Annotated in this window: 48 protein-coding genes and 3 pseudogenes (1 of these 51 cut by a window edge); 9 read left to right on the top strand and 42 right to left on the bottom strand. The window is 61.0% G+C overall.

Annotated features, from left to right (window positions below):
- The 4 genes and pseudogenes from tnpC (NKJ46_RS22555) to NKJ46_RS22540 form a co-directional block, all read right to left on the bottom strand.
- Nucleotides 1-1,411 (bottom strand): IS66 family transposase (gene tnpC, locus NKJ46_RS22555; protein WP_352667733.1); only part of this gene is annotated, 1,411 nt, incomplete at its 3' end.
- Nucleotides 1,412-1,480: 69 nt separating this feature from the next.
- Nucleotides 1,481-1,837 (bottom strand): IS66 family insertion sequence element accessory protein TnpB, encoded by a 357-nt coding sequence (gene tnpB / locus NKJ46_RS22550; RefSeq protein ID WP_023709031.1) that lies wholly within the window; start codon nucleotides 1,835-1,837, stop codon nucleotides 1,481-1,483.
- The gene (gene tnpA, locus NKJ46_RS22545; RefSeq protein ID WP_352667730.1) at nucleotides 1,834-2,280 is read right to left on the bottom strand and encodes an IS66-like element accessory protein TnpA; all 447 of its coding nucleotides are present in this window, start codon (nucleotides 2,278-2,280) and stop codon (nucleotides 1,834-1,836) included. Before tnpA (NKJ46_RS22545) ends, tnpB (NKJ46_RS22550) begins: the two co-directional genes overlap by 4 nt.
- A gap of 72 nt (nucleotides 2,281-2,352) precedes the next feature.
- A pseudogene (locus NKJ46_RS22540) lies at nucleotides 2,353-2,553 on the bottom strand (transposase domain-containing protein); the annotation flags it as partial.
- Nucleotides 2,554-2,717: 164 nt separating this feature from the next.
- On the opposite strand from NKJ46_RS22540, the gene NKJ46_RS22535 reads away from it, so the two are divergent.
- From NKJ46_RS22535 to NKJ46_RS34770, 5 genes are read left to right on the top strand one after another with little or no spacing between them, the layout of a single operon-like run.
- Complete coding sequence (locus tag NKJ46_RS22535) at nucleotides 2,718-3,050, top strand: hypothetical protein (RefSeq protein WP_352667745.1); 333 nt, start codon at nucleotides 2,718-2,720, stop codon at nucleotides 3,048-3,050.
- On the top strand, nucleotides 3,037-3,384 hold the full coding sequence (locus NKJ46_RS34785) for a recombinase family protein (protein ID WP_502903438.1): 348 nt from the start codon (nucleotides 3,037-3,039) through the stop codon (nucleotides 3,382-3,384). Before NKJ46_RS22535 ends, NKJ46_RS34785 begins: the two co-directional genes overlap by 14 nt.
- Nucleotides 3,276-4,127 (top strand): recombinase family protein, encoded by an 852-nt coding sequence (locus tag NKJ46_RS34780; RefSeq protein ID WP_502903440.1) that lies wholly within the window; start codon nucleotides 3,276-3,278, stop codon nucleotides 4,125-4,127. The genes NKJ46_RS34785 and NKJ46_RS34780 overlap by 109 nt, the downstream gene beginning before the upstream one ends.
- A complete protein-coding gene (locus NKJ46_RS34775) occupies nucleotides 4,067-4,561 on the top strand; it encodes a hypothetical protein (RefSeq protein ID WP_502903437.1) in 495 nt (164 codons plus the stop codon). The genes NKJ46_RS34780 and NKJ46_RS34775 overlap by 61 nt, the downstream gene beginning before the upstream one ends.
- Entirely contained in the window at nucleotides 4,483-5,055 is a 573-nt protein-coding gene (locus NKJ46_RS34770; protein ID WP_502903439.1) for a helix-turn-helix domain-containing protein, read from the top strand. Before NKJ46_RS34775 ends, NKJ46_RS34770 begins: the two co-directional genes overlap by 79 nt.
- A gap of 27 nt (nucleotides 5,056-5,082) precedes the next feature.
- Here the strand turns inward: NKJ46_RS34770 and tnpC (NKJ46_RS22525) are convergent.
- From tnpC (NKJ46_RS22525) to NKJ46_RS22510, 4 genes and pseudogenes are all read right to left on the bottom strand, one after another.
- Nucleotides 5,083-6,526: pseudogene (tnpC, locus tag NKJ46_RS22525) on the bottom strand (IS66 family transposase); the annotation flags it as partial.
- 67 nt (nucleotides 6,527-6,593) lie between these two features.
- Nucleotides 6,594-6,812: an IS66 family insertion sequence element accessory protein TnpB gene (gene tnpB / locus NKJ46_RS22520; RefSeq protein ID WP_352667728.1), complete on the bottom strand. Its 219-nt coding sequence runs from the start codon at nucleotides 6,810-6,812 to the stop codon at nucleotides 6,594-6,596.
- An 8-nt stretch (nucleotides 6,813-6,820) separates the two neighbouring features.
- Nucleotides 6,821-8,908, bottom strand: coding sequence for a recombinase family protein (locus NKJ46_RS22515; protein ID WP_352667726.1), 2,088 nt, complete (start codon nucleotides 8,906-8,908; stop codon nucleotides 6,821-6,823).
- 54 nt (nucleotides 8,909-8,962) lie between these two features.
- The gene (locus tag NKJ46_RS22510; protein ID WP_189556919.1) at nucleotides 8,963-9,124 is read right to left on the bottom strand and encodes a hypothetical protein; all 162 of its coding nucleotides are present in this window, start codon (nucleotides 9,122-9,124) and stop codon (nucleotides 8,963-8,965) included.
- Between NKJ46_RS22510 and istA the strand changes: the two genes are divergently transcribed.
- Complete coding sequence (istA, locus tag NKJ46_RS22505) at nucleotides 9,123-10,634, top strand: IS21 family transposase (protein WP_502903436.1); 1,512 nt, start codon at nucleotides 9,123-9,125, stop codon at nucleotides 10,632-10,634. The two genes, NKJ46_RS22510 and istA, sit on opposite strands and share 2 nt — an antisense overlap.
- 12 nt (nucleotides 10,635-10,646) lie before the next feature.
- Nucleotides 10,647-11,402, top strand: coding sequence for an IS21-like element helper ATPase IstB (gene istB, locus NKJ46_RS22500; RefSeq protein WP_125007203.1), 756 nt, complete (start codon nucleotides 10,647-10,649; stop codon nucleotides 11,400-11,402).
- Nucleotides 11,403-11,994: 592 nt separating this feature from the next.
- On the opposite strand, the gene tnpB (NKJ46_RS22495) is transcribed toward istB, so the two are convergent.
- The 8 genes from tnpB (NKJ46_RS22495) to NKJ46_RS22460 form a co-directional block, all read right to left on the bottom strand.
- Entirely contained in the window at nucleotides 11,995-12,105 is a 111-nt protein-coding gene (tnpB, locus tag NKJ46_RS22495; protein WP_352667741.1) for an IS66 family insertion sequence element accessory protein TnpB, read from the bottom strand.
- Between the two features lie 82 nt (nucleotides 12,106-12,187).
- On the bottom strand, nucleotides 12,188-12,514 hold the full coding sequence (gene tnpA / locus NKJ46_RS22490) for an IS66-like element accessory protein TnpA (protein ID WP_352667723.1): 327 nt from the start codon (nucleotides 12,512-12,514) through the stop codon (nucleotides 12,188-12,190).
- A 333-nt stretch (nucleotides 12,515-12,847) separates the two neighbouring features.
- Nucleotides 12,848-13,609, bottom strand: a complete 762-nt coding sequence (locus NKJ46_RS22485) for a LuxR family transcriptional regulator (protein ID WP_352667721.1) — start codon at nucleotides 13,607-13,609, stop codon at nucleotides 12,848-12,850.
- A gap of 564 nt (nucleotides 13,610-14,173) precedes the next feature.
- Complete coding sequence (locus NKJ46_RS22480; RefSeq protein WP_352667719.1) at nucleotides 14,174-16,876, bottom strand: lyase family protein; 2,703 nt, start codon at nucleotides 16,874-16,876, stop codon at nucleotides 14,174-14,176.
- Nucleotides 16,863-17,930: a cysteine synthase family protein gene (locus tag NKJ46_RS22475; RefSeq protein WP_352667717.1), complete on the bottom strand. Its 1,068-nt coding sequence runs from the start codon at nucleotides 17,928-17,930 to the stop codon at nucleotides 16,863-16,865. The genes NKJ46_RS22480 and NKJ46_RS22475 overlap by 14 nt, the downstream gene beginning before the upstream one ends.
- An 11-nt stretch (nucleotides 17,931-17,941) precedes the next feature.
- Nucleotides 17,942-18,889 carry a GHMP family kinase ATP-binding protein gene (locus tag NKJ46_RS22470; protein ID WP_352667715.1) on the bottom strand — a complete coding sequence of 316 codons (948 nt, stop codon included), beginning with the start codon at nucleotides 18,887-18,889 and terminating at the stop codon, nucleotides 17,942-17,944.
- 689 nt (nucleotides 18,890-19,578) lie between these two features.
- Nucleotides 19,579-19,947, bottom strand: a complete 369-nt coding sequence (locus NKJ46_RS22465) for an Lrp/AsnC ligand binding domain-containing protein (RefSeq protein ID WP_352667740.1) — start codon at nucleotides 19,945-19,947, stop codon at nucleotides 19,579-19,581.
- 350 nt (nucleotides 19,948-20,297) lie between these two features.
- Entirely contained in the window at nucleotides 20,298-20,987 is a 690-nt protein-coding gene (locus NKJ46_RS22460; protein WP_352667713.1) for an OmpW/AlkL family protein, read from the bottom strand.
- A 265-nt stretch (nucleotides 20,988-21,252) separates the two neighbouring features.
- Here NKJ46_RS22460 and NKJ46_RS22455 point away from each other — a divergent pair, with 265 nt between their 5' ends.
- Together NKJ46_RS22455 and NKJ46_RS22450 are read left to right on the top strand one after the other, a co-directional pair.
- Nucleotides 21,253-21,525 carry a hypothetical protein gene (locus NKJ46_RS22455; protein WP_352667712.1) on the top strand — a complete coding sequence of 91 codons (273 nt, stop codon included), beginning with the start codon at nucleotides 21,253-21,255 and terminating at the stop codon, nucleotides 21,523-21,525.
- A gap of 1,022 nt (nucleotides 21,526-22,547) precedes the next feature.
- The gene (locus NKJ46_RS22450) at nucleotides 22,548-23,207 is read left to right on the top strand and encodes an SAM-dependent methyltransferase (protein ID WP_352667710.1); all 660 of its coding nucleotides are present in this window, start codon (nucleotides 22,548-22,550) and stop codon (nucleotides 23,205-23,207) included.
- 1,738 nt (nucleotides 23,208-24,945) lie between these two features.
- On the opposite strand, the gene NKJ46_RS22445 is transcribed toward NKJ46_RS22450, so the two are convergent.
- The 26 genes and pseudogenes from NKJ46_RS22445 to NKJ46_RS22325 all read right to left on the bottom strand — a co-directional run.
- A complete protein-coding gene (locus NKJ46_RS22445; protein WP_352667708.1) occupies nucleotides 24,946-25,818 on the bottom strand; it encodes a 1-aminocyclopropane-1-carboxylate deaminase in 873 nt (290 codons plus the stop codon).
- A gap of 326 nt (nucleotides 25,819-26,144) precedes the next feature.
- The gene (locus NKJ46_RS22440) at nucleotides 26,145-26,465 is read right to left on the bottom strand and encodes an exopolysaccharide production repressor protein (RefSeq protein ID WP_352667706.1); all 321 of its coding nucleotides are present in this window, start codon (nucleotides 26,463-26,465) and stop codon (nucleotides 26,145-26,147) included.
- A 27-nt stretch (nucleotides 26,466-26,492) separates the two neighbouring features.
- Nucleotides 26,493-26,810 (bottom strand): ferredoxin III, nif-specific, encoded by a 318-nt coding sequence (fdxB, locus tag NKJ46_RS22435; protein WP_352667704.1) that lies wholly within the window; start codon nucleotides 26,808-26,810, stop codon nucleotides 26,493-26,495.
- A complete protein-coding gene (locus NKJ46_RS22430; RefSeq protein ID WP_352667702.1) occupies nucleotides 26,807-27,010 on the bottom strand; it encodes a CCE_0567 family metalloprotein in 204 nt (67 codons plus the stop codon). Before NKJ46_RS22430 ends, fdxB begins: the two co-directional genes overlap by 4 nt.
- Before the next feature lie 25 nt (nucleotides 27,011-27,035).
- Complete coding sequence (locus NKJ46_RS22425; RefSeq protein ID WP_352667699.1) at nucleotides 27,036-27,395, bottom strand: DUF269 domain-containing protein; 360 nt, start codon at nucleotides 27,393-27,395, stop codon at nucleotides 27,036-27,038.
- 456 nt (nucleotides 27,396-27,851) lie between these two features.
- A complete protein-coding gene (locus tag NKJ46_RS22420) occupies nucleotides 27,852-29,000 on the bottom strand; it encodes a TlpA disulfide reductase family protein (RefSeq protein WP_352667697.1) in 1,149 nt (382 codons plus the stop codon).
- Between the two features lie 330 nt (nucleotides 29,001-29,330).
- The gene (locus NKJ46_RS22415) at nucleotides 29,331-29,594 is read right to left on the bottom strand and encodes a FixH family protein (RefSeq protein ID WP_352667695.1); all 264 of its coding nucleotides are present in this window, start codon (nucleotides 29,592-29,594) and stop codon (nucleotides 29,331-29,333) included.
- Nucleotides 29,595-30,307: 713 nt separating this feature from the next.
- Complete coding sequence (locus tag NKJ46_RS22410; RefSeq protein WP_352667694.1) at nucleotides 30,308-31,252, bottom strand: universal stress protein; 945 nt, start codon at nucleotides 31,250-31,252, stop codon at nucleotides 30,308-30,310.
- A gap of 107 nt (nucleotides 31,253-31,359) precedes the next feature.
- Complete coding sequence (locus tag NKJ46_RS22405; RefSeq protein WP_352667691.1) at nucleotides 31,360-32,145, bottom strand: response regulator transcription factor; 786 nt, start codon at nucleotides 32,143-32,145, stop codon at nucleotides 31,360-31,362.
- A 27-nt stretch (nucleotides 32,146-32,172) separates the two neighbouring features.
- Nucleotides 32,173-32,652 (bottom strand): NifX-associated nitrogen fixation protein, encoded by a 480-nt coding sequence (locus NKJ46_RS22400; protein WP_352667690.1) that lies wholly within the window; start codon nucleotides 32,650-32,652, stop codon nucleotides 32,173-32,175.
- A 17-nt stretch (nucleotides 32,653-32,669) separates the two neighbouring features.
- Nucleotides 32,670-33,167 carry a nitrogen fixation protein NifX gene (gene nifX, locus NKJ46_RS22395; RefSeq protein ID WP_352667688.1) on the bottom strand — a complete coding sequence of 166 codons (498 nt, stop codon included), beginning with the start codon at nucleotides 33,165-33,167 and terminating at the stop codon, nucleotides 32,670-32,672.
- Nucleotides 33,133-34,515, bottom strand: coding sequence for a nitrogenase iron-molybdenum cofactor biosynthesis protein NifN (gene nifN, locus NKJ46_RS22390; protein WP_352667686.1), 1,383 nt, complete (start codon nucleotides 34,513-34,515; stop codon nucleotides 33,133-33,135). The genes nifX and nifN overlap by 35 nt, the downstream gene beginning before the upstream one ends.
- Before the next feature lie 9 nt (nucleotides 34,516-34,524).
- The gene (gene nifE / locus NKJ46_RS22385; protein ID WP_352667684.1) at nucleotides 34,525-36,015 is read right to left on the bottom strand and encodes a nitrogenase iron-molybdenum cofactor biosynthesis protein NifE; all 1,491 of its coding nucleotides are present in this window, start codon (nucleotides 36,013-36,015) and stop codon (nucleotides 34,525-34,527) included.
- 62 nt (nucleotides 36,016-36,077) lie between these two features.
- Nucleotides 36,078-37,619, bottom strand: a complete 1,542-nt coding sequence (gene nifK, locus NKJ46_RS22380) for a nitrogenase molybdenum-iron protein subunit beta (RefSeq protein WP_352667682.1) — start codon at nucleotides 37,617-37,619, stop codon at nucleotides 36,078-36,080.
- A gap of 128 nt (nucleotides 37,620-37,747) precedes the next feature.
- Nucleotides 37,748-39,250: a nitrogenase molybdenum-iron protein alpha chain gene (nifD, locus tag NKJ46_RS22375; RefSeq protein WP_352667680.1), complete on the bottom strand. Its 1,503-nt coding sequence runs from the start codon at nucleotides 39,248-39,250 to the stop codon at nucleotides 37,748-37,750.
- A 98-nt stretch (nucleotides 39,251-39,348) separates the two neighbouring features.
- Nucleotides 39,349-40,242, bottom strand: coding sequence for a nitrogenase iron protein (gene nifH / locus NKJ46_RS22370; protein WP_023801970.1), 894 nt, complete (start codon nucleotides 40,240-40,242; stop codon nucleotides 39,349-39,351).
- A gap of 478 nt (nucleotides 40,243-40,720) precedes the next feature.
- A complete protein-coding gene (locus tag NKJ46_RS22365) occupies nucleotides 40,721-41,974 on the bottom strand; it encodes a type II toxin-antitoxin system HipA family toxin (RefSeq protein ID WP_352667677.1) in 1,254 nt (417 codons plus the stop codon).
- Nucleotides 41,952-42,275, bottom strand: coding sequence for a helix-turn-helix domain-containing protein (locus NKJ46_RS22360; protein WP_352667675.1), 324 nt, complete (start codon nucleotides 42,273-42,275; stop codon nucleotides 41,952-41,954). Before NKJ46_RS22360 ends, NKJ46_RS22365 begins: the two co-directional genes overlap by 23 nt.
- Before the next feature lie 153 nt (nucleotides 42,276-42,428).
- A complete protein-coding gene (locus NKJ46_RS34765) occupies nucleotides 42,429-42,701 on the bottom strand; it encodes a hypothetical protein (RefSeq protein ID WP_502903435.1) in 273 nt (90 codons plus the stop codon).
- Entirely contained in the window at nucleotides 42,698-42,982 is a 285-nt protein-coding gene (locus NKJ46_RS22355; RefSeq protein ID WP_502903433.1) for a transposase, read from the bottom strand. The genes NKJ46_RS34765 and NKJ46_RS22355 overlap by 4 nt, the downstream gene beginning before the upstream one ends.
- 140 nt (nucleotides 42,983-43,122) lie before the next feature.
- Nucleotides 43,123-44,288: pseudogene (locus NKJ46_RS22350) on the bottom strand (NAD(P)/FAD-dependent oxidoreductase).
- 51 nt (nucleotides 44,289-44,339) lie between these two features.
- Nucleotides 44,340-45,389 (bottom strand): type 2 isopentenyl-diphosphate Delta-isomerase, encoded by a 1,050-nt coding sequence (fni, locus tag NKJ46_RS22345; RefSeq protein ID WP_352667672.1) that lies wholly within the window; start codon nucleotides 45,387-45,389, stop codon nucleotides 44,340-44,342.
- 84 nt (nucleotides 45,390-45,473) lie between these two features.
- Nucleotides 45,474-46,376 (bottom strand): terpene synthase family protein, encoded by a 903-nt coding sequence (locus NKJ46_RS22340; RefSeq protein WP_352667671.1) that lies wholly within the window; start codon nucleotides 46,374-46,376, stop codon nucleotides 45,474-45,476.
- Entirely contained in the window at nucleotides 46,373-47,923 is a 1,551-nt protein-coding gene (locus tag NKJ46_RS22335; protein WP_352667668.1) for a hypothetical protein, read from the bottom strand. Before NKJ46_RS22335 ends, NKJ46_RS22340 begins: the two co-directional genes overlap by 4 nt.
- Nucleotides 47,924-48,070: 147 nt before the next feature.
- Nucleotides 48,071-49,063 carry a polyprenyl synthetase family protein gene (locus tag NKJ46_RS22330; RefSeq protein WP_352667738.1) on the bottom strand — a complete coding sequence of 331 codons (993 nt, stop codon included), beginning with the start codon at nucleotides 49,061-49,063 and terminating at the stop codon, nucleotides 48,071-48,073.
- A gap of 157 nt (nucleotides 49,064-49,220) precedes the next feature.
- Nucleotides 49,221-49,692: the final stretch of a cytochrome P450 gene (locus NKJ46_RS22325; RefSeq protein ID WP_352667665.1), read on the bottom strand. Its footprint extends 872 nt past the window's final position; 472 of the gene's 1,344 nt are visible here — the last part of the coding sequence; its start codon lies off the right edge, out of view — the gene reads right to left on this strand; the stop codon is at nucleotides 49,221-49,223.

Genomic DNA, 49,692 nt, shown 5'->3' with positions numbered 1-49,692 from the left:
AGCGCCAGCCAAATCTACTCGATCTTTCAACAGCATGACGGGATGAGCAGTATGAAGCACCATCGTCAGAGCCTGCGAAGAGCGCAATCTTGCGGTTTAGCGCGATCGGACGGATGGAGCGCTCGACGGTGTTGCTGTCGATCTCGATGCGGCCGTCTTCGAGGAAGCGCGAGAGGCCTTCCCAGCGTGAGAGCGTATAGCGGATTGCCTCTGCGAGCTTGGTCTTCCGACTGATCAGGCCGAGCTTCTCACGCAGCCATGGGTCGAGTGCCGCGATGATTGGAGTACTCTTTTCCTGACGCGCAGCGCGGCGCTCGTCGGCCGATCGGCCACGGATGCTGTCCTCGATTTTGTAGAGTTCAGCGATCCGTCTGAGCATCTCGCTGGCGATCGGCGCGGGACCGGCTGCCGCCAGTTCATAGAAGCGCCGGCGCACATGTGCCCAGCAGAAGGCGAGCGTCACGCCGCTCTTCTCGGCCAGCACGCGATAGCCGCCATAGCCGTCGACCTGCAAGATTCCGCCAAATCCTGCGAGATGAGCGATCGGCCGCTCGGCCTTTCGGTCCGGCGCATAGACATAGGCGACGCCCGGCGGGTCGCTCCCCTCCCATGGTCGGTCATCGCGGGCATAGGCCCAGAGCTGCCCAGTCTTGGTCTTGCCGCGGCCGGGATCGAGCACCGGCGCCGTGGTCTCGTCAGCGAAGAGTTTTGGTGAGGTCTTCAGCTTGCCAAGCAGCCGCTCATGCACCGGACGCAGGTGCCAGGCGGCGCGGCCGACCCAGTCGGCGAGCGTGGAGCGATCGAGATTGATGCCTTGCCGGGCATAGATCTGCGCCTGACGATACAGCGGCAAGTGATCGGCGTATTTGGAGACCAGCACCTGGGCGACCGTTGCCTCGGTCGGAAGACCACCCTCGATCAGCCGCGCCGGCGCGGGAGCCTGAACGACCACATCCTCACAGGCGCGGCAGGCATATTTGGGCCGGCGCACGACGATCACACGCAGCTGCGCCGGAACGACATCGAGCCGCTCGCTCACATCCTCACCGATCCGGTGCAAGTCATTGCGGCAGCACGGGCAGGCATGGTCCTCGATGTCGACCACCATCTCCACGCGCGGCAGATGGGATGGCAGCACGCCCCGGTTCGCTCGGCGCTTTGCGACACGCGCCTGACGTTCGCCATGAGCGGTCTGTGCCTGCTCTTCGTCACCGGCGGCCTCGATCTGCTCGGCCTCTTCGAGCCCCAGCAGCAATTGATCCTCGGGGAGCGTCTCAGCACGACGGCCGAAGCGGTGGCGCTGCAATTCCTTGATGATCTGGATCAGCCGGGCGTTCTCGACGTCGCGCGCCAGGACCATCGCCTTGAGCGCATCCGGATCGTCGGGAAGCTGGTCCGCCGTCATCGCCATGACCGGATCAGACCATATTCGCCGACAGCCCGCGACAGCGGAATCCCGGCTGATTCACTTCGTCGCGGGTCAGCCGGCCTGTGCTGGAACACGGGTCCGGCGCGCCTCATGGACGCGCCGCCAGTCGAGACCTTCGAGCAGCGCCGAGAGCTGCGCGGCCGTCAGCCGCATCATGCCGTCATGCACCTTCGGCCAGCGGAACTCCCCATCCTCCAAACGCTTGGCATAGAGGCAGACGCCAGTGCCGTCCCAGAAGATCAGCTTGATCCGGTCCGTCCGCTTGGCGCGGAAGACGTAAACCGCCCCACTGAACGGATCGGCGCCCATCGTCTCGCGCACCAGCGCCGCCAGCCCCTCCGCACCCTTGCGGAAGTCGACTGGCTTTGTCGCCACCATTACCTTGACCGCACCCGTCGGCCCGATCACGTCGTTGCCTTAAGCGCGCGGATTACCGCAGCCACCGTCTTGGTATCGGCGCCACGGCCAACGCGCATGGCGACACCGTCGATCTCAAGCTCGATCACGCCGGCGTCGCGGACCGTCTTCTGCTTCCGTGGTCGTGCTGGGCGCTGCGCCACCGGTTCCGGCAAGGACGCTGCAACCACCGCAGGAACGAACAGAGATTCTGATGCCGTCGCCTCTGCCGAGGGCTGACGCGCAGCTCGGCGCCAGGCAAACAGTTGCTGCGGGGAAAGCGCATATCGGCGAGCTACAGCACAAACCGTCTCACCAGCCTCGTAGCTCTCCGCAACGATCCGCGCCTTCTCCTCTGGAGGCCACTCGCGTCGCCGGCCGGAGCCCGTGAACACCTCGAACCGGCGCACCGGCTCCAAATCGTTCGACTTAAGCGTAAACTCTGAAATCGTCATATGTCGAAGCCCTCAAAGGCTCCGAACATCGTCCTTCACGCCGATCCCCGAAAGGTGCCGTCGGAACATCGCTTACGATCTCCAATTCCACGGCAGCAAATCATCGATCCGATGGGCCGGATAGGCGGGCAGTCGGGCGAGGACGTCGGCGAGCCAGGCCTGCGGGTCGATATCGTTCATCTTGGCGCTGACGATCAGGCTGTAAAGAACGGCCGGGCGCTGTCCGCCGCGATCGGAACCGCAGAACAGCCAGGACTTTCTTCCGAGAGCCATCTCGGGGTCATTCTGCCCATGTTGGGCAGGAGGTCGAGATCCATTACCGTTGGCACCCGTATTTCGGACGTCGGCTTCGCTGCGAGAACAGCCAAGAGCGCGCCAACGGCCGGATCATTCATCTCGTCGTCGCGCCCGGGCATGTCATTGCCGCTCCGGCCTGGATGATTGATCCCGTGGCTTGCGCGGCGATGGACCTGGGCCCCCCGCGCGTATCGCTTGCCGCGCTGCTTGAGCTGCACAAGCTCTTGATCGAACGCCGTTTCCGGCGAGGCTCTTCGGATGGTTTCACCATCGCGGAGGCGCAACATGAGAACCCTGCCACCCCCGACACGATCTCTCGTGGTCGTTCGCAACTCAGCTTGCCGCTCGACTCGGAGAAGCTGAACGGGCTGAGTTCAGCGCAACAGACCATAGTGATCGCCCGGCTCGCCAACGTACTGATGGCCGCCGCCGGCGTGGCAACGGAGGAGGAGAGCTGCGATGACGAGCGGTAATCTGATTCCGACTGCCGTCCTCAAGCGCAAGGCCGTCGTCTATGTGCGTCAGTCCACTCAGGCGCAGGTCCAGCTCAACCTCGAGAGCCAGCGTCGGCAATATGAGCTTGTCGACGTCGCGCGGCGCTGGGGATTCCGCAAAGTAGAGGTGATCGACGAGGATCTGGGACGAACCGCAAGCGGGGCCGTCGAGCGGCCCGGTTTCGAGCGCCTGGTCGACGATCTGTGCACCGGCCAGGTCGGCGCCGTGCTTTGCCTGGAAGCGTCCCGTCTGTCGCACAATGGGCCTGGCATCGGCTGCTCGAGTTGTGCGGCGAAGTCGATGCAGGCGTGATCGATCTGGACGGAGTCTACGATCCGGGATTGCCGAACGACCGCCTGCTGCTCGGTATGAAGGGCAGCATCAGCGAGTTCGAGCTCGGCGTGCTGCGTGCCCGCATGTACGAGGCCGCCCGCGCCAAGGCACAGCGCGGGGAACTGCGCATCTCCGTGCCCTTCGGCTATGTCTGGCACCGCGATTACGGTCTCGGGTTCGATCCCGACATGCGCCTGCAGGAGACTATTCGCCTGATCTTCGCGCGTTTCCGCGAACTCGGCAGTGCGCGGCAAGTGTTGATCTCGATGATCGATGACGGCGTGCATTTTCCCAGACCCTCGGACGGCAAGAAGATGGTGTCCTTCGACTGGGTGCCTATCCGCTATCGCAACGTGATCTCGATCCTGAAGAACCCGTTCTACGCCGGCGCCTATGTCTATGGTAAGAGCGAGAAGCGCACTGAGATCGTCGAAGGCCGCGTTCGCAAGAGCTATGGCCATTACAAGCCGGCTAGCGAGTGGGCGGTGGTGCTCAACGACCATCACGAAGGCTACATCGGATGGAGCGAGTACGAACGGAACCAGGAACTGCTCGCGGCCAACGCTTATGGCAAAGCCGGCGGCGTCAAGTCGGGCCGCGGCGGTCGCGCGCTGCTCCCGGTCTCATCTCCTGTGGTCGATGCGGGCGAAGACTGGTTGTCATGTATGCCGGACGCGGCCAAGGTTATCCGGTATATCGCTGCGAGCGCGGCAACCTCATGATGGCCCAGGCGCGATGCATGTCGTTCAACGGCTTTCGCACCGACGCGGCGGTGACCCGCGAAGCGCTGGAGGCGGTTGCGCCGATGGCGATCGAAGCGGCGTTGGAGGCTGAACGGATGCAGCTGGAGAGCGAAGCCAAGCGGCAGATGATCGAGATGGACCTGCAGCAGGCGCGCTATGAGGCATCGCTCGCCGAGCGCCGCTATGCCGCTTGCGACCCGGAGAACCGGCTTATTGCGGCCCAGCTCGAGAGGAGTTGGGAAGCCACGCTCAGGCGCGTGGAGACCTGCGAGGCCCGGCTTTCACGGGCCTCGCCCAGGATCTCGAGGCCACCTGGAATGCGCCGGGTGTCGACATGCGCTGTCGTCAGCAACTGCTGCGCGCGCTCATCAAAGACATCGTGGCGGATGTCGATGACGATGCGCGCGACGTGATCCTGACCATCCACTGGCATGGAGGCCAGCACTCGCAGGTACGGGTTCGCAAGCCCAAATCCGGAGAGCATGGCCAGCGTACGCCTGAGGAGGCTCTGGCGATCATGCGATCCATGGCAACCCGGTGGTCGGATGCCGAAATCGCTGCCACACTCAACCGCATGGGCATGCAGACCGGTCAGGGAAAGACCTGGACCGCGCGTCGCGTCCAATCGCTGCGCACGGTGCACAAGATCAGCGGCTATCGCTCTTCCGACAAGAATGGCGAGTGGCTCACCATGTCGGACGCGGCCGCCCGGCTTGGAGTCTCGCACGTCAAAATCCGCCGGTTCATCAGGGATGGCCTCTTGCCCGCCGAGCAGGTCATGCGCGGCGCGCCCTACCAGATCCGCGCCAGCGACCTCGAAGACGAACGGATCAAGGCCGATTTGGCGCGCAATACTCCGCGTCGCATCCACGACGACAACCAAGAATCGCTGTTTTCCGCCATTTGAAAAGGAGGTGCATAATGAATCGGTCTTCGCGATGCCGCGCAGGGCTCGCTCGGCTGCATCGTTGGATAGGCAGATCCGCCCATCGTCGAGGAACCGGGTGAAGGATGACCAGCGGCGCAGCATGTAGTTGAAGGCCTTGGACAGATCGTGTCCGCGCGAGAGCTTGTCGCGCGACTCGATCATCCAGGTCTCGAGCTCGGTGACCAGCGGCAGGCTCCGCTCCTGGCGCACGGCGTGGCGTTGGCTTGGCGACAGGCCGTTGATCTCGCGTTCGATATCGAACAGGGCACCGATGCGCTTCACGGCTTCAACCGCTAGCGGATAGACCAGGTTGGGCTTCTCGCCGTGTGCCTTCTTGCGCGCCGCCGCTTCGATATCGGCCAGCTCGAACACTTTGCGCCGGCTGTGGGCCCAGCAGCTGGCTTCCAGAACAGGCGCCGGCTGACGGCCCGTCGCATAGAGATCGCCATAACCGCCATAGGCATCGGCCTGCAGAATGCCGCTCCAGCCGGCGAGATGCGCCGCGGGATGTTCGCCTCGGCGATCGCGCGAATAGTAGAACACCACCGCCGGCGGATCGGCGCCGCCGAACGGTCGGTCATCGCGCACATAGGTCCATAATCGGCCGGTATCGGTCTTGCCCTTGGCCAGGACCGAAACCGTCGTATCGTCGCCGTGCAGACGTGACGCGGCCAGCACATCGGCTTCGAGTCGCTTGAACAGCGGCATCAGCGCCGCGGCGCCGGCGCCGACCTGGTCGGCGAGCGTCGACAGGCTGAGCGGCACGCCTTCGCGGGCATAGCGTTCAGCCTGCCGGATGAGCGGCTGATGCTGGCCGAACTTCTCGAACAGGATCATCGCCAGCAGGCCGGGACCGGCCCAGCCCTCGTGGGGTGGCGTGGAACGGCGCCGGAGCCTGGCTGATCGCCTCGCAGTCGCGGCAGGTGAACTTCTCCCGCACGTGTTGGATCACCTTCCATTGCCGCGCCTCCAGGTCTCGGTGATATCCTCACCCAGCCTGCGCAGCCGATGGCCGCCGCAGCAATGGCAAGCGGCGGCGCCGGCTCGACCACGCGTTCGCGCGGCAGATGCTCGGGAAATGGCTGGCGCGCCGGTCGTTTGCGCACATAAGGCGCCACCTCGGTCGTCCGGGCCGCGGCCTGTTCGGCGGCGACTCGTCTTCCGTCGCCGTGCTCTCGAGTTCCTCGAAGGTGAGCTCCATCTGGTCTTGCAGGCGGGCGGAACGTTCAGAACTCTGACCATGCAGCGCCCGCTGCAGCTTGCGGATCGTCAGATCCTGATGTGCGATCAGCGCCGCATCATCCGATGCCTTGGCCCTGGCGACCGCCAGTTCGGCCTCGACCAGCGCAGCGCGGGCGGCTTCGTCTTCGGCCCTGGCCAGCGCCGCGGTCATCGCTGCTCTCAGCGCGCCAATATCGTCCGGAACAGCATCCTGGGCGGGGGCAACCATGCCCTGGAGTGAATCATAAAACGCGCCTGCTGACTCGCGGAAAATGGCGCAAAACTCAAAGAAAAACTCAGCCCGCGAGCTCAGGGCGGAACGTGTGGCGCGGGTTGCGCCAATCGATCCCGTCGAGCATGTAGGCGAGCTGCGCCGTTGATATGGAAACCGTACCGTCCGCCGGCGACGGCCATAGAAACCGGCCCTTCTCGAGCCGTTTTGCATACAGCGACATGCCGAGCCGATCATGCCAGATAATCTTGGTCAGATTGCCGCAGTTCGTTTCATAATGCATCCCCCTTGTCAGAGTCCGGGCAGTCGGACGACTTTATCGTATTGATATTGCTCGTAGAACTTCGGTGGACGAGCGACGATACCTTGCACCCCTATGCGCACCGCTTCTGAAGCGAGTGCTTCAACCGGGACCAGCCAGGGCGAACCGGGCAGAATCTGTTTCGCCGGCAGGACGCCCTTGAGAGCCAAGCTTTTCGCGGACCTGACGCAGATGCCAAGCCGTTCGGCGGCTTTCATCAGACTGATCATTTCGCCATCAGCCTTGGCTGGATCGTATCCGGGTATGCCGAGCCGCTCGCGCATTTCGCGCACGCGCACCGTCGTCCAGGTCTCGCCATCGCCGGTCTTGCAGCGCATCCGGTTGAGCGATACGGCAAGCTCGCGGTCCGGCCAGTGTCCGGCGAGTTTGCGCAGTGCTTCGACGGCGCTCGGCGCCATATCTGGACAACGGCCGGTCTTGACGCGGGCAACACGCACCTCGGTGTGACGCCCGCCGGTCCAATGGATCAGCAGCACGGCTTCGTTGGTCGCCTCATCGAGATCACATACGATCTCCTGAACCAGGATATGGATAAGGCGCTGCTTGGTCCGAGTGTCGGTTGAGGGTGCGTTCCATACCGCCGGTAGATCATGGGCAAGCTGAAGCAAACGGGCGCGATCGACCTTTGGGCGTGTCGCCGACAGAGCCGACAGCTCCGCGATCCGGCGCTCCAGTGTGGCCACGCGGTCCAACGCATCGTTCCAGCGAGCCTCGAGTTCGCGTGCGACATGGCGCTTGGCGGGGTCGACCAGTTCGTAACGACGCCCGGCCAGCGAGGCATCGTATCGGGCTGCTTCCAGCTCCCGCTCGACGGCGGCAACGATGTCCTTTCGCGAACGCTCGGCCTGCTCCGAAGCAAAGATCGCGGCTTCCACGGCACGATCGGAGACGGCTTCTAGGATCTGCAGGGCGACGGCGCGATTAATCCGCAGACCGCCAATGCCGATGCACAGGCCAGCGCCGACATGGGCATCATCGCCGCGGCACTGGTAGTGATGGGCGTTGCCTTTCGCCATGCCATAGAAGACGCGCATCATTCGTCCGCATCGCCCACAACCCATCAATCCCGTGAGCAGGGCGCGGCCTCCACGTGCAGATTTGCGCGCGCAGTTCTTCTTCATATGCGCGTTCTCGAGCAGGAGCTTCTGATTCTCCTCGTATTCCTGCCAGCTGATGTAACCAGGATGATTGTCACGCAACAACACATGCCATTCGTAGCGAGACTTCCTGAAGCCGCTGGCCTTACGGGCGCGCCCCTCGACAATCCGTGTCCGCTGCGCCGTTCTGCCGAATGCGTAGGCGCCGCCATAAAGCGGATTGTGAAGAATCTGCATGACACTGTGGTAGGCGGGAGGCTTCCAGACGAGTTTGCAAACCTCGACATTGCGCCGGACCACGGGCATTTTAATGTCTGCCGATCGCAGCCATAAGAAGACCTGCCGCGCGCTGCCCAACTCGCGGAACTTCGCGAAGACCAGCCGGATGGTGTCGGCCACGTGCTCGTCAGGATCGATCTCGACCTTATCGGCCTCGCTCCAGCAGAAGCCTGGCGGAAGCATGAAGCGGAACTCCCCACGCTTGGCCTTGGAGTCAGGGGCGGCGATGCCGCGCTGTCGCATCAGGCTCAGTTCGTATTCCGACATCGTTCCCTTCAGCCCAAGCAGCAGGCGGTCGTTGACGAGCCGCGGATCGTATGCGCCATCCGGATCGACGACCAGCGTGCCGGCCAGCGCGCACAAGTCAATCAGATGATGCCAGTCCCGTCCGTTACGCGCCAGTCGTGACGCCTCGATGCAATAGACCGCACCGACATCGCCGGAGCAGACCATGGCGACAAGCCGCTCAAAGGCGGGTCGCTGCATCAGGCCGGACCCCGAGCGGCCAAGATCGTCGTCGATCACCGTCACCGATGCAAAGCCGACCGCTTCTGCGGCTCCCGCCAGGTCATACTGCCGGCGCTGACTTTCCAGATTGCCCGTCACTTGCGACATGGTCGATTGACGAACGTAAACTACCGCCGAGCGGGCGAGGTGATCAGGCGTGATCTTCGGGTTCATCACCGCCTCCCTGATCCGCTGCGGATTCCGACGTGAAGCCGGCCGCCATTCCGATCAAAGACCGGCCACCATTCCGATTTGAAGCCGGCCACCATTCCAATCAAAAGTCGGCCAGTTTTCGGCACTGAACATTACCTCCTGGGTCAGCAACTTTGGCATCAAATGCCCCGCGATGAACGGGGAGATTTTGATGCCGGCAAAGAGAAGGCTGACCATGAGACAGTTACGACAAATGCTGCGGCTTGCCGGAAGCGGGACCAGCTCCCGCGAGATTGCCGTCGTCTTGGGAATAGCGCGCAGCACGGTGCAGGATAATCTGCAGCGCGCAGCGGCGGTTGGATTGAGCTGGCCCTTGCCGGGCGAACTGACCGACGATGCGCTCGAGAACAAACTCTTCACTCGCAACGGCGTCAAACAGGGCACGAGAAGACGCACAGAACCAAACTGGGCCGATCTTGCCGTCGAGCTCAAGAAGCCCGGTGTCACCTTGCTCATCCTCTGGGAGGAGTATCGTGGGTCGCATCCCGAAGGATACGGCTACAGTCGCTTCTGCGAACTCTTTCGCAGTTTCGAGCAGCGGCTTTCGCCGACGATGCGCCAGGAGCATGCGGCCGGCGACAAGGTCTTCGTCGACTATTCCGGCAAGAAGATCCCGATTGTTGATCGCAAGACCGGTGAGATCCGCGAGGCAGAGATCTTCGTGGCAGTGCTCGGCGCATCCAGCTTCACCTATGCTGAAGCAACATGGACACAAACACTTCCCGACTGGATCGGCTCGCATGTTCGGATGTTTCGTTTCTTCGGAGGCGTTCCCCGGTTGGTCGTTCCCGACAATTTGAAGTCTGGCGTCAGCCGCGCCAGTTTCTACGATCCCGAGATCAACCGCAGCTACGGCATGATGGCATCCCACTATGGTGTCGGTGTCCTGCCGGCACGGCCGCGACGGCCGAAGGACAAATCCAAAGTCGAGAACGGCGTCCGCTTCGCCCAATCATGCATTCTGGGGCGGATGCGCAATCAGACCTTCTTCTCGCTGGCCGAGGCCAATGCCGCCATTCGCCAGGCACTCGATCGCATCAATGATCACGTCATGCGCCGGCTGGGCGTCACTCGCCGGCAGCTGTTCGAGAGTGTCGAGCGCCCGGCTTTGGCCAGTCTTCCACTGGAGGATTACGAGTTTGCCGAATGGCGTTTGGCCCGCGTCTCGACGGATTACCACGTCGAGTTCAAGACCTTCTTTTATTCCGTGCCGCACAGCCTCATTCGCCAGCAGGTCGATCTGAGAGCAACGGCACGCACCATCGAGATCTTCCACCGCGGCAAGCGCGTCGCGGTGCATCAGCGCCGCTATGGCGGTCCTCGCCATGGAACCGATCCGGATCACATGCCCAGCTCCCACCGGCGCTATGCCGAGTGGACGCCAGATCGCTTCCGTCGCTGGGCCGCATCCGTCGGCCCCGAGACGGAAGGCTTGATTGTCGCAATCCTCGCCAGCCGCCCACATCCTGAACAAGGCTTTCGAACATGCCTGGGTGTCCTGCGCCTGTTTCGCGATGTCACACGCGATCGCGCCGAAGCTGTGTCAGCCCGCGCTGTCGAGATCGGTGGCCTGAACTGCAAGAGCATTGCCTCGCTTATCGCCAATCACAAGGCCGCAAGGCATTCCACCGAACCGACCGCCATCGTCGATCACGCCAATCTGCGTGGCCCTGATTACTTTCATTGAGGAGACACACCAATGCTTATCCATCCCACCATCGACATGCTGCGCGAACTCGGCCTTCATGGCATGGCCACCGCCTTCCAGGAGCTCGACGCACAATCCGAAGCACGCGGCCTCGAGCATGGCGAATGGCTTGCCATGCTGCTTGAGCGCGAGGCTACCATGCGCCGCCAGAAGCGTTTCGAAGCCCGCGCCAGGGCTGCAAAGCTGCGCCATGACGCACAGATTGAGAATGCCGACTTCCGTGCCGCACGCGGTCTTGACCGCAATCTGTTCATGGCGCTCGCCGGCTGCGACTGGATCAGAAAGCATCACAGTCTTCTCATCACCGGGCCGGCGGGCGTGGGCAAGAGCTGGCTGGCCTGCGCTCTCGGCCACAAGGCCTGCCGCGAAGACTTCTCCGTCGCCTATCACCGCGTTCCCAGGCTGTTTGCAACTCTTGCCCTTGCCAGAGGCGACGGACGTTATGGCCGGATCCTCAAGCAACTTGCCAAAACCGACCTTCTCATTCTCGATGACTGGGGACCGGAAAAACTCAATGATGACCAGCGGCGTGATGTGCTTGAGATCATTGAAGACCGCTACGAACGCCGATCGACAATCGTCACCAGTCAGCTGCCTCTGGATCGCTGGTACGAGATCATTGCAAACCCAACTCTGGCCGATGCCATCCTGGACCGCCTCGTTCACAACGCCTATCGCATCGATCTCACCGGTGAAAGCATGCGAAAACAGCGCTCGCCAAGAGCGTCTGAAACAGCTCAAGCTTGACCTGAAACGAAACCCAATCCAAACATCAACGAGACCCAGGATCAGTCCGAAAAATGGCCGGCTTCAAATCGGAACACCGGCCGGATTGAAATCGGAATGACCGGCCGGCTTCAAATCGGAATCGATGGCCGGCTTCGTCGGAATACGCTATCCGCTTCGGCCGCCAGCGCTTCCAGCAGAAGGTCGGCCAATGTCTCGACCAGTCCCTTTGTGTTTTTGCCCACTGGCGGATGAGGAATTTGACGCTCCAGCTGCAGGATGAGCTGCGCGCGATTGTGATATCGGCTTCTTCGCACCGACCCTCTCCTTCTTCCTTGAAGGGCGGGATTGTGCGCCTTGCTTGCGCTTCGCGCCGAGCGCCGTCAGGACGATCGTCAACTCATTGAGACCCTCGATGCCGATTTCGGGTCGCCCGAGCGTCATGCCCGCGCAGTAGCCGGCGTCGAACATCCAATTCGGGAGTTCGCGGCAAAGGTCAGGACGCTCCTCCGTGTAGATGCACGTCAACGCCTTCCCACGACGAAATGGCGAAACCTGCAACGTGCTCCCAAACAACGGATGCCAGCGATAGGCAACCGTCGCAAAGCGGAAACTATATGCAGAATGTCGATAATTGCACGCTGCGTCCGCGGAAGACATAGATATCGCCGGCATGCGGGTCCCGGCCCAGCGTCTCCTGAACCTGCAGAGCGAGGCCTTGCATCCCGCGACGCATATCGGTCCGGCCGACCGCCAACCAGATCCGCACCTGGCTCGGGACCGGGATCATGAAACGCCCAGCGCCTTCACCATCGCCGCCCCGCCAGTGTTGGCGGCGTGGTCAGCGGAATCCGCAGCCGCACCTTGCCGGCGACCTCCAGCTCGATCACCGCTGGGGATGCCGCCGGCCGCGAAACGGCGACACGCTCATCGGGAGCCACGACAAGTTCGGCAAAGCCCGTCTCGCGGGCTCTCATCGTGCGGCGCCACTTGTAGATCAGGCTGGTCGCGACATCGTACTGACGGGCCACCGCCGCCACTGTGGCCCCGGGCGCGAATGCCGCCGCCAGTATCCGGCACTGATCCGCTTCACTCCAGCGACGCCGCCGCTCCGGCCCGGTCAATAACCTCATATGGCTTATGCTGTGCTGCTAACTTCGCTCGTAAGGACGACCTTAAGAGCGCAGCCTCGCTACCGTGCCATCCTCTCGCAAGGCGGCCTTCGCCGGAGGGTATCAAAACAGCGGCACATAGGCTTCTGTAGAAGCCGATCCTCGTGGCTGCATCCACCGCTTCGTGTAAAGTCGAACGGCATCATAGCTACCGCTTGCAGCCGAGCTCGCTAAGCTTGCCAGTCGCTCGTGGGCCGCCCTGCAGTGGCTGGCCGCAAGAGCGCGGTCAACCGCATCACCTGGTGAGTGCTTTCAATGACCGCTTGACGCATTTGTACGACAACAAAAGGACGCCTATAGTTCGACGATTCCCAAGTTTATGGCCTTTATAGCCGCGAGCATTCTACTGGACGCATCCAACTTTCGCGTTGCGTTTTTTATATGGAAATTAACGGTATTTACTGATATCCCCAGAATCTTTCCTATTTCCCATGAAGTTTTCCCTCTCGCTGTCCACAGAATACACTCTATTTCTCTTGGCGAAAGAGTAGAGGCTTCCTCGTTGCTACTCGAATTCGCGAATTTCGCGATCTTCAGATGAAAATGGAACGCGGCAAGTTGCAAGTAGGTGATTGTTCTATTTTGGAATTCGCGGTGCCAGGATTGAGCAAAACTTATGATCGCAAAGCTGCCATCAGGGCCATGCAATGGAATGCTAATGCCTGACCTTAAGCCATACGCCGCGGCTTCATCGAAGACGCGCCGTTCGTCTTCAGTCGTGCGTGCGTCATTGTAAACCTCGCTCCATCGAAAGGCTCCTGCCCGCTGTCGACTCGTCTTGATGATGGGGTCTATCTTGTCATAGCCCTTTTCGAAATAGCGCTTCTGCCATTCATCAGGATAATTCAGCATGACCGCCGGATTACGTCGGACCGGCTTCCAACATTTCTGGTCCGATGCAAGAAGGCCATAGGCGGTCCACGGACAATCAAAAATCAGAGCAAAATCAGATAACAGGTCGAACAACTGTTCAGATTGCGCAGCACCATCCGCCTGTTCGATAAATCGGCCGAACTCGACCGTAAACTCCCGCCTGGTTGCCTTCAGGAAATGCACCAACGGCTCCAAGGAAAACCGGTGGGACACTCGGTTGCCAGCACATGAAGTTGAGAGACCGCAGTTATAGTGGGACGTTCCATTGGTCACAGCTCCGGAGCCATTTGCGCTGGATCTTATCACTGGTGCACATGCACAAAACTGCCGGTTGGTAGGCTGCGAGTCTGGGCATGTAACCTTTGTGATGTTTTGACGTCGGCTTGGTTGATCATATTGATCTCTGCACGACGCTCCCTGACGCCTCAAGTGATACATCTCGTTTGCCTTTCACCGTCACGCCGCCCAAACAACCGATGAACTGGCAAGCTTGTCAGATCCTCTCGTTAACATGGCTTCCGGCAAGACGAGTAAGGTTCCTATCGAAGGATATCGGGGAAGGATTTCAATGAGACACAGCCGAAGCTACTGTAATAACTTCGTAGCAAGCCTTGGAAGAAGAAGATCATTCCGCGCGAGCGGTTATCATGGCATAGTGTCATCTCGCGGCTTCGCCGAAGCCGTGCCGCGGAGTCCTGACTGACCGGGGCAGAGCCCCCTCGCCGACGGTATTCATTTATCACTCCTTCAAATGCCTTTGTGCCGCCCGATGAGCTCTTTCACCCTCCGTTTGCGGTACATCTCGGCGCGCGCCCAGCGTTCCCGCATGTCCGCGCATTTCAGCTGCGTGTCCCGAAAGAGCGTTTTTGCTACTGAAGCCTGGACCCTGGTTGATCTTTCAGCGGGTCCGCCTCCAAACCGCAGAGCGTCCCTGCACTCTTCAAGACTTGCAGGCAACACGTCAGCGAGGCGGCTAGCCAACTCGCTTCGGCGCTTTGCGACGCCGCCATCCTGTGACAGGCCTGCCGCGATCTCGCCAACTAGTGTGTGGGCCTTTCTGAACGGCACGCCTCTCGACGCCATCCGTTCTGCAGCGACGGCTGTCATCGGTAAGCCGTCATCCAGATTTTCACGCATTGACCGCACGTGGAAAGACATTAACTTCACGATTAGCGACGTGAGGGTTAGGCCGCGCTTTAGCGCTTCTTCTGCGAGGCTTAGCGAAGCGCAGCCGTAATTGCTTACCTCGATCGAGTTGCTGAAAGGCGCCTTGCAAGCGGCCGTTGCTGCAGAAACGTATGCGCCCATCACGATGCTTGCCGATCCCTTTATGTGTTCAAGCAGAAACGGGTTCTTTTTTTGGGGCAGCATGGAAGAGCCGCCAGCAAGATTGTCAGGAATGTCGATAAACGCGAACTCCCGCGTCGTCCAAACCTGGAGGTCCTGGGCCACACGGCCGAGCAAAATCGAAATACCAGCGAATACTGAAAGTACTTGCAGGTGATGATCGCGGCTTGCGACGGCATCAAGTGAGTTGAACGATGGCAGTTCGAATCCCAGAAGATTTGCGGTCTTCAAAGGATCTATAGGTATGCTGGTGCCTCCGCCGGCACCTGCTCCCATAGGGCAGTTCCGAATGTCGTCCAGCAGCGAGTGAAGCCGCTGGCGCTCGCGCGTTAGAGCGAAGAAGACGCCTAGCAGGTAGTGCCCCGGCGATCCGGGGAGCGCAATCTGATATTGACTATACAACGGCGCCACAAGTCTCGATGCTTCATCCACTCGCTCAAGCAAGGCATTTTGCGCAGTTCCAATCAGTTGAGAGATGGTACACACAGCTTCCCGAAGCACCAGCAGCGAAATGGTGGCGTTCAAGTCGTTGCGGGATCTCGCAAGGTGCAGCCAGCCTGCGTTTTCGGGGCCAGCTCTTGCGGCAAGTTGGGTCTCATAGGCCAGATAGAGCCCACGCCGAGCATCGCGGCCCTCCAAACACTGAAAGCCCTCGTGCTGGAGGGCCAAGATGTGCGTGAGGAGTTCGGCAGCCAGTGCCTGGCTGACCAAGCCCTGGTCCGCGAGCATCACGAGATGTGCTTCGTCTATGGTTGCCTGGTACCGTAGAAGTCGACCGTCACGCGCAATGTCGATTGGCGGGGCGAGCAACTTCATCGCTTCGGGATGCAGGTTCCACTTGCTCTCGCTTGATCCGACGACCTTCTTGGTGTCCGAGTCGCTAGCAGCCGACCCGGTATCGATCACAACAGAATTGATCATCCCGTCCGCTGCAGTGGCTGCGCGATTGAGGTCATCAGCAACTCCTATGGCGTAGGCTACCCGGTCTCTGAAATCACCGTTTATTTGAAGTTCCTCCCCCTCAGATTTCAGGAGACCCACCTCAGCCACCGTCGCGTCTGGACTTTGAGAAAAGCTCAGGTGTTTGAGCTTGCCGGGCTTATCGGCAAGGCGGAAACGAATGGCTCCCGCCCTTGCACTGCTCTGCGGACGCGTGAACGATTCTCCCGCGTAGAGTCTAATCACCAAGTCAAGGATTGACGTTCCCAGAGCGTGGGAGAGCATGACTGGAATCATCCCTCCAGCCAGCCTTGGGTTGACCTCGATGATGACAGGGCCCGACTGCGTTATCACGAACTCCACATGAGCCGGTCCGAAATTCAGGCCCAGAGCCGACACCGCGACTCCGGCAAAGGAGGCCAGTTCCTGGAGAACTGGCTCAGGAAGTGGAGCTGGAAAGTCGTGCCCTACCTCGACGAAGCAAGGAGCCGGGCCCTTGTGCTTTGCAAGAATTCCAAGACAGTGCAGCGCCCCATCGTGGGCGACTATCTCCGCGGAGTATTCTTTCCCCTCCACGTACTGCTGAACCAGGATGTCGGGACTGGTTAGCGCCACTTGACCCACCAATGCGTTCTTTGCGCTCTCAAACGCTTCGGTGGCGGCTGTGGCACCATCGCACAGCCGCACGCCGCTACTACCGCTTCCGGAGACTGGTTTCACGACGACTGGCAGAGCGACCTGCGTGAGGATGTTCTTGACGTCTGTGACGGATGTGGCCAGCCACGTTGGTGGAATCGCGATTGATTGTCGCTGCAATTCGAGTGCTTGCTTCCATTTGTTGCGGCACGTGGCTATAGCCGCAGAATTCGCTGTTGGTAGACCCATCGCGGCCGCGGCAATTGAGGCTGCTTCCACAAAATAATCGGAGGACGAGTATATTCCCTTCAGCCCCCCTATTTTGCTGGCGACGCCGATAAGCTCATCCGCATTGCGCGTCTCAGCTTCGATCACGTGAGCCGCTGGGGAGTCTTTCAGAAACGGGTAGCGCGCTCGATTGTGTACAACGAGATACGCTTCAAAGCCCAAGGCTCCGGCCTGCTTTAACAATAGCTCGCCGGTGCCCGTCGTGTTGCTTTCTACGAAAAGGAAGCTACCTCGGCTCATCGAACTTGCTCCTGGCGTTTAAGACAGCTTCTCGGCTTTTCCGTCCCCAAAGATATCGGTTCCATGGTGGGAGAGCCGTCGACGGATGATTTTCGGTCGCCGGTGCATCCAGCAGATCACCTTCGTTTAGACATCCGTTCTGCTTGAGCCACCCGCGATCGTATACAGCTTCGACGTAGCGGTGCCCTTCATCGGGGCAAATGACGACTATGGTCTCTTCTGGATACTGTCGAGCGCGCCACCGCCCCACGATGTAGCTTGCCCCGGACGTCGGACCGGCGAAGACGGCGTGCCGCTCATGCAGGGTTCGTGTGGCAGCAAATGCGAGCGGAGCAGAGATGAAATGCACCTCATCATACAGTTCATGCTTCACGTTCTTTGGGACAAGGCTGTTCCCCAGCCCCCGCAGTTTGCGTTCGCCATCCTCTTGGCCGAAAATTACGCTATTGAACGTGTCCACTCCGATCAGGCGTGCGCCAGGCGCCGTTTGGCGAAGGCGCTCTATCGTTCCGCAAGTAGAGCCGCCTGACCCTACAGAACCCACCAAAGTTACGCCGGGGTCCAAGGTCTCCGTGATCTGGTCGGCGAACAGCTTATACGCTGCTGGGTTGTCGGGTGTTTCGTACTGCTGGGGCCAGAAACAGAAGTGGCCCAACTGTCTCATCCTGGCGTCTAAGGCGTCAAGACGGCTTCTTTGATAACCACCCTGCTTCGCTTTTTCAGTTATCGTGAAAACTTGTGTCCCCAATGAATTAAGCCTATTTTCTAGACCCTTGTCCATCACTGGGTCTGTGAAAACTTCAAGCTGTAGGCCATATTCCCGGCATACCACTGCTAATCCTAGCGCAAAAGTTCCGCTTGATGTTTCGATAACTTTCATGCCGTGCGTCAGATTTCCCCTCTCCATGGCTTGCTCAATAATGTACTTCGCTGGAAGAAGTTTCATAAACGAAAATAGCGCAATATAAAGGTTTGTCTCACACTTTATGACTCTTGGAAGAACATAGGCATCAGAGTACCTGGAGAATGACTGGCATACTCGGATCGTTTTCATACTACTTCGGGTCACTGGAAGTTAGCCATCGTTAGATATATTTTTGGCGAGTCGTTGAATGCCGATATGTGAGCCAGAACGCACCGAAGCTTCCTCGGAAAGTCAGCTGCCATTCGATCAAGCAAGATTCCACTCATCGTGCCGCTATGCGCGACTATGACCCCAAGAGCGTCAGTAGCCTCGGATGCATTCAGCATTGAATCGAGATGCTTCTTTGGAACCCGCTCCTGATGCAAGAGCGAACTGGTCGTGGCGATGCTGCCTATTGCGGCCGTATCACCCTCCGAAATTGCTGTCCTCGCGCGGTCCATCAATTCGTGATATTTTGCCCTGTAGTTGGCCGAGGTTTCACCTCGCCGTTGATCATAGTCGACGGTTTCCATCGTCCCTCCTTCATCGATGCCCACAATCGCGAGCGGCGGCATTTGCCCAAGGAAGGAGAGAAGGCTACATTCTCGCTGCTGATAGGCGACTACCCCTGGGTACATCACTCCATCAGATGGCTCGATCTCCGCCATTAGTTTCTCGATCAATGACGTGGAGATTCTACGGTTGAAGGAGCGCGCGATTGACCGTGCAGCCGCAACAAGATCCGCGGACGAACTTGCCAATCCTTTGCCTTCGGGGAGTTCCGATTGCAAAAGCAGAATTCCTCCTGAGGCGCCGAGTGCACGCACGAGGTTCTCAGCTAGCCGTTTTGCCTTGAGTTTATGGGACGGATAGACAGTCACCGATCGTGTGTCCGCAATCGGCGTGAAGTGAGCCCTCGCAAAGAGCGCGATCGGCATCGTGACCAGAAAGTGAGAATCCCGGGGAACAGCGCCCACCGGAAGTTGCCCTTGCAGCAACTCGCCGAATGTACCGCAACAAAGAGCGCTGCTGGGGTGAATCCTTGGCTCATGCCGATCATCGGCTATTTTCTGAGCCGGGTCGGCGCCGTCGAACGTCTGGTGGGACATGTATGGCCTCCAAACTTCATTAGCGGCCGCTTCGAGAAGTTCTTTCGTCGACGCGCTCGGCTCTCTTCGTATACGTATGGAGTATATCGACTTTTGGATAGTCATATTAGTTTCTCTTAAAGTGCAATGAGCGTGCTCCTAGATGACACCGGGCCGACGCTCATCGGACCTTACTCGTGGTTCGTTCGTGTTATCCTTCTGAGTACGTGTCGTCTTCGCTGCGTTCGATGAACATAGCATTGGCAGCGCGTGCCGTTCGCAAAACTTCTGTGAAATCACTTTGTAAGACCTGTTGCGCTGTTTATTTGCGGGCCGCGAGGCATGGAGCACCCGGCGAAACGCGTTGGCCGGCGAGAGGACGCCGTTTGATCAATGTGTGATACTGTTTGCCCTTAATCGGGGCCGGCAAACGGTACACCAAGCTCTCAACTTCTGTCGGCGCTGAAGATGGCTGCAGTTCTGAAGATGCCTATCCAACATCTAACGCTCGGAGCTGCCCATCGCCGAAGGAGGCAGATTCTGGGGACGGCCGGTGAAAGGACTCCAGGAGCTGCCCCGGATTACGCCAACCCGTGGTCTGTTGCGTCGGCGAGGTGAAGCGGTCACTTTGCTCATTAGAGGCGATTGGTGATGATTTGGCGGTGTGTGCCTTCTGCATGAGCGATTACATCCGCGCAGTCGAGCGAAAGCTATAGGGTGGACCGTGGCTCAATTTTGGTACGGTCAAGGGCGATCATGCTCTTGAAGCTTCGTACATTCGAATCAGTATTTAGCTTCGTCTTAACAAACGACTTGAACGCTTCGACGTCATCCACAGCCAGAATTAGCACGAAGTCGGCGCTACCGGTGGTCTGGTAGCACTGAGTTACATCCGTGGAGGCTTGCATCATGCGCTTGAATCTTTCGACGAGATCAAGGCACATTCGATCAAGCTCTACTAACACTATGACCGTGATCAATTTGTAAGCGCTCTTTCTATTTGGGAAGAAAAATTGCCTTGGTTCGCTGTCTGACAGTGCTGTCGAACTCCGGACAGCGGCTGATCGGCTGCAGCGCATATTCGCCAGACGTTCTTGAGCCTGCCGACAACAACTGACAGGCATCCGCGTGAGTTCGCCACATTTCCTGAAGGATGACGGCCCAATCCGAACCGCTACAAGGCTTGAGGTGGGCACAAAAGCAGCTAGCCTGGCGTCGCTGATTGCCAGACTCGCTACCAGCCCCCGATGCAGCAACACGACCATTGGCCAGGGAAACGCCGACCAAGGCCTCGAACAGGTCGGGCCGGGACCAGCACTGCAGATCAGTAGCGGCCATATCGCTCGGCCTCGGCTGAGCGATATGGGCCAACGGCATCAGTTCAGTCCTTATCTTTCAACAGGCCTTTTCGCCCGCATACAGCCTTCCATCAGAAGCGGTATGTGACGCCTGCACCAATCAACCAGGGGTCAAGCTTGGCCTTGCCCTTCAGATCGGTGCCAGCCACTTTGACAGTAAAATCTGGTTCGAGGAAAAGCCTCTTGACGTCGAAGTTGAGCCCCCAATGCTGATCCAGCATGTAATCGAAGCCAACCTGCAGCGCGGCGCCAAAGGTGTTCTTCACATGGAGAGCAGCGGCGCTGCCGACACTCTGATTGTAGAAGACGGTGTAGTTCAGGCCGGCTCCAACATAAGGTCGGAAGCGCCCGAAGTGGGTGAAATGATATTGCAGCGTGAGCGTGGGCGGCAGCACCCATACTTTGCCGACATTCCCCAGCGCGCCGATCGCTCCGGTGCCATCGACATTGGCGGAGGTGGTGGCAAGTATGAGTTCGGCAGCGATGTTTTCTGTGAAGAAATAGGAGATGTCGAATTCCGGGGTTATGGTGTCTGAATAGGAGAGATTGGAACCGGCAATCCCGCCGACGTAACCTGAATCGTTGGTCTTCACTCCCAACGCGCGCACGCGGATCTGCCATGGGCTCGACGTCTCAACCGGCCCTTGGTCCTGTGCGATGTAAGGTTGCACAGGGTCTGCTGCCAAGGCCTGCTGGCTTATTCCCATAACGACGATGAGCGCTGTTGCACCCTGTGCCGTAGCCATCCGCAGTTTTGTCATTTGTTCTCTCCTGATAAGTGACACCGGGTAGCTCGGTTCGCGCGCGCAATGATTGGTCATCGCTCGCCCTCCGGACGCTCTGCCAGCAGCGTTGCATTTGTCGTGCCAACGGGAAGAACATTGGGAACGGCACCATTCGCATCCGACGCACTCGTGTCTCGGAGCTGACACTGTCGTGTTTCGAGCTGATACTGTCGTGTTTCTCACAAACGGACTAACCATCGCGAGCACGCGAGAGCTATCCCAGCCCTATTCTGGCAGAAGGATGAGTGCGATACGCGTCGCCGGGTTGCCGGGCGGCGAAATTCTGGCCGTCGACATGGCCGGCCGCCTCACCACAGAGCTTGGAAGACGCTTGGTCACTGCTAAACGGCAGAGACCTGAGCGGTATCGAACCGGTCGTGTGCCACAGCGTGGTGCCCTCATCGTCGAGGTCCTCCTGGAGATGGCTTGGCGGCGCCTCAACGGCCTTCTCATCATCGGCTGCATCTGCTGGAGCACCGGCGTGAGCGATCACGTGCGGCAGGTGCTGAGATAGCGCTCGCGACGGCGCCGCCTTACCGAAGCGAATCCAAAGTGAGCCCGCGCGACTTGACCGGCAGGCAAATCAATGGCCGCGGAACGGAGGCCGATAAAGCCGCGGGCAAGAAGGCTGAACAGGACGTCGCTTGGGAACCGTGTGAGGCAACGTGCCGTACTTTTCGCAGAAAGACGCGACCGCTGTGAAGATATCAAGGCGCGCATGGACTCGGACCAGCCTTGTGAAGATTGCCCAGGAGCTTCAATCCGGAGCACGTGAGGGGAGTTGGCACTATGCGATCCAATTCCTCGTCCAGCATATGCCACGTTGTCGAGGGCGTCCCCGAACTGCGCATCAGCGCGATCGGCACATTGCTGGTCAGTACACACGTCGGGCTTGGCCGCCCGGCGACGCAGGCCTCATGTCATAGCTCGGCGGTAGCGAACGTTGGGCCGCGGAAGCCGAGACATGAGGGCTCCGAATTGCGATGGCTGTGTGGCTCTGCGTGAACTTCCCGAAGTGCTCGCTCGAACGAGACAATACCTCACGAGGGATCGCGAGCTGTTCATTCAAGTCCGTTCAGGCATCCACCGCTCGATGTCTTTTATCCATACAATCCATTGTTCCGATCGATCGTTGTAAATTAGAGATGGCTACAAATATCTGCTGATAAATCGATGGCAAGCGAACGAGCGTACCCCGTGCTTCAGGAAGTGGCCGTAGAAGGTCTGTTCGTGCGCTCTCAGGCGCGATGGATCAGGACGCTCTGCGTGGCGGTACAAGATCTCACTCCTCTTCCTCTCCCCATTGGACAACGCGCTCCGCCTCCGGTTCGCGCTGCCCGACAAAAACCCTGGCCCGCAGGCCATCTTATGGCCATCCCGCATCTTCTTCGCTGCAAAAGACAATCCGGACAACAACTCTCTAACTCCGATACCGTCAGGTTCGGAGTTCTCCGGGAATATAAGGCCATTTCGCATGCCGCATGCCGCCCCAGGTTGCCCGCTAGGGACAGGTACCGCTGACGCAGCTTTCGGCCGATGCGCGCAAAAAATGGCAAGGGCTCATCATTGACACACGACGATCAACTGTTGCGTTTGGAATTACCCGAAAGCAATCCCTGGCAGGTCGAGGCGAGCGCCTTTAAGCGCAAATGCAACAGGCAGTTGTTGCGGCTCGCACTTTGCGCAGGCCCCATAACGCACGGGCTTCAGGTCGGGTGCGGGACCGGGGCTTTCACGAAAGAGCTGGCGCCGCATTGCGAACGGCTCACGGTCATGGACGTCGAGCCGCAAACGCTTTCTCTGACGCGCCTGCGCATGCAGGGTTTCTCGCACATCGATTGGGCGGTCTACGAGGAGCAACGGTGGTCAGGCAACGAGTTGTTCAACCTGATCGTCTTGACCGACCTGCTTTGCCATTTTCCGAGCATAGCCGAACTGCCAACGGCGACCGAAAATCTGGTTGGCATGCTTGCTCCGGACGGTCATCTGATTTTCGGATCGGCGCGCGATTCAATCCGCCGGCACTGGGGCAATTTTGCGGGTGCCGAGAGCGCGATAGCCACGTTGAACCCGAAGCTGTCTCAGCTGCTGCGTGTGCGATGTCAGGGTGATGACTCGAGCGAAGACTACGTGTTCGTGCTCTTCAAAAACGCGGCTCAAGCAGCCGACGGCTTGGCAAACGAAAGACGGGATTGAAGAAATGGCCGCAGCCCGATTTATCAGCGGCATGATCGGCACTTTGGCCGTTTTCGCGATCGCGACGTATTGCCTGACCGGCCCGTTCACCGCCGTGTTTGTGCAAGCTGGTCTGTGCGTTTTGCTATGCAGGTCGCATACTCCTTGGCGGTGGTTTATCTCGTCTGGAAACAGGGCCCTGGGGCGGTAGTCGCACAAGATTCAGACACGCTTTTTGCGACGGCTGGACACAAGCCTAAGCCGGCGTGACAGTCGTGCCTGCGCTGAGCTTCGCGCCGAGGACCAATATGGAGCGAGCCAAGCCCTTGCGACCAGCTTACGAATGACAACGCTGTCGCCGCTCTCGAACCAGAGGATTCGCATTCGATCATGATGTCTGCCGCATCCACTTCGATCTGAGCGAGAGCCCGGTTCGCGTATTCCATGCAGGCATGCCGAGCCAGGTTTTAGACTGAGACGATCGCCCGGTCATGGTGAATTCGTCAGGGGCCAGGCTCGGGACATCGGCTCACTTGGGTTTCTGGGCCCGCTCGGAAGCGGCATTGGCCATGAACCATGATGAAAGCAGGACCAAAGGTGCCGCGAAAAGAGCGCTCGCGCGAAGTGCTCCGCCCCGCTGTAACCCAGAAAGCCGTTTGGTTCGTGAGCTTGTGCCGCAGCGTGGGATGTCCGTTTCCTGCGCGACGGGATCACCATCCCGGACGGATCATTTCGCGTATCCTGGCTTGAGCTGAATGAACGGGGCCAAATTCCATGGCTCCCGCCTCGGCCCATTAAGCCGACAGGAGGCGGCTGACCAATTGGAACGTCTAATAGCGTCGCGGTGATGACGTAGCCCCTGCAGTTCGCAGGCATCGACCTCAAGCACTTCGGTCAGATCCAGAACCTCAATGACGTCCAGGCGGCGTTCGCCGCCCTCACACTTTGCTACGAACGATTGTGGGAGCCCGCGCATGTCCGCGACAGGGGCCGGGTCAGGCCTTCTTGCGCGCTGCAAAACCAGCTCTTTCAGCAGCCGGCGCTGGCGAGGCGATCGAAGCGATCTGACATCAGGGGAACCGGCCAAGGAGGAACCGGCTCACCGACTAATCCCAGTTTCGGATTATCCCATCTTGCGATGTTTTTTGTGAAAAGCGGGCGAGAGATCGCGAGATAAGAGTTGAAACACACTGCGCATCAAGTCTCCGATAACGCTGTTGCTGTCGCGAGCGAGGTCCGCTGGTCTGACGCGCTCACGGTGGATTTCCCACACGGCATTGAGCCGGCGATCCTCAGCCTCGCACCCACGGCGGTTGACCCGGAGAACAGATCGCTTTCACGGACTCAGCGCTCTTCATTGTCTTCACGATCTCATCGGCAAACCCGCCCCGGCCAACGCGGGCGGAATGCGCCGGGCAATCAGGCCCGCCACGGCCGAGTGACTGCCGTCTGGGATCCGCCGGGAATGCAGGATCCAACGCAGTACGGATTTTGGGCGCTGTCCGCCAGCGTCGCCAACTGTGTGAAGTTCGTGGCGATATCTATAGGCGATTGCGCCGACCGCTCCAGATGCATCAGTTCCGCGGCCGGCAACCGTCGCGGCGAGTCCCAGCCGGGTCGTTGCTGACGGGGCCCGTACGGGTCAGCCGTTGCGAAAGGTGTAACCGTAGCCATTGATCGCCGGCGCACCGCCGAGATGCGCGAAAAGAATCCTCGAACCTTCAGCAAAAAAGCCTTTCTGAACGAGGTCGATCATCCCTTACATCGATTTGCCCTCGTAAACGGGATCGGTAATCATGCCCTCGAGCCGCGCGCACAGACGGATAGCATCCTTGGTTTCCGGAGACGGAATGCCATAGTGGGGGTAAGCGTACTCCTCGAGCAAGACCACATCATCCTCGACCAGTTCTATTCCGAGATCGACGAGCTCCGCTGTATGTTGAGCAATAGCCAGCACCTGCGCCTTGGTTTGGGCGGGGGTGGCGGAGGCATCGATGCCGAGCACGTTGCGCTGTCGACCGTCCTTGGCGAAGCCAACGAGCATGCCGGCATGCGTCGAGCCCGTGACCGTGCAAACGACGATGTAGTCAAAGCCAAACCCAAGCTGTTTCTCCTGGGCACCTCCTCCGCGAACCCAACGTACCCAAGCCCCCCATATTTGTGAACTGAGGCCCCGGCCGGTATCGGGTAGGGCCTTGTCGAGCGCCTGTTCCCAACTGCGGCGGATGCCGATATCGAAGCCCCTGTCGACGAGGCGTACTTCTGCTCCCATGGTCCGGCTCAAGAGAATGTTGCCGACCCGGTCGTAGACGGCATCCTCATGGGGTACCCAGCTCTCCTGAACCAAGAGACATTTCATGCCGATCTTGGCAGCGACCGCGGCGACCATGCGCGTATGGTTGGACCGCACGCCGCCGATGGTGACGAGCGTATCAGCATTTGACGCGATCGCGTCGGGGATGATGTATTCGAGCTTGCGGAGCTTGTTTCCGCCGAACGCGAGACCGGAGTTGCAGTCCTCGCGTTTGGCGTAGATTTCCACCTTGCCCCCCAGATGCTTGGAGAGGCGGTCGAGCTTCTCGATGGGCGTGGGTCCAAATGTGAGCGGATAGCGTCCGAACTTTTCGAGCATTTTCTCTCCGGCAACACGCGATGGAGCTGAATGAGCCATTCACGATTCATCTAGAGGCGTCTTTGATTTGACGTCCTCTGCATTTCCGGCGCCAGAAGAGTCCTATTACGATTTCCAGCGGCTCATTCGTCATTGAGAGTAGCAACCGCACACCGGCCTGCGAGAGAACCAATGCGTATGGGATGCAAGAACTGTATCTCCTGGATTAAACTACAATGACCGGATTGCGGTCACCAACTCAAGCACAGTATTCCTTCTAATATCTGCTCAATGTTTGTGGTTGGTCCAAAGTTTGCCAGCTTGAGCACTGACCTTGTCATGGCGCCTCAAGGCAGCAGCAGCGATATGGCCAGCATTTGATCGCGCGGGAGCAAATTTGCGGATTCATTCGTCACCTCATCAAGGTCTGGCTCGGATACAACTTCCTTGCAACTGTCGAAATGCTCAGCCCTTTGGCGAGCTCGGCTAACGCGGCCAGACCGCCAGATCAGAAAGAGCACGCTTGCGAAATACGCCAGCTGAAGGAGCAGCGAACAAGCCAGCGTCGTGACGACTACTGTGCGGATGGAATGAGAAGCGAAATAGACGGTCAGAGCGGTGCTGCAAAGGACCATTCCCAGGACGCGACAGAAGATTCTGAAGGGCAATGCCGTTCTCCTGGATTGTCCACCAGATCATGCAGCGACATTGTCGGCCGCAACATGGGTCTGGCAGTTCTTCGGGCAGACCCGGGCGCAGGCTCCGCAGCCAATGCAGCGGCCGGGATGGTCGACGACCATGATCATGCGATTGAACTCGCCATCGAAATCGTCGTCTTCACCGTCGCAGGCGCCGAGGATTTCACCCGCGTCATCGACGCCGTAAAGATGCATGACCTCGCGAGAGCAGACTTTGAAACAGCGGCCGCAGCCGATGCAGGTCGTGCCATCTATAGCGGTGAGATATTCCGGTACCCATCCGGAGCCGTCGCGGGTGATAAATGTGCTCGTCATCGTAACTTCTTCATTGCAGCGAGCGCTCTCTTGGCACCATCCAACTCGGCAAAAACGGCCGACGTTTCCTGGGCAACTTCCTCTATCTCCGTCCATTTTCCCGGGAGATCCTCTGCAAGGTCGCGCAGTTTCATCTTGGTAACTGCCGCGCGCAGCTGAAGCTTTCGGACTTTCTTCCGCATCTCATCTAGCTTTGACATAGATCCTTCCTCGAAATCTGTTTCTTCACGCCCGTGTCACGTCGGGATAGGCTTCAATGGCTGCAGTCGCATCGTCGACCAGTTTCGTACCGGCCTCCGCGAGCTTCCTGAACGTCTCGAAGCCGAACCGGAGGATGTCTCGACAGAGCGACCAACCGCCCGGCCGTGAAAAGCAATCGTCCGAAGCCCCCATTGGTTTCATCTCCATCATTGGCGATGTCACCGGGCCGGAGCGCTCCTCGATCGCAAGCCCCACGGCGGTGTAGAACATATCGAGCCTCCACAGCACGGCCGGATCGGGATCCCCTATGGTGGGGAGTGCACGACGTTGTTCCTTCGTGACGATGAAGTCGGCCAGCAGCGTGGCGTCCGATTGCCTTCCCATGAGCCGTAGGACTCCTGAGCACGGATCAGCCGCACGAGGCATTTTACGAACGGGGTGGCAAGCGCCGCCTCGTCCTCGTTGACAGCAGGGCTGACCGCGGCTTCAGGCATTTTCATATTCTCCTCATTGCAGTCCTCTTCCTCGATGGACGATTTCTTTTTCGGGGACGCCTACTTCGGCCACAATTGCGCAGCGCCCGGCTCGGGGCGGCCGATTCCACGCAATCGATGTCCCAGTGGCCGACCTTGAACACGCCCTCGACTGCGAGGTCTTCCACCCCGGCCGGAATTCGCGTCGAGCATCGCTTCCGCCGTGATGCGGCCGGAGGTCATCGCAAGATTGGAGCCTCGAACCCGCTGCAAGCGATCCACACTGTGCTGCATGGACCCGACTTGCTGCGGCCGCGCCAGGGAAATGGACGAATTGGCCAGTACACATTCCAACCATCACCCCCTTTTACGGGCGGCGCTTTGACACCTTCGGCAAAAAATTATTTTGCGGTGCCGCGCAGAGAGCGCCGTGACAAACCTTCTCATCCTTGTAGTTGGCCAAGGCCTGTAGCAACTCCGGTAGAAGGTGCTCTTTCAGTTCGTCAGGGATAGGCTCCGGACCGTCCAGCGACTTCAGTGCCAGCTCGACCAACTCGATCGCGCGATTTTTGTTGCCGCTCTGATGATAATACCGAGCGACTGCCGGATAAGACCAAAACTTTGGGCTGTCGCCTTGCGGGGGATTCAGTGCCAGCACGTGTTCGGACAGCTCTTTGCCTATCGCGAAGCGCTCAGGAGACGGAAAGCGCGAATGGTCAAGGTTCGGATGGAAGAGTTGGTCTAGCGCCGCGATCATCCAGTCCTCGGAGTTTCTGTCGATCGCGTCGCGAACCAGTTGGTGCATGAGGGGCAAGCCGGTCCACATGTCGTGCATTTTGTGAAGCACCAGATTCGCATGAGCCAGGCGGAAATTGAGGTTGTCCGGCAACAAAGCAATGCCCTCTTCGATCGCCGAGAGCGCCGTCTTCCAATCCTCTGTCTTCAGCGCCGCCCAAAATCTGTCATTGATCGGCTTCTTCAACGCTTGTTCGCGCACTATGGGTTCGTTTTTGGCGATCCGCTCTGTATCGGCGGATTTCGCTTGATCGCTGGTGCGCCAGCTGCCGTTAAGCACTTTCGGCAAGACCTCATCGAGTTCCGTCGGGTGACCGATAAAGGCGATGTGGCCGTCTCGGTCGACCACGAACGAGGTCGGAATCCCGACAGAAAAGCTGGGTTCCATCCAAAGCTTGTTCATTTCGCCTGTGTAGTCGAACGCGATCCGAAAGTTCAGATTCGAGCACTTTTCGGTCAACCACGCGTCCAACTTGGTTTGGGCCTCGACGGCCGTTGGAGCATCTTCATCGGCCGCGACTCCGACGACCTCAAGTCCGCTGTCCTTGTATTTCTCCTGGAGCTGCACCAGATGGGGCATCGCCGCCACACATGGTCCGCACCAAGTTGCCCAAAATTCGACGATATACACTTTGCCGGGCTGGAAGTTGGTGAGGGGCTCGCCACGCAGCCAGTTCTCCACTTTGATCGAAGGAGCCGGTGACTCCATTTGCAATACCATGTTGCTCTCCAAAGCTATGGCCAAAGGTTGCGCGACTTCAGGCGCGAGCTTGTCTCCCTCTTAGAGAGGGGCACACGGGTTCAAGGAGAGGAGAGCATCGCTCGTCACGCGCGTCTGCGTGCAGCCAGCCTTCCCTCAGTGTTGCCGCATCTCAATTCGCAAAGGCCGTGCCAGCGCGCTCAGCGCGCAGTGACCCCATGATTTCGCGTTCAAAAGCCTCGATCTGCCAAGATGGCCGGGTTGTATTGAACCCGACATGTTTTCTGCCGCTGTCAGTTTTTGGACACGTTTCACCGCTTCGCGCCGGCAGAAAAGCGTGGCCCGGACGACTCAATATGCGTTCGGGCCGAGGGACGAGGCCGTGGGCATCATGGCTGCGTTGGCTACCGCCAGGCTCGTCATCATCGTCCGCTTCACGCCACCGGCTTGAGAATCTTGCCGTTCCGGTCCGGCGGCGTTAGCGGATCTCGCCATTTGCGATTGCAAGGAGCCGCTCCATCCGAGCGCCGCCTGCGCCCTGCCCTCATCCGCCTTGCGATTGAATTCCTGGCTGGTGTCATAGGAGTTCTTCACGACGAAGCCGTCCAGCTGCAACTCGCCAATACCGCATCGTCAGATGACGATGATGATCGTGGCGAAAAGGCCAGGAGGAGTGCCGGCATGTGCCGGTCGGTGCACTCTGCGGGATTCCTGCTTTGTGCCGATATTTTCTGTGTTCCCTGTGCTGAGGCGCTACAGGGACCGCCCTGGTGCGAATGTGAGCGTTGTCGGAATTGACCAGCCCCAAAGACCGCTCGGTCGCCACGCGGGCCGGGCCGGACAGAATGAAAACACTGAAGACGCGGCCGTCCTCGCTGCTAACCCGGCTACCATCCCAGGCGATGACAACTTGATTGATGCCATCAATTCCCGCCGACTCCGGCAAGAGCCCGACCGTCCCGACTCGAAGTTGAGGGCCTCGGCCACGGCATGGTCATCGCGTTGTTCAGCTCCCGGCCAAGTTGAGGAGATCGGGATAGCGCCCATGCGATGCCGCTACGGGTCCGAACTCGGCCTGCCGCGCGGAAACGACTCTCTTTCTTGACCTGACGCCGACCTGCGAAGCCCTGGTTTTGACTGCATTGAGGAGTGCCAATACCTCTGTCCAGCCGTTGGTCTCCGCACTCGGATTAACTCAAGCGAGCAGCCCCGCGAACGCGCGCTATCAAACAGACGTCCGGGATGTTCTCGGCGACGGCGCGTGCAGATTGGCTCCGAAGAACTTCGCGAATCTTGCGCGTTTGCCGCGACCTTTCTCCGCCTTGGCATCAGGATAGTGACCAAGGGAGTAGAGTTTCGAACAGCATCGGTGCTGCTTCGGAACCCCTCAGCGAGCCAAAACAGGCAATGGCGGCTTCCCCCACCATCCATCTTGTGACGCCAGCGAAGAGCCGCTCGCGCTGCCGTCGGCTGCCATAAGCGCCCATGACTATCATGTTGGCAGACGTATCGATTGCGTGCTGCGCGAGCACAGTGGCCACCGGTTTGCCGGCGCTCGCCAGCCGGTCAACCGACACCCGAGCACCGTGCCGAGTGAGATAGGCAGCGATGTCGGCTCCCGGCTCGGCGCCGTTTCCGGTGCAGGTCGCCTCCGGATCGACTAATATGACACGAACTTCCTCAGCACCGGATAGCATATCCAGCGCTTCCCGAACCGCACGGGACGCCTCGACGCGCGAATCCCATCCGACCAGCACGCGCCGTGGCGACAGAGTCGCCTCAGCGCCCTTCGGTACGACAAGCACCGGCTTTCCCGTATCGAACAAGCTGCCGTTGATAACAAGAGGTCCGAGACTAGTGTCGTTGAGAAGTGCGGGGCCGATGATTGTCAGGTCGGTGCAGAGCGCCCGCTGTCGCACCGCATCACCGACGCTGGCCTGATCGCAGTAGTCTGTATCGACGTCATAGCAAAGCCGCATGGCCCTCAGCTGTTTCTGAATTTCCCTGGATGCTGTTTCCAGTCTGGCCATGTCCTGTGAAAATCTCTCGATTTGCCTATACCGTTTTCCAGTGCGGCAATTGCGTGTGCGCGTTGTCCAGGCCACTCGGGAATGCCATCGCCCAGCGGCGGAGGCGACACAGCGAAGCGGCGGAGGCGACATCACCAGTACGGAAAGATATGCGCCGACTTCGGCACACAAGCTGGCAGCTGTTCTGACATCCTGATCGGAGTGGTCAGCTCCCGTCACACTGAGTACGCTTCTGAAAGCCATTTGACTGCTTCTTTCTGAATATGTCGTACCTGTAGGCGCGTTTCGAAGCCGCAAGATTTGCCCTCAGCACGACGGAGATGGGGGGTGGCACTACATCCGTTCGCTATTCAGCCGTCCGGCCACTCGAGCGAGTAGCCGGCCGACCTGACGGTACGAATGACGCTGGAGGGGGAGGCCGCCTTGAGCGCCCTTCTGAGCCGGCTGATATGGACATCAACGGTGCGTACACCGACATGGATATTGGCCGGCCAGGCCGCGCTGATCAGCTCGTCTCTGGTGAAGACCTTGCCGGGACTCTCAAGCAAAAGCCGCAGCAGGTTGAACTCGATCGGCCCAAGGTGGACTTCGTGGCCATTACCCCGAACCCGGTGGGCATCGAGCCTTATCTCAAGATCGCCACAGGAGATCCAGCCGCCGTTTTCAATCCCGTTTGAACCCGGCTTCGGCAGCGCCAGCTTCGTCCGTAGACAGTCGAGCAGCTTGGCCGGCGCGAAGGGCCGCACAAAGCTCTCGTCAATACCAGCCTTCAAGAGATCGAGGTGCTGGTTCTCGGCACCGGGCGCGATCAGCGCAATTACGGGCAGTCCGCCGGTCCGGGGCTCCCCCTTGAACCGGGCGCAGATTGTGGAGCCTGTCGCGCTTGTCGGCTGGCAGTCCAGCACCACGGCCTTCGGCTCCCGTTCACTGGCCAATGCAAGCGCCTCCTCCACGCCGCCGGCCAGTTGAATCGTGAAGCCGTCCACCTCCAGAATGTGGCTGTGGACCAGATAGAACTCCGGATCCTGCGAACAGATCAGGACCAGTGGCTTCATCAGCGCTACCCCAAGAACCACATCGGCCTCGACAGCCTCGATTGAGAGGGCTGGCCATCGCATGTCCTCAAGGCCTGACATGATCCCCTTGATCGAAAATCGGTTCCATCACGCCCGCGCCACCTCGGGATGAGCCTCAATGGCTGCGGTGGCATCGCCGGCCAGTTTGGTACCGGCCGCGGCTAGTTTCCAGAACGTCTCGAAGCCGAACCGGTGGACGTCGCGCAGGGTCTTCGACAGAACGACCAACCGTCCGGCCGTGAGAAGCACGCGCCCGAAGCCCTCATGGCTCATCTCCATCATCGGCGATGCCATCAGGCCGGAGCGCTCCTCAATCGCAAGCCCGACGGCGGTGTAAAACATCTCGAGCCGCCACAGCACGTCCGGATCGGGATCGCCGATGATCGGGATCGCACGTCGGTGTTCCTTGGTGATGATGAAGTCGCCCAGCAGCTCGGCGTCCGATTTGGCTTCCCAAGACCCGTGGGGATCATGAGCCCGGACCAGCCGCACGAGGCATTTGACGAACGGGGTGGTAAGGGCCGCCTCGTCTTCGGCGACAGCAGGGCTAACCACGACGTCAGACATTTCGCCCACTCCTCATTTCAGTCCTCGTCCTCGAAAGACGGTTTGTGTTCGGCGACACCTGCCTGCGCCAGCACCTTGCGGAGCCAAGGGGGAGGACACGTCCTGAGCATCATCTGCGTGCGCAACAGCACCTCTTGGATGGTTTGGGGCTGCGGCACTTTGATCGGATGAATTTTTGCCGAAACAACCTTGGCTGCCGAAGGCCCCCCGATAGCCAGACAAAACAGGAGATGACATCCCTTGAGCGCCTCCACCTTCGGGGTGATGCGGTCATCGCCCTCAGCTCGGTGCTTCCCACTCTCGTCGGAAACGTCATCGAAGGCCACGGCCTCGACGAGCTTCCACTCCTCGCGCATCACGTCGTAGACAGCAAAGCGCCTGGCCGAACCGAAATGGGCGTTGAGGTTCTTCATGTCCTGCGTGGCGATCGCCACGCGCAATGCGCCGGCTTGGCGTTCCGGCGTCGGTGCGTGTATCTCGTCAGTGACGAGCGAGAGGCGACGAACGGAGCTCATCTGGCATTTCTCGCTTACGGAGTGGATCAAGCGCCTCGGGCGTCGGCGCGTGCCGGTTGGCTTCAAAAATGTTGGCGACCTCGAAGATCAGGTCGCGGGTCCCCTGGTAGAGGATTGTGAGCTTGTGCTGGCTGCCGAGGCGGTCGAAGATCGGGAAGCCGACCCGCATGAGCGGAATGCCGAGGCGCTGCGCCGCCTGGCGGCCATGGGAATGGGTGACGAGAAGATCAGCGCCGGCGCCAAGAGCTTCCAAATCGCCGAGATCGCCGATCTGAACCGACTGCGCCGGTACTTCCTCCAAAATTTTCGACATGTCGGTCGTGGTGACCGCCGCCGCGATTTCGGAGCCCATGCCGATGAAGAAGCTCGCGAGTTGATAGAGTTGGTCTGGTTCAGCAGCGATCGCAATTTTCTTGCCTCCAAAGTGGAAATGTCCGTCGAGCAACGCGTCCTGCAACTGCGCCCGGCGACGGCGCACCCCAGCCGGCGCCGCCGCGCCCGAAACCGCGCACAGCAGCGAGACGAACCGGTCTGCGTCCTTCAATCCAGTCAGCGACCGGAACAGCACGTAAGGCACGCCGGTCAACCTCTGCAGCAGGTCGGCCGGTCGGCGCATATGCTCACCGATGACGATGCATTGCTCGGCCGTGCCAAGCTCGCGGATATCCTCGACGCTGGTGCCGCCATAGGTGGTCGTGACCCAGCAGTCGGGCACCGTACCGTCGAGCGAGCCGGAGACGTCCGGCAGAATCACGAGCTTCAGTCCAAAGCTTTCAACCATCTCACGTAAATGCTCGATATCAGCCACAGTGAGGTTCCAGCCAGGCAGGATCACGATCTTCTTCGACTGCCGCGCCTGCTCGCCGGGCCGTGTAATCCTTTCGATCATCGCGGTGACAGCCTTGGCCCAGCCCTCTTCGATCGCGCCGTCGAAATCCGGTGTGTTGGCTAGCACCACCTCCGTACCCGCGAGTTCTTGCCTGCGCTTCAGCCTGATATTGGCGATATCTCCTGCGCAGTCTTCGCCCCGGGTTTCCACCAGCGCCGTCGTGCAGACCCCGATCAGCGTTGGCTTTGTGCGGGCCTCGAGGTTGAGTATCGCCTCTTCCAGATGGTCTGCCCCCCCGAGGATCGTCGCCACCTCATCCATCGCCGTTGTCTGCAAGGGGATGGCTTCCTTGAAATGCCGCACGAAGAGCACGAGCGCGAAGCTGGTGCACCCCTGGCTGCCGTGGAACAACGGCATCGCGCCGTCGACGCCAAGAAAGGCCAAGGCGGCACCCAGCGGCTGCGATGATTTCAGCGGATTGACCGCCGCCGCTTTGGTCTGGGGAAGGATGCGGACCATCGGCTTTCCTCAACACTCCCCGAAATCGTCGGCCGTCGTGCCGGCGAATTCCTGGACAGCATGCAAGGTCGCGGTCTCGCTCTTTGTGCGCGGCAGTTCCTCCCTCACCGCAGGCTGGCAATCCCATGGTGCCGGCTCCCGCACCTGCCACCAGATCGGGTTATGAATGGCGAGGTCAATCTGGCGTACGAGTTCCACCATGCCGTCATAGCCGGCGTAAGGATGTTGGCGCTCCTGGTTGATATCGAGCCAGGGTGTCTTGGCCTTCAGCGCGATGAACTGTGTGCGCCCGCCCGACAGCATGATATCGGCCTTGTGTTCTGAGAGCATGGCGTAAAGCTCGCGCGGCGCCATCTGCTCGAACATGTGGTTGTCGTCCTTGAGGACCTGCTTGATGCGCTCCTTGTCTTCGACGGTCGACTTCTTGACAGAGGTGCCGACGATCTCGATGCCGATCTCCATCAGCGCATGGACGACCGACCAGGACTTCACACCGCCGGTGTTGAGCAGCACGCGCTTGCCTTCGAGCCTCGGCCGGTAGGCCGCGAGCTTCTTCCAAGCGATCGCCTCCTCCTCTGCAATCAATGCCTCGGTGCGGCCGAGGATCTCCGGATCGGCACCCTTCTTCACGAGCAGCTGAGAGATCTGTCGGAGCGCTTCCGAGGTGTCGGTGATGCCGTAGAAGGAGCCCTCGAAAAACGGGATGTCCCAGCGCTGCTCCATCTTGCGGGCCAGATTGATGAGCGCGGTCGAGCACACGATCATAGCCGCCCGAGCGCGGTGCGCGCAGGCAATGTCGAAGTAACGCGCGTCACCCGGAATGCAGGCGCGCACCCGGATGCCGAGCCGATCCAGCAGCGGCTTCACCAGCCAAAATTCGCCCGAGAGGTTGAATTCGCCAAGAATGTTGATGTCGTAAGGGCCGGCATCGTCTGGCTCGACCGTGCCGATGACATGCTCGAGCAACGCCTCGCCGGCAAGCTTGTTGCCCAGATTCTTGGAGCCGACGAAGCCCGGCGCATTGACCGGCACCACCGGTAGGCCGAACTTTTCCGCCGCGCGCTTGCAGACGGCTTCGATGTCGTCGCCGATCAGCGCCGTCACGCAGGTCGGATAGACGAAGATAGCCGGCGGCCCATACGCCTCCTTGATCTCGCGGATCGCTTTGAGGAGCTTCCGCTCGCCCTGCCCCATCACAACATCGAGTTCGGTGAGGTCGGTCGTGAAGCTTGTTCGCCACAGCGTTGGCCCGGACGAAGCCGTACCGCGGTTGTCCCAGGAATTGCCCTCGCAGGCGAGCGGCGCATGGATCAAATGCGCTACGTCGGTGATCGGCTGCAGCACGATCTTGGCGCCATCGAAGGCACAGCCGCCGGCAGCCGCCCCGGGGGTCAGTGGCTTCGAACAGCCCTTTTTGCGCGCCTTGGCATCCTTGCCGCGGTTCTTCTCGCAGGCAGGCTCGTTGAAGACATCCTGGATTTTGGCTCTGAGCAAGGACATTGCGTCGGTCTCCAAAGTCCCTCGGGAAGACGACCGGCCTCACGATGAGCCGGCCGGCACCCTTAGCGGGTGAGGTCATACGAATAGTCCGTCACGCCCGTCTCGCTTGTCTCGCGATCGAGCTTGTCGAAGATCTTGTCGAGGATCGTCGTCAGGACGCGCAACCCGCCTTGGTAGCCCATGAGCGCAAAGCGATGGTGATGGTGGCGGTCGAAGATCGGAAACGTCAGCCGGATCAGCGGCGTGCCGGTGTCGCGCTCCAGATACTTGCCATAGGAGTTGCCGATCAGCAGGTCCACCGGCTCGGTGAAGAGCAGCGAGCGCATCGCCCAGAGGTCCTTGCCCGCCCAGACTTGAGCATCCTTGCCGAAGGGCGATGATGCAAGCAGTTCCTTCAACTCCGCTTCCCATGCCGAGGTGCCGTTGGTGGCGAGGCAATGGGTCGGCTCGCCGCCCGTCTCCATGATGAAGCGGGCCATGCCGTAGACAAAGTCCGGATCGCCGTAGATGGCGTATTTCTTCCCGTGCAGCCAGGATTGGCTGTCCGCCATGGCGTCAACAAGTCGGCCGCGCTCCAGGCGGATTGCCTCGGGGATTTGCTTGCCGGAAATCGCGGAGACCTCCATCAGGAAGTCGTCGGTCGCCTGGACTCCGAGCGGGTAATGGAACGAGGCCGTCGCCTGCCCTACCCCCTCGCAGAACTCCAGTGTTTTTCGGGTGTTGTAATGCTGTAGCGAAAGTGTCGCCTCGGCGTTGAGTGCCTTCCTCACGTCTTCGATCTTCGTGCCGCCGTCGTACATGCGGTATTCGCCGTCCGACGGCGTGTCGAACTGGTCAGAGGCGTCTTGGATGAAGGTATAGGACACCCCTATCAGATCGAGCAGGCGCTTGAGCTCCCGGTTGTTGCCAACGCAAAAGCCGTCGAAACCCGGAATGATGTTGATGGTTGCCTCGGCTTCCGTTCGCTCCTCGCCTTTCCAGAAATGCTCCAAAATGCCCTTGACCGTTACGTCATAGCCGTCGACATGGCTGCCGACGAAGGCCGGAGTATGGGCGAAGGGCACGTCGAAGTCGCGCGGGACCGAGCCTTCGTCCTTGGCGTTCTCGATGAAGCTGTGCAGGTCGTCGCCAATGACCTCCGCCATACAAGTGGTCGAGACGGCGATCATCTTCGGGTCGTAGAGTTGGTACGTGTTGGCGAGCCCGTCGACCATGTTCTTCAGACCACCGAACACTGCCGCGTCCTCGGTCATCGAGGAGGAAACTGCCGAAGCAGGCTCCTTGAAATGGCGCGACAGGTGCGAGCGGTAATAGGCCACGCAGCCCTGGCTGCCGTGGACGAAGGACATGGTTCGCTCAAAGCCTGCGGCCGCGAACACCGCGCCGAGCGGCTGGCAGGCCTTGGCGGGGTTCACGACAAGCGCTTCGCGACCGAGGTTCTTTTCGCGGTATTCCCACGTCTTGGTGAATTCGCGTTGGTCGGTAACGATCTGGTCCGGGTGAGGACATTCGAAATTCAGCCTCTTCTCGGCGAGCATCTGCCTGTATTCCGGCTCGCGGAACAGGGGCGCGTGGTCGAGAACTTTTTCAGCCGACTGCGGCATCGGTGGTTACCTCTTCTCCATCTGGCCGCGCCATACGGCGGCACAGGGACGTCGAAACGTTTCAGGTCTCCCGCGGACAAACGGCCACAGGCGTTCAACGGCCTCCCGGCTTCCGGGAGGCCAGATTTTCATTCGGCTGCGATCGCCGCCGACAGCTCGGCTTTTTTCTTCCAGGGGGCGTCGTAGAGGGTCCAGACCGGGTTGTTGATGGCCAGATCCATGTCGCGGGCGAAGATGGCGAAGCCGTCGTAGCCGTGATACGGGCCGGAATAATCCCAGGAATGCATTTGACGGAACGGTATGCCCATCTTCTGGACCGGGTACTTTTCTTTGATGCCGGAGCCCACGAGGTCAGGACGGATCCCCTCGATGAACTTCTCCAGCTCGTAACCAGTCACGTCGTCATAGATCAGCGTGCCCTTCTTCACGTAGTGGCCAGTGCGCTGATAGTCGTCGTTATGGCCAAATTCATAGCCAGTGCCGACGATCACCATGCCCAGATCCTCATATGCCGTGACGACGTGACGGGGGCGCAGCCCGCCGACATAGAGCATCACCGTCCTGCCTTCGAGGCGCGGCCGGTACTTGGCGATGACGGCATCGACCAACGGCCGGTATTTGGCGATGACCGCCTCGGCCTTGGCCTCGATTTCCGGCCCGAAATGCTTGGCTATCTTGCGCAGAGAGGCTTCAGTCTGAGAGGGGCCGAAGAAATTATACTCCATCCAGTCGATGCCATACTTTTCCTCCATGTGCCGGCAGATGTAGTTCATCGACCTGTAGCAATGGATGAGATTGAGCTTGGCCTTCGGCGCGCGCTCTATTTCGGCCAGCGTAGCGTCGCCCGACCAGTTGCCGACCACGCGCAGGCCCATCTCCTCGAGCAGGATGCGCGAAGCCCAGGCGTCGCCGCCGATATTATAGTCGCCGATCACATTGACATCGTACGGGCCGGCCTCGAACTCGACCTCCTTCTTCTCGAACACCCAGTCGCGGATCGCGTCGTTGGCGATGTGGTGGCCGAGTGATTGCGATACGCCGCGGAAGCCCTCGCAGCGCACCGGCACGATCGTTTTTTCGTGCTCCTTGGCCTTGTTGCGGGACACAGCTTCGGTGTCGTCGCCAATCAGGCCGATCGGGCATTCGGATTGCACAGTCATGCCCTTGTTCAGCGGAAACAGTTCCTCGATCTCGTCGATGATCCGTTCCAGCTTCTTGTCGCCGCCGAAAACAATGTCCTTCTCCTGGAAATCGGAGGTGAACTGCATCGTCACGAACGTGTCGATGCCCGTCGTGCCGACGTAGTAGTTGCGGCGTTGCGACCAGGAATATTGCCCGCAGCCGACCGGGCCGTGCGAGATATGGACCATATCCTTGACTGGACCCCACACCACGCCTTTCGAGCCGGCATAGGCGCAGCCGCGAATCGTCATCACGCCGGGGATGGACTTGATGTTCGATTTTACCTCGCATTCGGAAAGGACCTCGCTTTCCTCGCCAGCCTCGTCGCCGCTCTTTGCGACGCTGAGGTGCTTCTTGCGGCGCTTCGCCGCCTTGTCAGGATATTGCGACAGCACCTCTTCGATAAGCTTCGCATGGAGGGCGCCGTCATTCTCGTATTCCAGGCTCATGGGACCTCTTTCAAAGGTTCAGGGTGACGCTCACCGACGAGGCGCCGTTCTTCGAAAGGCGCGCCAGGTCAGGCCGCGCCCCCAGTCAGTAGCGGCCGTTACTGTGCGGCCGCCTTGGCCGCTTCCTTGACCTGAAGCTCGGCAAGCATCTGCTCGTCAGTCTTCATGATGCCGAAGTCGAGCAGCATGTCCTCGAGCTCCTCCATGGTGATCGGGGTTGGGATGGTGCCCTGGCCCGAATTGGCATGGATCTTCTCGGCCAGCGCCCTGTATTCCCCGGCCTGCTTGGAGTCCGGCGCATACTGGATCACAGACATCTTCCTGAGTTCGGCGTGCTGGACGATATTGTCGCGGGGCACGAAGTGGATGAGCTTGGAATTGAGCCTGGAAGCCAGCGCTTCGGCGAGGTCGAGCTCGCGGTCGGTTTGGCGCTCGTTGCAGATCAGGCCGCCGAGCCGCACGCCGCCCGAATGGGCGTATTTCAGGATGCCCTTGGCGATGTTGTTGGCGGCATAGAGCGCCATCATCTCGCCGGACATGACGATATAGATTTCCTGGGCCTTGTTCTCGCGGATCGGCATCGCGAAACCGCCGCACACCACATCCCCGAGCACGTCGTAGGAGACATAGTCGACATCGTCGTAGGCACCGTTCTCCTCGAGGAAGTTGATCGAGGTAATCACGCCGCGGCCGGCGCAGCCGACACCCGGCTCAGGGCCGCCCGACTCCACGCATTTAATGCCTTTGTAGCCGACCTTGAGCACGTCCGCGAGTTCCAGGTCTTCCACCGAACCTTCCTCTGCCGCGAGGTGCAGGACCGTATCCTGCGCCTTCGCGTTCAGGATCAGGCGGGTGGAGTCGGCTTTGGGGTCGCAGCCGACGATGAGGATTCTCTGCCCGAGGTCGACAAGGGCGGCGAGCGTATTTTGGGAGGTGGTGGACTTGCCGATGCCGCCCTTGCCGTAAAAGGCGATCTGACGCAAACCTGACATGTAGCTTTCCTTCCTTCGTTCCATTCATCGCGGCTGCCGCGACATGAATGCCGGTCGGGCAGCTGTCGCCGCCTCGCACCCAAGGATCTCAAGACTCGTGCCAATTTGGCTGATCGAACCGAACAATAATTTCATGGTTGCTTTTCAGGGCTTTAGCTTGAGGCCAAAGAAAGGATCGTCGGTACAAGCCCTGTAGCGGACCCGACAATGGCGACATAAAGCGTCGGATCGCGATCCTCAGTCACCGCATTCGTTCGAACCGCATCGATGTGTAGAGGTTGGCGAACAGCTTCTCGACCCTCTAACGTTAATTGCGGGATGGTTTGTTCCGGCGAGCTGACGTGCTTGGTTCTCGCGTGTCCTCGTCGACACTGCGCGGAGTCTTGCGCGCCACGCTGGCATACCATCGATCCACGGCCATCCATGCGGGGCCACGGGGGGATAATTCCGCCATATCACCAACCCAAGGGGACTCGGCTCACTTATCGGCGCAGGAGTTTAGTATCGGCGTCATCGCCTTCACATGTTCGTCGATCCGCTCGAGCACTTTCGCTGCGACAACGTCGCGCTCAGGCAGATGCCACCAGTGCTCGTTGACGAGTTCGACGGTCTGGACCACTGCCTTCAGGACTGCCGGCTCCGGAAGCCTTGCACGGTTCGCAAATGCTTTCCATCGCGGTGCTGCTAGCGCCTTGAACGAGCGCTCCCCTCCAAGCGAAAGCGCCATGGCGTCGGCGGGAATATATGGCACGGTCGACAGGACGTCGTAGATTGGTGCAAGCACCGGCTTGTCGCCGTTGCCGGGATAAATCAAAGACCAGTTCTTGAGGTGCATGTCGCCATTGCCAGTGATGACCGTCAGCGCCAGGCGGCGGACGAATTCGAGAGCTGCGGTAGGCGAGACGGCCACGCCAAGGGCCAAGGCTATGTCGTGATAAGCGGCCCCCTCATATTTGCGCGAGGGATACACACCGAAGACCTGAGCGAAATCCTCGATGTGAATCCTCTCGCCCTCAGCGCCGCGATCGAAGCGTTTGACGAGAAGGACCTTGCCCTCTGACAGCGTCTTGAATTCCTCGGGAATATCCTCGAAATCGGACTTCTCGACAAGTTCGCGTTCAGGCACCTCCATCCCGATCGCTGCAGCCAACGCCAGGTTAGCGAATTCATTTTCGGAAACGCCTGGAAACGCCGTCGAAGGGAACTTGGCGATGTATCGGCCTTGCTCGTCGTCCATCGGCAAGGTCAGGCCGCCGCCTTTTCCAGTGTTCTTCATGACCGACAGCTTCATCTGCACGCCGGCAAGTGAGAACCGTGCCTTGGGCTTATCCTTTGAAGCATCCTGCGAAACCGCTATCGCGCCGTCACTGGGCAACGCCCGTACGGCTCCCGGCAAATCGGCGCCCAGCGCCGCTAAAAGATCGAAATCATTGCCTGGCCGCACATTGCCTTCGTGGTGCTTTTCCATCGCCTCGCGCAATTTCTCCTCCGGTAGGAGGTTCGCGAAGAAAGCGGGCAAGGCGCCCGCCAGAGGCTTCGGATCTTTCCGCAATCCTCCCGTCGCTGCCCGGAACGACAGGCTGAAAACCGGAAAGCCGCCCGTCGCGCGGTAGGCCTCATCGAAGTTGAATGCGTTGAAATCGCCTGGCGTCCTAACGATTGTGCCGATCTTCAGTGCGTTCAAGAGCACGTCCAGCGACGGGATTGTCTTAGGTGGAAAGACTGGAGCCATGATCGTCATCGTCAGGTTGAGAAACAAAGGCGGGTCGATCGTCATCGTCATGCGGGCGCAATAGAGCCTGGATAGCCGGCACCATGACTTGCGGAACCAGCATCATTTCCAGACCGAGCGCGCGAGCGATATTTATGAGCGTCGTCGCACGCGCCGCTGCGGCTCCCTTTTCGATGTCGCGATAGCGGGGACGGGATATACCCGCCAAATCCGCGACCTGCTCCTGCGTCATGGCAGCGGCCAGCCTGGCCTGCCTGAAAAGCCCACCGATTTCGCGCAGAATTTCCGATTCAGAGTCCATAATGAGACCTATACGATCTATTCCAATGCGCGATGATACGCAAAGGTACTCATCCAGCGAGCAAGTCCAAACTTTTATGATCTGTTCGCGTATCATATATGAACATAATGATATGGAAAGAGATCAATCCTTTCTTCGAGGATCTCTCAGGCTTTAGCCCGGCACAGCGAACGGCGTTCCTCCGAGAACAGCTGCTATGGCCACCGGGCTCCTCTGATGGGGCCGCCGCCGGTTTGCCAGGCTTCTTGCGGCCTGCGGCCTGGCGCTGCCCTTCTTTTTCGGCCTCGATCCGGCGCTCTTCTTGCGCCGCCAGCTTGGCCTCGGCTTCAGCGACGGCATCGCCTGCTGGAGCTTGGCCAGCCGGTTCTGCCTGTCGCCGGCCCAATCCGGCATCTCGTCGCCGCGCTTGTCCTTGCCGAAAGTCACGTCCTCCTCGGCATCCGCGGCCTCGGCCGCGTCAGCATGCGAGCGACCTCGGCTTTCAATTCCAACTCGCGCTTCTTCATGCGCTCATAACTCATCGCCTTGTGTTTCGACGCGTTCGCTTTGATCTTCTTGCCATCCAGCGCGACATGGCCGAGTTTGACCAATCCTGCCGTCTCACACAGCTTCAGAACCTGCACGAACAGCGCCTCGAGCGCCTTCAAATGCCGCTTGCGGAAGTCGCTGATCGTCCGGAAATGCGGCGGATCGAGCGCCACGATCATCACAAAATCATTCCGTTCGCGGCAGGCCCTGGCCGGCTGTTTTCGCCAGCTTTGGGCCATCGACCGCCTGTCGCGTTCCTTCGCGCCCCTCTGTCCCTCCAGCATCAAAAGGACCGTCGCGGCGCACCCGCCCTTCCTGCTTAAATCACATTCAATTCCCTGAAAGCCCGCCCGTCGGCGATCCGGCTGTATCCGAACGCCGAGCAATCCACCGTGCGATAGCCGCCATGCACGATCAGTTCGGCCACCGCCTTGCCGACCGCCGGCGCCTGCTGCAAGCCGTGGCCGGAAAAACCGTTGGCGAAGAGGAAATTGCCGACCTCCGGGTGCGGGCCGATCACCGCGTTCTGGTCGAGCGTGTTGTAGTCGTAATGGCCGACCCAGGCGCGCGTCGGCTTGATCGCCTCGAAGGCCGGAATGCGGGTCGCCAGCACCGGCCAGATCACCTCTTCGAACAGCGGCCAGTCGGGGTCGAAGTCGGCGGGATCGGCTGGTCCTTCGCCCTCTTCCGGCTCGGCGCCGCCGGTGATGTAGACCGAGCCCTCCGGCCGGACATAGATGCCGCTCGGGTCGACCAGCAGCGGCATGTCGTCATATTTTTCGCGCGCCTCGAAGACGAAGACATTGCGCTTGCGCGGCTCCACCGGCAGCGCCAGCCCGGCCATTGCTGCCACCTTGCCGGCATTCGGCCCGGCGGCGTTAACGACGGTGCCGGCCTCGAGCCGCTCGCCATTGTCGAGGGTCACACCGGCGACGCGCTTCCCCTGCCGCTCGATACCGGTCACCGACGCTGTGATGAAATCGATGTTCTTGCTTCGCAGTGCCTTGCGGAACACCATCAGCATCGCATGCGCGTCGAACCAGCCTTCGCCGCTGCGGCCATAGGCGCCGGCGGAAATGCCCTCGACCGACAGCCAGGGAAAGCGGCGGACGAGCGCCTCGGCATCCTCGAGCAGGATGTCGGCGCCCTCGGCCATCTGCGCCTCGTGGTTGGCCCGCAGGATCGGCAGCCCGTTTTCGCCGGCAAGGATCAGATAGCCGCCTTCGCGAAAGCCGATATCGGCGTCCGCCCCGAATTCTTCCTTCAACCGCCGGAACAGTTTCAGCGTGAACTGCGACAGCGGATGTTTTCCGGGATCGAAAACTGCTGGCGGATGGAGGCGCAGGACAGTGTGGTCGCCGCATGAGAAAATTGCGGGGCGCGCTCGACAAGCGCGATCGAGCCCGAAAACCCTTCCTTGCGCAGGTAATAGGCAACCGACGAGCCGACGATGGCTCCGCCGATGATGATGATGTCGTAATGCACTTTTTCGCCTTTCCGGTTGTAGGCGCCCGCCGCGTGCGGGCGACGCCGGCATCAACCGGCGGGCAGATGCGCCGAGGGCAACAAGCGCGCCTGACGCAACGCCGCCAGATCAGCCGAGCCGGTGCAGAAGCAGGCGACGGCCAACTGGCGGATAACGATCTCGAAATGCGCGACAACCGCCTCGGTGGATACCGTAGCCGCGCGCAGCACGCCGGCCGCCTGCCCGGCGATGTCCGCGCCCAGGCGGATGGCCTTGGCCACGTCGACGCCGTCGCGGATCCCGCCCGACGCGATCAGCTTCACCCTTGGCAGCGCCCGACGTACCGCCTGCACGCTGGCCGGGGTCGGAATCCCCCAATCGGCGAACGCCATCGCCACTGCACGGTCGGCGGCATCGCGGGCGCGCTCGCCCTCCACCGCGGCCCAACTGGTGCCGCCGGCACCGGCGACATCGATCACCGCCACGCCCGCCTCGACGAGCGCACAGGCCACCGAGGCCGACAGGCCCGACCCCACTTCCTTGGCCACGATCGGCACGCCCACGCTGCGCGCGGCACGAGCGATCTGCGCCAGGACGCCGCGCCAGTCGCGGTCGCCCTCCAGCTGTACCGCTTCCTGCAGCGGATTGAGATGGATGATGAGTCCATCGGCCTCCAGCGCATCCACCGCCCGGCGCGCCAGGTCGAGGCCGTCGGCCTCGCGCAGTTGCGCGGCGCCGATATTGGCCAGCAAGGGAATGTCTGGGGCCAGGCGGCGCAGCGCGCGCGTCAGCCCCTGGGAGTTGCGGGATTGCAGGCTCACCCGCTGCGAACCGACGCACATCGCGATCCCCAAGGCTTGCGCTGCCTCGCTCAGATGCCGGTTGATGGCCTCGGCGCGTGGCATGCCGCCGGTCATTGAGCTGATCAGCAGCGGCGCGCGCATGGTCTTGCCCAGCAGCGAGGCGCGCAGGTCGATCTGCGTCAGGTCCAACTCGGGCAATGCGCAGTGTTCGAAACGGATGTACTCCCAGCCGGCGGCGACCGTGGCCGGCGCCGTTCGCTGATCCAACACGATGTCCAGATGGTCGTCCTTGCGCCGGCTCAGGGCGGTGTCGCTCATGCTCGCTCTCTCCGTGGCATCGGGCGACGGCGTTGCGTCGATCGGACCGACGGCAGCGCGCGCACGCCGCCGCCTCCCGCGCGTTCAGGCCGGCGCACGCTGGCCTCCCCCCGCAGCGTCGCTGCGGTAGCGGCTGGTCGAGGTCTGGTAGTACTGCGCGCGGATGGCCGCCATGGCCTCGATCAACGGTCCCCACGGCGCGGGAAAGCGTTCTTCCGCCATCACCCGGTGCAGCATGCGCGTATGGCCGGCCAGCTCGTCGTTGAGGAACTCCACCACAGGCATAGCCGGATAGCGCTGCAGCAGCAGGATGGCCGCGTTGTCGGCCTCGCCGGCCGACCTATCCTTTTCGCGTCCATGCAGATCGTTCTGCAGGCGCCCTATCGCGGAGATGAGCCGCAGGACCTGACGAAACGCCGGACCCGCGCGCAAGGTCGCCATGTCCAGTCCCCACAGCAACGACAGGCAACAGAACACGTTCGTGTAGGCGATCGAATCGATGCCGTTGTGCAGGTACTCGGCGTAGGACCAGCGTTCCGCCCCTGCCGCCTGCGCGTGTCCGGCGCGCAGCGCCGCGCAGTAGCACCGGGTATCGTCCAGAAGCTGAGCATAGTCGCGACGATCGTAGGCGAGCGCGGCCAGCGAAGCGCGCAGCACAGCGCAGCCCTCGAATCCGGGGAGCGCGCACGGCACGCCCTGCCCCAGCGCCTGCTCCACCGCGGCGAGCTGGTCCGGCGCGATCAGGCCAAGGTCGTTGCAATCGTCGAGCCAAAACAGCAGCGCCAGTTCGCGATAGAACGCCACGATCAGCGTTTCGTCCTGCGGATCGCGGCCGGTGCGGGCGCTGGTGTCGCGCAGGCTCGGGTGGATGCGCTGCAGGATGTACTGGCCGCCCCTGACCGCTTCCACGGCATGCTCGTGGGCGAACCCGGTCAGGGAACGCCCCCACTCCAGCACCTGCTGCAGCGCGCGTTCGGTCTGGATCATGGCGCCGCTCCTGCTCCCTCGGCCAGGACGCGCCGCCCCCAACGAAGCGCCAGCCACAACCCGGCGAGTTCGGCCACGCGCACCACCCGGGTGGGGCAATACAGTTCCTTGCCGATCCACAGCGGCGTATGCGGCAATGCATGCGCCGCATGGCGGGCGAGCATCCACTCCAGCGCACGCGCCACCGCCTGCGCGATGCGCCGGCGCCCTGTCGGCTCTTCGCTCCCATCCATCACGTGCAACGCGAACAGCGCATAGCCGGTTTCCTCGAATGTGGACGTGCGACCGGCGCCCCAGCCGCCGTCGTCGCGCTGCGCCCGCAGCAGCGCCGCCAGCGCGCGCTCGTCGCGCCACTGGGGCTTGCCTTGCGCCAGCGCAGCGACCGCATGCGCGGTGGGATACAGCCACGAAACGTGCCATTTTTCGTTGTCCCATAGACCGTGCGGGTTGCGATTGGCCTCGACGTAGGCGCTGGTGCCGGCGGCGGGCTTTCCCAACATTCGCAACGCATGCAGGGCATGGATGTTGGTCGACACCGAGGCATTGCGCTCGCCGGGGAAGGTGACGAACAGCTCGCCGATTTCGAAATGGCGCAACGCATCGACCGCCGGGTCGCGGCCTGCAAGGCGCAGGACGCACATCGCAACGGCGGTATCGTCCGCATCGGCCGCGAAGTGCAAGGCCGGGCCCAGACCGCGCACGCCCAGGCGGGCGTCGAGCTGCGCGACGATCACTTGCACCGCCTCGGCGAGCGCGGGATGCGCGAACAGACCGGCCAGATGCAGGGTGTACAGCGACCAGCATGGCTCGAATACATTGATCGGCCAGACGTTGGGAAAGACACCTTCGATGCCGCTGCGCGTCGCCCGCGATGCCGCCTCCAAATACGCGTCGGCGCGCCCGACCTGCGGCGTGCTCCCCTGTGTCACGGCGTGCGCACGCCACGCGGCGGTGGCCGCCGGACTGATGCCGATGCTGCCGCCGTCATCCGGGCATGCGGTGGTCGGCGACGTCCCCCAGGCTTCCCAGGAGTGCAGCAACGGATGGCCGCTCGGCAACGTCGCCACCGCCCCCAGCTTGACCAGGCACGCTTGCCGCAACGGCAACAGCGCCGGGTGGCGCGGAAACGCCACGCCGCCCAGCAAGGATGCGGCCTCGCCGCACAACTGCGGCAGGATCAGCTCCGCGCCGATCGGCGCGTCTTCCGGCACCGCATGCGCGTAGGGATCGGGCTGGCGCTCGAGGAACCGGGTTGCAGCCTGGACTGCGTCGGCAGCGCCGGGAAGAGGATCGGCACGCTGCAATGCCAGCAACGCCGCCCACGTGGGCGCATGGCGGAACAGCGGAAAGTCCGCACTTCCCCATCCGCCATCGGCCTGTTGCTGCGCGATGAGCCACGCGTATGCGTCCTGCCGACCGGTGACGTTGCCGTGGAACTGCAGAGCTCGCGCCGTGTCGTAGACGGACGGACCGACGCTGCCGCCGTCGCTCATCTCGCTCAGCAGGTGGCGCAATTCGGAAAGGATCTGTTCGGACAGCGCGTTCACGCGGGATGTTCCTTCTGCAGACGGTTGACGAGGACCAGGATCGCGCAATCGCTGCGATCCGCGCCGCGGACTCGGACAAAGAGCAGCATGCACCGCCCGCCGGCCGATCGCAGCAGCACAGGGGCGAGTCCATGCGGACAGGCGCGCTCATGCGTATGGCGCGGACAGATACACGTTGGCCCGCTGCAGCATCTGCGCCAACCGTTCCGCACGCGGCCCCAGCGGGACGATGGCCTCCCCGGCGTCGCGCAACAAATCCAGCGCGAACTGGCGCGCTGCCTGCAGCCCCATGATCGACGCGCAGGTCGGCTTCTGCGCCGCCGCGTCCTTACCGGGGGTCTTGCCCAGCGTCGCGGTATCCGCTGTCGCGTCGAGAATGTCGTCGATCACCTGCAACGCCAGCCCGAAACAGGCGGTGTAGCGATCGAGCGCACAGTACAGCGCAGCGTGCGCGGCATCCTCCGCGATGGAGCATAGCGCGCCCATGCGAACGGACGCGCGCACTAGCGCTCCGCTCTTCATCCGGTGCATCGCCACGATCCTGTCCAGCTCGGCGTGCTTTCCGACCAGCGACAGATCCATGGCCTGCCCGCCTGCGGCACCCTCGGCGGACACGGCCTGCGCCAGTTCGCGCACGAGCGCGATACGGTTGTCGCCCGGCGCATCCAGGCTCGCCAGGGTCAGGAAGGCGTGCGCCTGCAGCGCATCGCCGACCAAGATCGCAGTGGCTTCGCCGAACTTGACGTGCACTGTCGGAAGGCCGCGGCGAAGCACGTCGTCGTCCATCGCGGGCAGGTCGTCGTGGACCAGGGTACAGGCGTGCATCATCTCGATGGCGGCGCCGACGTCGTCGAGCATGTGCGCCGGCGTGTCGGCCAGTGCGCCGGCAGCCAGACAGAGCAAGGCGCGGGTGCGCTTCCCGCCATGCAAGGTGGCGTAGCGCATCGCCGCCATCAGCTCGGTCTCACCGTCGTCTTCGGCGCAGAGAAGACGCGCCAGCGCCTGTTCGACCCGCTTTGCGCCGTCCTGCATCCAGATCTCCGGCAGCAGCCTGCCGGATGCGCCGCGCGCCTGCGCGCCCAATCCGCCGAGCGCGGAAACGCCAGTTCGGTCGTCGTGTAGCGTGGAACCGGTCTGCATGTTTTTCATGTCCTTGTACCTGACACGAGATGGCCACGGCGAGCGCCAAGCCGCCGCGGTGTTGCCGGCGTCGCACCGAGCGCGTGCGCTGAGTGCAGCAATGCCGAGCCTCGCCGGCGCCGCCGCTGCCTCGCCACACGCGGCATGCGATGCCAGCTCATGAGAAGCCTATGCGGATTGCCATGGACGGATGTGCGGTCGGGTAATAGCGCCGGCCTTTTTCGACGCCGCTCAGCAACCGCGGCCGCACCCCGGCCCTGTGCATGATCAGCGCCAAGGCGATGCAGAACTGCACCATTTCCAGCCATACCAGGTGGTAGCCGATGCAGACGTGTGGGCCGGTACCGAACTGCAGCATGTCCACCGGCCGGATCGGCTCCGTGCGTTGCAGCCACCGTGCCAGGCGGAACTGATCAGGCGCCTCGTGCAGCAGCGCCGAGGTCGAGAAATGCAGCAGCGGGATGCACAGATGGGTGCCCGCGGGAATGCGCCGTTGGCCGAGTTGCAATTCCTGCAGCGCGCGACGCGGCAGGAGCGTGGTCGCCGGATGCAGGCGCAGCGTCTCGCGGAACAGCGCCTCGGCGACCGGACACTCCGCCAGGTCCGCGTGCCGGGTCGGCACCGCGCCC

Origin of the sequence: Mesorhizobium sp. M0166 (assembly GCF_040322255.1) — a bacterium.
GTDB lineage: Bacteria > Pseudomonadota > Alphaproteobacteria > Rhizobiales > Rhizobiaceae > Mesorhizobium.
The sequence above is the reverse complement of the archived record's forward strand: the minus strand, read 5'-3'. Positions and strand labels throughout refer to the sequence as shown.

Excerpts from the sequence above, each read along its gene's own strand:
- nifE (WP_352667684.1), bottom strand. The coding sequence starts at position 36,015 with ATGTCCTTGCTCAGAGCCAAAATCCAGGATGTCTTCAACGAGCCTGCC.
- istB (WP_125007203.1), top strand. The coding sequence starts at position 10,647 with ATGCTTATCCATCCCACCATCGACATGCTGCGCGAACTCGGCCTTCAT.
- NKJ46_RS22445 (WP_352667708.1), bottom strand. The coding sequence starts at position 25,818 with ATGCTCGAAAAGTTCGGACGCTATCCGCTCACATTTGGACCCACGCCC.
- tnpB (WP_352667728.1), bottom strand. The coding sequence starts at position 6,812 with ATGCATTATGAAACGAACTGCGGCAATCTGACCAAGATTATCTGGCAT.
- NKJ46_RS22355 (WP_502903433.1), bottom strand. The coding sequence starts at position 42,982 with ATGATCGTGGCGCTCGATCCGCCGCATTTCCGGACGATCAGCGACTTC.
- nifX (WP_352667688.1), bottom strand. The coding sequence starts at position 33,167 with ATGAGCTCCGTTCGTCGCCTCTCGCTCGTCACTGACGAGATACACGCA.
- NKJ46_RS22470 (WP_352667715.1), bottom strand. The coding sequence starts at position 18,889 with ATGTCCCACCAGACGTTCGACGGCGCCGACCCGGCTCAGAAAATAGCC.
- NKJ46_RS22535 (WP_352667745.1), top strand. The coding sequence starts at position 2,718 with ATGATTGATCCCGTGGCTTGCGCGGCGATGGACCTGGGCCCCCCGCGC.
- NKJ46_RS22410 (WP_352667694.1), bottom strand. The coding sequence starts at position 31,252 with ATGGCTTTCAGAAGCGTACTCAGTGTGACGGGAGCTGACCACTCCGAT.
- NKJ46_RS22515 (WP_352667726.1), bottom strand. The coding sequence starts at position 8,908 with ATGAACCCGAAGATCACGCCTGATCACCTCGCCCGCTCGGCGGTAGTT.
- tnpA (WP_352667723.1), bottom strand. The coding sequence starts at position 12,514 with ATGAGGTTATTGACCGGGCCGGAGCGGCGGCGTCGCTGGAGTGAAGCG.
- NKJ46_RS34785 (WP_502903438.1), top strand. The coding sequence starts at position 3,037 with ATGACGAGCGGTAATCTGATTCCGACTGCCGTCCTCAAGCGCAAGGCC.
- NKJ46_RS22465 (WP_352667740.1), bottom strand. The coding sequence starts at position 19,947 with ATGCGCTGCAGCCGATCAGCCGCTGTCCGGAGTTCGACAGCACTGTCA.
- NKJ46_RS34770 (WP_502903439.1), top strand. The coding sequence starts at position 4,483 with ATGCGCTGTCGTCAGCAACTGCTGCGCGCGCTCATCAAAGACATCGTG.
- nifK (WP_352667682.1), bottom strand. The coding sequence starts at position 37,619 with ATGCCGCAGTCGGCTGAAAAAGTTCTCGACCACGCGCCCCTGTTCCGC.
- NKJ46_RS22455 (WP_352667712.1), top strand. The coding sequence starts at position 21,253 with ATGAGTGCGATACGCGTCGCCGGGTTGCCGGGCGGCGAAATTCTGGCC.
- NKJ46_RS22430 (WP_352667702.1), bottom strand. The coding sequence starts at position 27,010 with ATGTCAAAGCTAGATGAGATGCGGAAGAAAGTCCGAAAGCTTCAGCTG.
- istA (WP_502903436.1), top strand. The coding sequence starts at position 9,123 with ATGAGACAGTTACGACAAATGCTGCGGCTTGCCGGAAGCGGGACCAGC.
- nifH (WP_023801970.1), bottom strand. The coding sequence starts at position 40,242 with ATGTCAGGTTTGCGTCAGATCGCCTTTTACGGCAAGGGCGGCATCGGC.
- NKJ46_RS22420 (WP_352667697.1), bottom strand. The coding sequence starts at position 29,000 with ATGGTATTGCAAATGGAGTCACCGGCTCCTTCGATCAAAGTGGAGAAC.
- NKJ46_RS22510 (WP_189556919.1), bottom strand. The coding sequence starts at position 9,124 with ATGGTCAGCCTTCTCTTTGCCGGCATCAAAATCTCCCCGTTCATCGCG.
- nifD (WP_352667680.1), bottom strand. The coding sequence starts at position 39,250 with ATGAGCCTGGAATACGAGAATGACGGCGCCCTCCATGCGAAGCTTATC.
- fdxB (WP_352667704.1), bottom strand. The coding sequence starts at position 26,810 with ATGACGAGCACATTTATCACCCGCGACGGCTCCGGATGGGTACCGGAA.
- NKJ46_RS22365 (WP_352667677.1), bottom strand. The coding sequence starts at position 41,974 with ATGGCTCCAGTCTTTCCACCTAAGACAATCCCGTCGCTGGACGTGCTC.
- NKJ46_RS22475 (WP_352667717.1), bottom strand. The coding sequence starts at position 17,930 with ATGAAAACGATCCGAGTATGCCAGTCATTCTCCAGGTACTCTGATGCC.
- tnpB (WP_352667741.1), bottom strand. The coding sequence starts at position 12,105 with ATGCAAGGCCTCGCTCTGCAGGTTCAGGAGACGCTGGGCCGGGACCCG.
- NKJ46_RS22400 (WP_352667690.1), bottom strand. The coding sequence starts at position 32,652 with ATGTCTGACGTCGTGGTTAGCCCTGCTGTCGCCGAAGACGAGGCGGCC.
- NKJ46_RS22480 (WP_352667719.1), bottom strand. The coding sequence starts at position 16,876 with ATGAGCCGAGGTAGCTTCCTTTTCGTAGAAAGCAACACGACGGGCACC.
- NKJ46_RS22405 (WP_352667691.1), bottom strand. The coding sequence starts at position 32,145 with ATGTCAGGCCTTGAGGACATGCGATGGCCAGCCCTCTCAATCGAGGCT.
- NKJ46_RS22330 (WP_352667738.1), bottom strand. The coding sequence starts at position 49,063 with ATGCAGACCGGTTCCACGCTACACGACGACCGAACTGGCGTTTCCGCG.
- nifN (WP_352667686.1), bottom strand. The coding sequence starts at position 34,515 with ATGGTCCGCATCCTTCCCCAGACCAAAGCGGCGGCGGTCAATCCGCTG.
- tnpA (WP_352667730.1), bottom strand. The coding sequence starts at position 2,280 with ATGACGATTTCAGAGTTTACGCTTAAGTCGAACGATTTGGAGCCGGTG.
- NKJ46_RS22360 (WP_352667675.1), bottom strand. The coding sequence starts at position 42,275 with ATGGACTCTGAATCGGAAATTCTGCGCGAAATCGGTGGGCTTTTCAGG.
- NKJ46_RS22425 (WP_352667699.1), bottom strand. The coding sequence starts at position 27,395 with ATGGGAAGGCAATCGGACGCCACGCTGCTGGCCGACTTCATCGTCACG.
- NKJ46_RS22460 (WP_352667713.1), bottom strand. The coding sequence starts at position 20,987 with ATGACAAAACTGCGGATGGCTACGGCACAGGGTGCAACAGCGCTCATC.
- fni (WP_352667672.1), bottom strand. The coding sequence starts at position 45,389 with ATGAGCGACACCGCCCTGAGCCGGCGCAAGGACGACCATCTGGACATC.
- NKJ46_RS34775 (WP_502903437.1), top strand. The coding sequence starts at position 4,067 with ATGTATGCCGGACGCGGCCAAGGTTATCCGGTATATCGCTGCGAGCGC.
- NKJ46_RS22450 (WP_352667710.1), top strand. The coding sequence starts at position 22,548 with ATGCGCGCAAAAAATGGCAAGGGCTCATCATTGACACACGACGATCAA.
- NKJ46_RS22340 (WP_352667671.1), bottom strand. The coding sequence starts at position 46,376 with ATGATCCAGACCGAACGCGCGCTGCAGCAGGTGCTGGAGTGGGGGCGT.